This is a genomic window from Streptomyces sp. NPDC059897 (assembly GCF_042730865.1).
Classification (GTDB): domain Bacteria; phylum Actinomycetota; class Actinomycetes; order Streptomycetales; family Streptomycetaceae; genus Streptomyces.
In genome coordinates this window covers 1-56,216 of record NZ_JBHWKQ010000003.1, presented here as the reverse complement: position 1 = coordinate 56,216, position 56,216 = coordinate 1, and the positions used below count along the sequence as shown (strand labels likewise).

Annotated in this window: 52 protein-coding genes (1 of these 52 running past the window's edge); 21 read left to right on the top strand and 31 right to left on the bottom strand. The window is 72.1% G+C overall.

The features are described from left to right. From ACFV9W_RS04690 to ACFV9W_RS04680, 3 genes are all read right to left on the bottom strand, one after another. Positions 1–611: the 5' portion of a GNAT family N-acetyltransferase gene (locus ACFV9W_RS04690; RefSeq protein WP_385755613.1), read on the bottom strand. 283 nt of this gene lie to the left of the window's left edge; only the first 611 of its 894 coding nucleotides appear in the window; it begins with the start codon at positions 609–611; its stop codon lies beyond the left edge, outside the window. Between the two features lie 76 nt (positions 612–687). After that, on the bottom strand, positions 688–1,110 hold the full coding sequence (locus ACFV9W_RS04685; RefSeq protein ID WP_385755611.1) for a Zn-ribbon domain-containing OB-fold protein: 423 nt from the start codon (positions 1,108–1,110) through the stop codon (positions 688–690). After that, positions 1,107–1,559, bottom strand: coding sequence for a DoxX family membrane protein (locus ACFV9W_RS04680; protein ID WP_266718772.1), 453 nt, complete (start codon positions 1,557–1,559; stop codon positions 1,107–1,109). Before ACFV9W_RS04680 ends, ACFV9W_RS04685 begins: the two co-directional genes overlap by 4 nt. Positions 1,560–1,756: 197 nt before the next feature. Between ACFV9W_RS04680 and ACFV9W_RS04675 the strand changes: the two genes are divergently transcribed. The 3 genes from ACFV9W_RS04675 to ACFV9W_RS04665 all read left to right on the top strand — a co-directional run bounded on the left by ACFV9W_RS04675 (position 1,757) and on the right by ACFV9W_RS04665 (position 6,214). Further along, positions 1,757–2,929, top strand: coding sequence for a flavin-containing monooxygenase (locus ACFV9W_RS04675; protein ID WP_385755610.1), 1,173 nt, complete (start codon positions 1,757–1,759; stop codon positions 2,927–2,929). Between the two features lie 194 nt (positions 2,930–3,123). Further along, positions 3,124–5,346 (top strand): acetate--CoA ligase family protein, encoded by a 2,223-nt coding sequence (locus tag ACFV9W_RS04670; protein WP_385755608.1) that lies wholly within the window; start codon positions 3,124–3,126, stop codon positions 5,344–5,346. 40 nt (positions 5,347–5,386) lie between these two features. After that, on the top strand, positions 5,387–6,214 hold the full coding sequence (locus ACFV9W_RS04665; RefSeq protein ID WP_385755606.1) for an enoyl-CoA hydratase/isomerase family protein: 828 nt from the start codon (positions 5,387–5,389) through the stop codon (positions 6,212–6,214). A 68-nt stretch (positions 6,215–6,282) separates the two neighbouring features. On the opposite strand, the gene ACFV9W_RS04660 is transcribed toward ACFV9W_RS04665, so the two are convergent. After that, positions 6,283–6,582 carry a winged helix-turn-helix domain-containing protein gene (locus tag ACFV9W_RS04660; RefSeq protein ID WP_385755604.1) on the bottom strand — a complete coding sequence of 100 codons (300 nt, stop codon included), beginning with the start codon at positions 6,580–6,582 and terminating at the stop codon, positions 6,283–6,285. 177 nt (positions 6,583–6,759) lie between these two features. On the opposite strand from ACFV9W_RS04660, the gene ACFV9W_RS04655 reads away from it, so the two are divergent. Further along, entirely contained in the window at positions 6,760–6,915 is a 156-nt protein-coding gene (locus ACFV9W_RS04655; protein WP_385755602.1) for a hypothetical protein, read from the top strand. After that, positions 6,912–7,181 (top strand): hypothetical protein, encoded by a 270-nt coding sequence (locus ACFV9W_RS04650; RefSeq protein WP_385755600.1) that lies wholly within the window; start codon positions 6,912–6,914, stop codon positions 7,179–7,181. Before ACFV9W_RS04655 ends, ACFV9W_RS04650 begins: the two co-directional genes overlap by 4 nt. A gap of 15 nt (positions 7,182–7,196) precedes the next feature. Here the strand turns inward: ACFV9W_RS04650 and ACFV9W_RS04645 are convergent, their stop codons facing one another. Then, positions 7,197–8,195, bottom strand: a complete 999-nt coding sequence (locus ACFV9W_RS04645; RefSeq protein ID WP_385755598.1) for a GlxA family transcriptional regulator — start codon at positions 8,193–8,195, stop codon at positions 7,197–7,199. Positions 8,196–8,214: 19 nt separating this feature from the next. On the opposite strand from ACFV9W_RS04645, the gene ACFV9W_RS04640 reads away from it, so the two are divergent. After that, the gene (locus tag ACFV9W_RS04640; protein WP_385755596.1) at positions 8,215–9,603 is read left to right on the top strand and encodes an MFS transporter; all 1,389 of its coding nucleotides are present in this window, start codon (positions 8,215–8,217) and stop codon (positions 9,601–9,603) included. Between the two features lie 7 nt (positions 9,604–9,610). Here the strand turns inward: ACFV9W_RS04640 and ACFV9W_RS04635 are convergent, their stop codons facing one another. From ACFV9W_RS04635 to ACFV9W_RS04620, 4 genes are all read right to left on the bottom strand, one after another. Next, positions 9,611–10,228 (bottom strand): flavin reductase family protein, encoded by a 618-nt coding sequence (locus ACFV9W_RS04635; RefSeq protein WP_385755594.1) that lies wholly within the window; start codon positions 10,226–10,228, stop codon positions 9,611–9,613. Positions 10,229–10,300: 72 nt separating this feature from the next. Next, positions 10,301–11,350 carry a Zn-dependent alcohol dehydrogenase gene (locus tag ACFV9W_RS04630; protein WP_385755593.1) on the bottom strand — a complete coding sequence of 350 codons (1,050 nt, stop codon included), beginning with the start codon at positions 11,348–11,350 and terminating at the stop codon, positions 10,301–10,303. Beyond that, positions 11,347–12,555, bottom strand: coding sequence for an acyl-CoA dehydrogenase family protein (locus tag ACFV9W_RS04625; protein WP_385755591.1), 1,209 nt, complete (start codon positions 12,553–12,555; stop codon positions 11,347–11,349). Before ACFV9W_RS04625 ends, ACFV9W_RS04630 begins: the two co-directional genes overlap by 4 nt. Before the next feature lie 15 nt (positions 12,556–12,570). Then, on the bottom strand, positions 12,571–13,485 hold the full coding sequence (locus ACFV9W_RS04620) for an SDR family oxidoreductase (RefSeq protein WP_385755589.1): 915 nt from the start codon (positions 13,483–13,485) through the stop codon (positions 12,571–12,573). Positions 13,486–13,585: 100 nt separating this feature from the next. On the opposite strand from ACFV9W_RS04620, the gene ACFV9W_RS04615 reads away from it, so the two are divergent. Beyond that, positions 13,586–14,512, top strand: coding sequence for a cyclase family protein (locus ACFV9W_RS04615; protein WP_385755587.1), 927 nt, complete (start codon positions 13,586–13,588; stop codon positions 14,510–14,512). 67 nt (positions 14,513–14,579) lie between these two features. Here ACFV9W_RS04615 and ACFV9W_RS04610 read toward each other — a convergent pair whose 3' ends face one another. From ACFV9W_RS04610 to ACFV9W_RS04595, 4 genes are all read right to left on the bottom strand, one after another. Continuing rightward, positions 14,580–15,035, bottom strand: a complete 456-nt coding sequence (locus ACFV9W_RS04610; RefSeq protein WP_385755586.1) for an ATP-binding protein — start codon at positions 15,033–15,035, stop codon at positions 14,580–14,582. A 486-nt stretch (positions 15,036–15,521) separates the two neighbouring features. Continuing rightward, on the bottom strand, positions 15,522–16,379 hold the full coding sequence (locus ACFV9W_RS04605) for an acyl-CoA dehydrogenase family protein (RefSeq protein WP_385755584.1): 858 nt from the start codon (positions 16,377–16,379) through the stop codon (positions 15,522–15,524). Between the two features lie 2 nt (positions 16,380–16,381). Then, complete coding sequence (locus ACFV9W_RS04600; RefSeq protein WP_385755582.1) at positions 16,382–17,530, bottom strand: acyl-CoA dehydrogenase family protein; 1,149 nt, start codon at positions 17,528–17,530, stop codon at positions 16,382–16,384. Between the two features lie 12 nt (positions 17,531–17,542). Then, positions 17,543–18,736 carry an amidohydrolase family protein gene (locus tag ACFV9W_RS04595; RefSeq protein ID WP_385755581.1) on the bottom strand — a complete coding sequence of 398 codons (1,194 nt, stop codon included), beginning with the start codon at positions 18,734–18,736 and terminating at the stop codon, positions 17,543–17,545. A 147-nt stretch (positions 18,737–18,883) separates the two neighbouring features. Between ACFV9W_RS04595 and ACFV9W_RS04590 the strand changes: the two genes are divergently transcribed. Then, complete coding sequence (locus tag ACFV9W_RS04590; protein ID WP_385755579.1) at positions 18,884–20,416, top strand: class I adenylate-forming enzyme family protein; 1,533 nt, start codon at positions 18,884–18,886, stop codon at positions 20,414–20,416. A gap of 89 nt (positions 20,417–20,505) precedes the next feature. Here ACFV9W_RS04590 and ACFV9W_RS04585 read toward each other — a convergent pair whose 3' ends face one another. Together ACFV9W_RS04585 and ACFV9W_RS04580 are read right to left on the bottom strand one after the other, a co-directional pair. Further along, the gene (locus tag ACFV9W_RS04585) at positions 20,506–21,003 is read right to left on the bottom strand and encodes an EF-hand domain-containing protein (RefSeq protein ID WP_385756031.1); all 498 of its coding nucleotides are present in this window, start codon (positions 21,001–21,003) and stop codon (positions 20,506–20,508) included. Between the two features lie 120 nt (positions 21,004–21,123). Beyond that, entirely contained in the window at positions 21,124–21,498 is a 375-nt protein-coding gene (locus tag ACFV9W_RS04580) for an STAS domain-containing protein (RefSeq protein WP_385755578.1), read from the bottom strand. A gap of 300 nt (positions 21,499–21,798) precedes the next feature. Here ACFV9W_RS04580 and ACFV9W_RS04575 point away from each other — a divergent pair, with 300 nt between their 5' ends. After that, complete coding sequence (locus ACFV9W_RS04575; protein ID WP_385755577.1) at positions 21,799–22,374, top strand: sigma-70 family RNA polymerase sigma factor; 576 nt, start codon at positions 21,799–21,801, stop codon at positions 22,372–22,374. After that, positions 22,371–23,636 (top strand): zf-HC2 domain-containing protein, encoded by a 1,266-nt coding sequence (locus ACFV9W_RS04570; protein WP_385755575.1) that lies wholly within the window; start codon positions 22,371–22,373, stop codon positions 23,634–23,636. Before ACFV9W_RS04575 ends, ACFV9W_RS04570 begins: the two co-directional genes overlap by 4 nt. A 128-nt stretch (positions 23,637–23,764) precedes the next feature. On the opposite strand, the gene purU is transcribed toward ACFV9W_RS04570, so the two are convergent. Both purU and ACFV9W_RS04560 read right to left on the bottom strand, forming a co-directional pair. Next, entirely contained in the window at positions 23,765–24,640 is an 876-nt protein-coding gene (purU, locus tag ACFV9W_RS04565) for a formyltetrahydrofolate deformylase (RefSeq protein ID WP_385755573.1), read from the bottom strand. 30 nt (positions 24,641–24,670) lie between these two features. Then, on the bottom strand, positions 24,671–25,171 hold the full coding sequence (locus tag ACFV9W_RS04560) for a hypothetical protein (RefSeq protein ID WP_385755572.1): 501 nt from the start codon (positions 25,169–25,171) through the stop codon (positions 24,671–24,673). Positions 25,172–25,288: 117 nt separating this feature from the next. Here ACFV9W_RS04560 and ACFV9W_RS04555 point away from each other — a divergent pair, with 117 nt between their 5' ends. Continuing rightward, a complete protein-coding gene (locus tag ACFV9W_RS04555; RefSeq protein ID WP_385755570.1) occupies positions 25,289–26,572 on the top strand; it encodes an ABC transporter substrate-binding protein in 1,284 nt (427 codons plus the stop codon). A gap of 84 nt (positions 26,573–26,656) precedes the next feature. Here the strand turns inward: ACFV9W_RS04555 and ACFV9W_RS04550 are convergent, their stop codons facing one another. Next, positions 26,657–28,216: a hypothetical protein gene (locus ACFV9W_RS04550; RefSeq protein ID WP_385755568.1), complete on the bottom strand. Its 1,560-nt coding sequence runs from the start codon at positions 28,214–28,216 to the stop codon at positions 26,657–26,659. Between the two features lie 145 nt (positions 28,217–28,361). After that, a complete protein-coding gene (locus ACFV9W_RS04545) occupies positions 28,362–29,750 on the bottom strand; it encodes a transcriptional regulator (protein WP_385755566.1) in 1,389 nt (462 codons plus the stop codon). 333 nt (positions 29,751–30,083) lie between these two features. Here ACFV9W_RS04545 and ACFV9W_RS04540 point away from each other — a divergent pair, with 333 nt between their 5' ends. The 3 genes from ACFV9W_RS04540 (at position 30,084) to ACFV9W_RS04530 (ending at position 33,277) form a co-directional block, all read left to right on the top strand. Next, a complete protein-coding gene (locus ACFV9W_RS04540; protein WP_385755564.1) occupies positions 30,084–30,770 on the top strand; it encodes a bifunctional DNA primase/polymerase in 687 nt (228 codons plus the stop codon). Between the two features lie 72 nt (positions 30,771–30,842). Continuing rightward, a complete protein-coding gene (locus ACFV9W_RS04535) occupies positions 30,843–31,709 on the top strand; it encodes an ABC transporter ATP-binding protein (RefSeq protein WP_385755562.1) in 867 nt (288 codons plus the stop codon). Continuing rightward, positions 31,706–33,277, top strand: a complete 1,572-nt coding sequence (locus ACFV9W_RS04530; RefSeq protein WP_385755560.1) for a transporter — start codon at positions 31,706–31,708, stop codon at positions 33,275–33,277. The genes ACFV9W_RS04535 and ACFV9W_RS04530 overlap by 4 nt, the downstream gene beginning before the upstream one ends. Before the next feature lie 352 nt (positions 33,278–33,629). Here the strand turns inward: ACFV9W_RS04530 and ACFV9W_RS04525 are convergent, their stop codons facing one another. After that, entirely contained in the window at positions 33,630–34,160 is a 531-nt protein-coding gene (locus ACFV9W_RS04525) for a DinB family protein (RefSeq protein ID WP_385755558.1), read from the bottom strand. A gap of 140 nt (positions 34,161–34,300) precedes the next feature. Between ACFV9W_RS04525 and ACFV9W_RS04520 the strand changes: the two genes are divergently transcribed. Beyond that, on the top strand, positions 34,301–35,674 hold the full coding sequence (locus tag ACFV9W_RS04520) for a PAS domain-containing protein (RefSeq protein ID WP_385755556.1): 1,374 nt from the start codon (positions 34,301–34,303) through the stop codon (positions 35,672–35,674). A gap of 21 nt (positions 35,675–35,695) precedes the next feature. On the opposite strand, the gene ACFV9W_RS04515 is transcribed toward ACFV9W_RS04520, so the two are convergent. Further along, positions 35,696–36,460, bottom strand: a complete 765-nt coding sequence (locus ACFV9W_RS04515; RefSeq protein ID WP_385755554.1) for an SIS domain-containing protein — start codon at positions 36,458–36,460, stop codon at positions 35,696–35,698. Between the two features lie 454 nt (positions 36,461–36,914). Here ACFV9W_RS04515 and ACFV9W_RS04510 point away from each other — a divergent pair, with 454 nt between their 5' ends. Together ACFV9W_RS04510 and ACFV9W_RS04505 are read left to right on the top strand one after the other, a co-directional pair. After that, complete coding sequence (locus ACFV9W_RS04510) at positions 36,915–37,607, top strand: metal-dependent transcriptional regulator (protein ID WP_327662146.1); 693 nt, start codon at positions 36,915–36,917, stop codon at positions 37,605–37,607. 523 nt (positions 37,608–38,130) lie between these two features. Next, positions 38,131–38,994, top strand: coding sequence for an alpha/beta fold hydrolase (locus ACFV9W_RS04505; RefSeq protein ID WP_385755552.1), 864 nt, complete (start codon positions 38,131–38,133; stop codon positions 38,992–38,994). 241 nt (positions 38,995–39,235) lie between these two features. Here the strand turns inward: ACFV9W_RS04505 and pdxH are convergent, their stop codons facing one another. Continuing rightward, positions 39,236–39,886, bottom strand: a complete 651-nt coding sequence (pdxH, locus tag ACFV9W_RS04500) for a pyridoxamine 5'-phosphate oxidase (protein WP_385756029.1) — start codon at positions 39,884–39,886, stop codon at positions 39,236–39,238. A gap of 258 nt (positions 39,887–40,144) precedes the next feature. On the opposite strand from pdxH, the gene ACFV9W_RS04495 reads away from it, so the two are divergent. Then, on the top strand, positions 40,145–41,257 hold the full coding sequence (locus tag ACFV9W_RS04495) for a citrate synthase 2 (RefSeq protein WP_385755550.1): 1,113 nt from the start codon (positions 40,145–40,147) through the stop codon (positions 41,255–41,257). A gap of 485 nt (positions 41,258–41,742) precedes the next feature. Here the strand turns inward: ACFV9W_RS04495 and ACFV9W_RS04490 are convergent, their stop codons facing one another. Genes ACFV9W_RS04490 through ACFV9W_RS04455 form a run of 8 tightly spaced genes read right to left on the bottom strand, consistent with a single transcriptional unit; the run spans position 41,743 to position 51,819 of the window. Next, positions 41,743–42,321: a TetR/AcrR family transcriptional regulator gene (locus ACFV9W_RS04490; RefSeq protein WP_385755548.1), complete on the bottom strand. Its 579-nt coding sequence runs from the start codon at positions 42,319–42,321 to the stop codon at positions 41,743–41,745. Next, positions 42,309–43,064: an enoyl-CoA hydratase family protein gene (locus ACFV9W_RS04485; RefSeq protein ID WP_385755547.1), complete on the bottom strand. Its 756-nt coding sequence runs from the start codon at positions 43,062–43,064 to the stop codon at positions 42,309–42,311. Before ACFV9W_RS04485 ends, ACFV9W_RS04490 begins: the two co-directional genes overlap by 13 nt. Next, a complete protein-coding gene (locus ACFV9W_RS04480) occupies positions 43,064–44,629 on the bottom strand; it encodes a 4-coumarate--CoA ligase family protein (RefSeq protein WP_385755545.1) in 1,566 nt (521 codons plus the stop codon). Before ACFV9W_RS04480 ends, ACFV9W_RS04485 begins: the two co-directional genes overlap by 1 nt. 33 nt (positions 44,630–44,662) lie before the next feature. Continuing rightward, entirely contained in the window at positions 44,663–45,847 is a 1,185-nt protein-coding gene (locus ACFV9W_RS04475) for an acyl-CoA dehydrogenase family protein (protein WP_385755543.1), read from the bottom strand. Further along, entirely contained in the window at positions 45,844–47,721 is a 1,878-nt protein-coding gene (locus tag ACFV9W_RS04470; RefSeq protein WP_385755541.1) for a biotin carboxylase N-terminal domain-containing protein, read from the bottom strand. Before ACFV9W_RS04470 ends, ACFV9W_RS04475 begins: the two co-directional genes overlap by 4 nt. An 8-nt stretch (positions 47,722–47,729) precedes the next feature. Next, complete coding sequence (locus ACFV9W_RS04465) at positions 47,730–49,328, bottom strand: acyl-CoA carboxylase subunit beta (protein ID WP_385755539.1); 1,599 nt, start codon at positions 49,326–49,328, stop codon at positions 47,730–47,732. Continuing rightward, complete coding sequence (locus ACFV9W_RS04460) at positions 49,325–51,028, bottom strand: acyclic terpene utilization AtuA family protein (RefSeq protein ID WP_385755537.1); 1,704 nt, start codon at positions 51,026–51,028, stop codon at positions 49,325–49,327. The genes ACFV9W_RS04465 and ACFV9W_RS04460 overlap by 4 nt, the downstream gene beginning before the upstream one ends. Beyond that, positions 51,025–51,819 (bottom strand): TIGR03084 family metal-binding protein, encoded by a 795-nt coding sequence (locus ACFV9W_RS04455; protein WP_385755535.1) that lies wholly within the window; start codon positions 51,817–51,819, stop codon positions 51,025–51,027. The genes ACFV9W_RS04460 and ACFV9W_RS04455 overlap by 4 nt, the downstream gene beginning before the upstream one ends. Before the next feature lie 287 nt (positions 51,820–52,106). Here ACFV9W_RS04455 and ACFV9W_RS04450 point away from each other — a divergent pair, with 287 nt between their 5' ends. Further along, positions 52,107–52,715 (top strand): DUF4232 domain-containing protein, encoded by a 609-nt coding sequence (locus ACFV9W_RS04450; RefSeq protein ID WP_385755534.1) that lies wholly within the window; start codon positions 52,107–52,109, stop codon positions 52,713–52,715. 35 nt (positions 52,716–52,750) lie between these two features. Here ACFV9W_RS04450 and ACFV9W_RS04445 read toward each other — a convergent pair whose 3' ends face one another. Beyond that, on the bottom strand, positions 52,751–53,713 hold the full coding sequence (locus ACFV9W_RS04445; RefSeq protein WP_385755532.1) for a DMT family transporter: 963 nt from the start codon (positions 53,711–53,713) through the stop codon (positions 52,751–52,753). A 197-nt stretch (positions 53,714–53,910) separates the two neighbouring features. On the opposite strand from ACFV9W_RS04445, the gene ACFV9W_RS04440 reads away from it, so the two are divergent. Continuing rightward, positions 53,911–54,771 (top strand): LysR substrate-binding domain-containing protein, encoded by an 861-nt coding sequence (locus ACFV9W_RS04440; RefSeq protein ID WP_385755530.1) that lies wholly within the window; start codon positions 53,911–53,913, stop codon positions 54,769–54,771. A gap of 91 nt (positions 54,772–54,862) precedes the next feature. Continuing rightward, positions 54,863–55,981, top strand: coding sequence for a phosphoserine transaminase (serC, locus tag ACFV9W_RS04435; RefSeq protein WP_385755528.1), 1,119 nt, complete (start codon positions 54,863–54,865; stop codon positions 55,979–55,981). Positions 55,982–56,216 lie beyond the last annotated feature (235 nt).

Sequence of the window (56,216 nt, the reverse complement as noted above, 5' to 3'; positions counted from 1 at the left end):
GTGACGCCCCCGTATCCGACGCGCTCGTCGGCCCACGCCTCGGCCTGCTTCCGGGTCGCGACGTCGCGCGGGTGCGACTCCGTCTCGAAGGCCATGTGCCAGTCCGCGAGGAGGTCCCGGTCGCCCTCGCCCGCGATCCGCGCCCCGCCATCGGGCAACTTCTTCGGCGGCGTGAGCTCGCCGAGCCGGAACAGCCGCTGCCGCGTCACGCGCTCGGCCCGCGCGCCGGGATGCCGCGCGAGCCAGGCCCCGGCGAGCGCGGCCGTCGACTCCACGGCACCGCTCGCACCGTCGACCGGCTGCCCTGCGAGGGCGTCGACCAGGGCGCCCGCCGCCTCCTCGCGGCCCGCCGCCTCGCCGGGCAGCGCCACGTACAGGGGGTGCGGCGGCGTCCAGAAGAAGTAGCCGGCCGCCCGGCCGTCTGGCCCCGGCCACACGCCGAAGCTCGCTCGGTCCCTGGCCCAGCCGGACGCCCGCATGCGCGCGGTGACGCTGAGCGCCACGGTGTGCAGGGCCGGATCGCAGCGCAGCAGCTCCGCCGCCCGCTCCTCGAACTCCTCGAGCGCCGACGTCAGCAGCCACTCCCCCGTACGTGCCCGTGAGGTCACCATCGCCTCATGATGGCCGCGCCCGCGACCACGCGGCCACCGGATTGCACCGGATTGCGGCGCGGGCGGCCGCAGCGGCTCAGGAGGCGGGCCGGAACACCGGTACCGCGAACCCGTCCCCGCCCTCCCGGAAGTCCACCGTCAGCTCCATCCCGACCCGCAGGTCGGCCTCCGCGCACGCCACGATCTCCGTCATCATCCGCGGCCCCTCGGCGAGGTCGACGACGGCGGCGGTGTACGGGGTGCGGCCCCCGAACGGCGGCAGGTCGTTGCGGTGCACGACGGACCAGGTGTAGAGCGTGGCCCGGCCGCTCGCGTCCCGCCACCGGCCGTTCTCGCTCCAGCAGAACGGGCAGAACTCCCGCGGATAGTGGTGGTCGCGCCCGCAGTCCGCGCAGTGCCTGAGCAGCAGCCGCCCCCCGGCGGCCGCGTCCCAGTAGGGCCGCGTGAAGGCATCGGGCTCGGGAACGTCGAAACGTACGTCGGTGGAAGCAGCGCTCACGAGAACAGTCCGATCGCGTGGTCGAGGGACCAGGCCTGCCAGGACATGGCGAACAGCGCGACGAGCGAGATCAGGCCCATCATCGCGTTCTGCCCCTGCTCGGCCCAGTCGTGGATCATCAACGTGAAGTAGAGGAGGTTGAGCAGCAGCCCGCCGACCAGCGCGATCGGCGTCAGGAACCCGAGGATCAGGCCGACCCCCAGCGCGAGTTCGGCGTACACCACGACGTACGCCATCGTTTTCGGCCGCGGTTTCACGACGACCTCGAAGCCGCTGCGCACCGCGTTCCACTTGTGTTTGCCCGCCACGTCCGCGGCCCACGCGATGCCGGTGCCGCGCTCGAACCAGCCCTTCTTGTCCTTGTGCCGCCAGCTCTCCAGCCACCACAGGCCGAGCCCGATGCGCAGCACGGCGAGCCATTCGGCGCCGCTGAGCCCTATCGCGTCCATGAAGTCCGGCCCCTCCTCCACTTTCTGACGGTACGTCAGTTACCCGGGGAGGCCAGTTCAACGCATCCGGCACCGCCTCCGCAAGGGCCCCGCACACACCAACGGCCGGGCGCCCGGGACCCGGCCCGTGATCAATTCGCAACCGGTTTCCGTCTTGACCGGTCCCGCTCAATCCGGCGCCGCAATACGCTCCGTGCATGGCCGACTCCCCACAAGCACCGGCACGCAGTCACGAACGTCCGCCCGTGTACGTCATCGGGGGCGGCCCCGGCGGGCTCGCCGCGGCCGTCGGGCTGAAGGCGCACGGCGTCCGGCCCGTCGTCCTGGAGAAGTCCGACCGCGTCGCCGCCTCCTGGCGCGGCCATTACGACCGCCTCCACCTGCACACCACGCGCCGCCTCTCCGGCCTGCCGGGCCTGCCGATGCCGCGCCGCTTCGGCCGCTGGGTCGCCCGCGACGATGTCGTGCGCTACCTGGAGAAGTACGCCGAGCACCACGACCTGGAAGTCGTCACCGGCGTCGAGGTCACCCGGATCGAGCGGACCGCCGACGACTCGGGGTGGCTGCTGCGGGCCACCGGCGGCCGCGAGCTGACCTCGGCCGCCGTCGTCGTCGCCACCGGCTACAACCACACCCCGCACCTGCCCGACTGGCCCGGCACCTCCACGTACACCGGGAAGCTGCTGCACGCGGTCGAGTACCGCGACCCGGCGCCCTTCACCGGCCAGGACGTCCTCGTCGTCGGCGCGGGCAACACCGGCACCGAGATCGCCGTCGACCTGATCGAGGGCGGCGCCGCGCGCGTGCGCATCGCCGTGCGCACCACGCCGCACATCGTGCGCCGCTCCACGCTCGGCTGGCCCGCCCAGCGCACCGGCATCCTCTGCCGGCGCCTGCCGGTCGGCCTGGTCGACCGGCTCGCCGCGCCGCTCGGCAGGGTGAGCGTCCCCGACCTGTCGGCGCAGGGCCTGCCCCGCCCCGACACCGGCCTCTACTCGCGGGCGCGCCAGGGCGCCATCCCGGTGCAGGACGCCGGCTTCGTCGACGCCGTACGGGCCGGGAAGGTCGAGCCCGTCGCCGCCGTCACCTCCTTCGACTCGGACGCGGTGATCCTCTCCGACGACACCCGCGTCACCCCGGACGCGGTGATCGCGGCAACCGGCTACCGGCAGGGCCTGGAGGACCTGGTGGGCCACCTGAACGTCCTGGACCCCGCCACGGGCCGCCCCCTCACCCCCTCTCCGCACACCCCCTCGCTCCCCGGCCTCCACTTCACCGGCTACACCAACCCCATCTCCGGCATGCTCCGCGAACTCGCCCTGGACGCGGGCCGCATCGGCAAGACGGTGGCCGCACACCTCCCCGCATAGAGCCCCAACTCCCACCCGCTCGTCCGCCCGAGCACGCCGCCCCTCGGAACATTCGCCCCATCTCTTTGCCTGCAGCCCTGTTCCTGACACAGTGTCAGTTCAGTAATCTGACTATGCGTCAGTTATCCCTCGGGGGGACTTCGAGGCACTGCACAGGCAAGAGATGTCGCTGACACACAGGAGCGGGCGGACCGATGCTTGGATCGACGTATGGCACCCTGACCACCGACTCCCGCCGGGCCCGCGTGATCGCCTGCGGTGAGCAGCCCGGACCCGCCGTGCACGGGCGGGCCGGTACCGAAGAGCTGGACGTCAGCGGGCGTCCGCTGCACGCCGACGTACCCGATCTCGACCGGTTCTTCCGGCCCGAGTCCGTCGCCGTCGTCGGCGCGTCCGACGCGGAGGGCCGGCCCAACACGGGCATCACGCGGCAGCTCATGAACTGGGCGGAGCGGGTCGGCGCGCGCCTGTATCCGGTGCATCCCACCCGCGAGTCCGTCTTCGGTCTCCCCTGCTCCCCCTCCGTCTCCGAGCTGCCCGAGCAGGTCGACCTCGCCGTGCTGCTCGTCGCCGACCCGCTGCCCGTCATCGAGCAACTCGCGGACACCAAGGTGAAGTTCGCCGTCGCGTTCGCCTCCGGGTTCGCCGAGACGGGCGACGAGGGCGCCGCCGCGCAGACCCGACTGTCTTCGGCCGTGGAACGCTCCGGCATGCGCCTGCTCGGCCCCAACACCAACCTCAACGCCTTCGAGCGGTTCCGCGACGACCTCGAAGGCCCCGCCATCGCGCTGATCACCCAGTCCGGCCACCAGGGCCGCCCCGTCTTCAGCCTCCAGGAGCTGGGCATCCGCCTCTCCCACTGGGCGCCGACCGGCAACGAGGCCGACCTGGAGACCGCCGACTTCATCTCCTACTTCTCCCAGCGCCCCGAGGTCGGCGCCATCGCCTGCTACGTCGAGGGCCTCAAGGACGGCCGCTCCTTCCTCCTGGCCGCCGACCGGGCCGCACGCGAGGGCGTGCCGGTCGTCGCGGTGAAGGTCGGCCGGACGGAGACCGGCGCCCGCACCGCGGCCTCGCACACCGGCAAGCTCACCGGCGCCGACACCGTCGTGGACGCGGCCATGCGGCAGTTCGGCGTCATCCGCGTCGACGGGCTCGACGAGCTCCAGGACACCTCCGCCCTGCTCGCCCGCGCCCGGCCGCCGCAGGCGGACGGCGTCGTCGTCTACTCGATCTCCGGCGGCACGGGCGCCCACTTCTCGGACCTGGCGACGGAAGCGGGCCTGCAACTCCCCACCCTCCCGGAGGAGAAACAGGCCGAACTCCACCAGTGGATACCCGACTATCTGAGCGTGGCGAACCCGGTCGACAACGGCGGCCACCCGGTCGGCGACTGGCGCGGCCGCAAGATCATCGACGCGATCCTCTCCGACCCCTCCGTCGGCGTCCTGATCTGCCCGATCACCGGCCCCTTTCCGCCCATGAGCGACAAGCTGGCCCAGGACTTGGTGGACGCGGCGGAACAGTCGGACAAGCTGGTGTGCGTGGTGTGGGGCTCGCCGGTGGGCACGGAGGACGCCTACCGGAAAACCCTGCTCGGCTCCTCCCGGGTGGCCACCTTCCGTACGTTCGCCAACTGCATCACCGCGGTCCGCGCCTACCTGGACCACCACCGCTTCACGGCCTCGTACGTCTCGCCCTTCGACGAGGCGCCACGCACACCTTCCCCGTCCTTCCGCAAAGCGCAGGCCCTGATGCGCCCGGGCCACCAGCTGAGCGAGCACGCGGCGAAGCAGCTGCTGCGGGCGTACGGGATCCGGGTGCCGCGCGAGCAGCTGGTGACGAGCGCGGCGGCGGCGGTGCGGGCGGCGTCCCTCGTCGGCTACCCCGTCGTCATGAAGGCATCGGCCCCGCAACTGGCCCACAAGTCCGAACTCGGCCTCGTCAAGGTCGAGTTGACCTCCGCCAGCCAGGTCCGGGACGCGTACCGCGAACTCACCGACATCGCCCGCTACGAAGGCATCGAGCTCGACGGCGTACTGGTCTGCCAGATGGTCGAGCGGGGCGTCGAGATGGTCGTCGGCGTCACGCGCGACGACCTGTTCGGCCCCACCGTCACGGTCGGCCTCGGAGGCGTCCTGGTGGAGGTCCTGCGGGACACGGCCGTCGCCGTCCCGCCCTTCGGCGAGAACCAGGCGCGCGCAGCCCTCGACCAACTCCGCGGGCGGCCCCTGCTCGACGGGGTCAGGGGGGCGCCGCCCGTCGACATCGACGCACTGGTCGAGGTGATCCTGCGTGTGCAGCGGATGGCGCTCGAACTCGGCGACGACCTCGCCGAACTGGACATCAACCCGCTGATGGTGCTGCCACGCGGCCAGGGCGCGGTCGCCCTCGACGCGCTCGCGGTGTGCCGCTGAACCGGCTGCCACCGACCCACCTCCGAGACGGAGCTCCCCCATGCCCCAGCCCTCCCCCGACGAGTCCCTGAGTTCCCTGGATTCATTGGTACTGCACGCCACTGACAACGGCGTCTCGTGGATCACCCTCAACCGGCCGGAAGCCATGAACGCCGTCACCTGGGACCAGCGCGAACGCGTCATCGCGCTGCTCGCCGAGGCCTCCGCGGACCCGGACGTACGGGCCGTGGTGATCACCGCGACGGGCAAGGGCTTCTGCGCGGGCGCGGATCTGCGGGGCGGGAGCCCGGACTCCGGGGAACGGGTCGTGGGCGACGTCGCCCGCATGATCCGCCTCGGCGCGCAGCGGCTGATCGCCGCGGTCCAGGACTGCGAGAAGCCGGTGCTCGCGGCGGTCAACGGCACGGCGGCCGGCATCGGCGCGCACCTCGCGCTCGCCTGCGACCTGGTCCTGGCGGCCGAGTCGGCGCGCTTCATCGAGGTGTTCGCCCGCCGCGGCCTCGTCCCGGACGGCGGCGGCGCCTACCTCCTCCCCCGCCTGATCGGCCCGCAGCGCGCCAAGGAGCTGATGTTCTTCGGCGACGCCCTGCCCGCCACCGACGCGGAACGCCTCGGCCTGGTCAACAGGGTCGTCCCGGACGACCAGTTGGCCAAAACGGCCCGCGACTGGTCCGAACGCCTCGCGTCGGGCCCCACGCGTGCGCTGGCCCTGACCAAGTCCCTGATCAACGCTTCTCTCGACTCCGACCGCACCACGGCCTTCGCGGCCGAGGCCACGGCCCAGGAGCTGAACATGACCACCTACGACGCAAACGAGGGCGTCGCGAGCTTCGTGGAGCGACGGAAGCCGGAGTTCCGGGGCCGCTGAGGCGGTTGAGCGCGTGACTGTGACGGGAAATGACGGCTGGGCCGTCATTTCCCGTCACAGTCCGTTGGCTACTTGGTGCGGCCGCCACTCGGCTTCGGGAGCGGGCCGAAGGGTTCGGCCTTGGCCAGTTCCGGGCCACCGTCGTCAACGAAGGTTCCCAGCCCATGCTCCATCCTCAGGAGCCCGGCGTCGCGGAGCTGGTAGAGGGCCTTCTGCCCGGTACTCGTGGACACGTCAAACTCGGCGGCGACGTCCGCGACCGAGGGGAATCGCTTCCCCAGCGGGTACTCCTCGGTCGCGATGCGGTGCGCCAGTACGGCGGCGATCTGACGCCAGACGATGCGGGTGCGGTCAATCTCGTAGTCCACACAGTGACCGTATTGCTTCACCTCTGCGCATGCACCTGCACGTATCTGATCATCTCCAGGATTTGACCACACCTGTGCGCAGGTCTGCATAGAGTTGGCGCGTCAGCCAAAGGCTGACCCCCGCGACCGCTGCAACCGGCCCGGGGGCATGGCCAACGCCACACAGGAGGCGCCGACATGCTGGACCTTATCGTTCGAATCCTGGCCTGGGTGCTGGAACACCGCCGCCAACGCGAACGCCGCCGGGCCCTCTACCTCGCCACATTGGGCATCGACACCGGCCCCCGCTACATCCACGGCGTCCGCATCCCGGCGGCGGGAGGCGCACGATGAGCGCGCGACTTCTGCCCTGGCCGGGCGAGAACGGGTGCTCCGCGTACCTGGTGACGGACAACCCGGACGGTCATCTTTCGCGGTTGGCGGACCGGATCGAGTACGAGCAACTGGTGGACGCGCGTGAGGTGTTGGCGTTGTCCAGCGGATTGCTGGTCGACGTGGACGTGGCGGCGATCGAACTCCGTTTCATCGCGCGACGGTTGACCGAATCCCTGACGCAGACCTTGCGCATCGCCGACTCCCGAGGCGCCCGCCTCCCGTAACCGGGCCCCCACCCCTCACCCCGCCGCCCCCGCCCGGAACGTCCTCCGGTAGGCCGTCGGTGTCACCCCCACCGACGCGTGGAAGTGCTGGCGCATGGACTGGGCCGTGCCGAAGCCGGACTGGTGGGCGATGTCGTCCATGGAGGCGGAGGAGGTCTCCAGCAGGTGCCGGGCCCGGTCCACCCGTTGGCCCGTCAGCCACTGGCCGGGGCTCGCGCCCACCTCCTCGCGGAAGCGGCGCGTGAACGTACGGACGGACAGGGATTCGCGGTCGGCCAGGTCACGGAGCTGGATGGGCTCGCCCAAGTGCTCGATGGCCCACGCGCGGGCGCGCGCGGTGGACGCCAACGTCGTTTCCGGGAGCGGGCGTTCGATGTACTGGGCCTGGCCGCCGTCCCGGTGCGGCGGTACGACGGTGCGGCGCGCCACGTCGTTGGCGACGGCCGCGCCGTGGTCGCGTCGTACCAGGTGCAGGCACAGGTCGATGCCCGCCGCGACGCCCGCCGATGACAGCACGTCGCCGTCGTCGATGAACAGGACGTTCGGGTCGACCTTGATGTGCGGGAAGAGCTCCTGGAAGTGGTCGGCGTCCGCCCAGTGCGTGGTCGCGGGCCGCCCGTCGAGCACCCCCGCCGCGGCGAGGACGTAGCTGCCGGTACAGATGGAGACCATGCGGGTTCCGGGGCGGATCCAGGCGAGGGCTGCCTCCAGCTCCGGCGTCAGGACGCCCTTCTCGTAGACCGGGCCCATCTCGTACGACGCCGGGACGATCACCGTGTCCGCCGACCCCAGCGTCTCCGGGCCGTGCTCGACGTGGATCGCGTAGTCGGCGTCCGTCCGGACGCGGCCCGGCTCGCGGACCGCGCAGGTCACCACCTCGTACAGCCGCCGCCCCGCCGCGTCGCGCGCGCGGCCGAAGATGCGCTGCGGGATGCCGAACTCGAAGGGGATGAGGCCGTCGAGGGCGAGTACCGCGACACGGTGCGGGGTGTGCCGTTCACTACGGGAGGCCATGGCCCGATCCTAGCGAAGGATGGCATTCGGGCCACTCGTTCCGCGGGACGAGATCCCCGAAGCTGCTCAGGTGACCGACACGCAGACGCAGACCCAGCCGGAGCCGCAGCCGGGCACCCGGCCCGGCACCCGCCCGAGACGCCGTCCCCACCGCGCCTGGGCCGTCGCCGCCGTCACCTTCGTGACGATCGTCGGCGCCGCCGCCTTCGCCTCGCTGCCGGGGCTGCTCATCGAGCCGCTGCACGACCCCGACACCGGGTTCGGCTGGTCGCGCGGCACCATCGGCTTCGCCGTGTCCGTGAATCTCGCGCTGTACGGGATCACCGCCCCGTTCGCCGCCGCGCTCATGGACCGGTTCGGGATACGGAAGGTCGTCGCCGTCGCGCTGACCGTCATAGCCGGCGGCTCGCTGCTCACCGTGTGGATGACGGCCGCCTGGCAACTGGTCATGTACTGGGGCGTGTTGGTCGGGCTCGGGAGCGGGTCGATGGCGCTCGCCTTCGCCGCCACCGTCACCAACCGCTGGTTCGTCGCCCGGCGGGGCCTGGTCACCGGCGTGCTGACCGCCGCCGGGGCCTCCGGGCAGCTGGTGTTCCTGCCGCTGCTGTCCTGGATCGTCGACCGGCACGGCTGGCGGCCCGCCGCCGTCACCGTGGCCCTGTCCGCGCTCGCCGTCGTCCCGCTGGTGTGGCTGCTGCTGCGCGACCACCCCGCCGACGTGGGCGTCGAACCGTACGGGGCAAAGGAGTTCGTGCCGAAGCCCGCGCCCGTACGGGGAGCGGGGAAGCGGGCCGTGACCGTGCTGGTGAAGGCCGCCCGCACCGGGCCGTTCTGGCTGCTCGCCGGGACGTTCGCGATCTGCGGCGCCTCCACGAACGGCCTGGTCAAGACGCACTTCGTGCCCGCAGCGCACGACCACCACATGCCCATCACCACGGCCGCTTCACTGCTCGCCGTCATCGGCGTCTTCGACGTCGTGGGGACGGTCGCGTCGGGCTGGTTCACCGACCGGATCGAGGCGCGCCGGCTGCTCGCCGTGTACTACGCGCTGCGCGGCGTCTCGCTGCTGTTCCTGCCGATGCTGCTCGCGCCGGAGGTCCGGCCGCCGATGCTGTTCTTCATCGTCTTCTACGGCCTGGACTGGGTGGCGACCGTGCCGCCGACCATCGCCCTGTGCCGCGAGCACTACGGTGAGGACAGCGCGATCGTGTTCGGCTGGGTACTCGCATCGCACCAGGTGGGGGCCGCGGTCGTCGCCTTCCTGGGTGGTGTGGCGCGGGACGTCTTCGGGTCGTACGACGTCGTCTGGTACGCCTCGGGTGCGCTGTGCGCGGCGGCGGCGCTGATGTCGCTGATCATCCGGCGCGGCCGGGCGGCCGACCCCGCCGCCGCACCCTCAGTCGCGTAGGCCACGCTCAGTCCCGTAGACCCGAGAACCCGCCCCGGTGGAACACCAACGGCCCCGCCCCGTTCCCCTCCGCGCCCAGCGCCGTCACCCGGCCGACCACGATGAGGTGGTCCCCGCCCGTGTGCACCGCGTGGATCACGCAGTCGATCCACGCGGCCACCCCGTCGATGCGCGGCGCCCCCGACACGGGCGCCGCGTCGTACCGCACGCCCGCGAACTTGTCCGCCCCGCTCACCGCGAAACCCCGGCACAGCTCGCCCTGGCCGTCCGCCAGCACGTTCACGCAGAACGACCCGGCGCGCGCGATCCGCGGCCAGGTCGTCGACGTACGCGCCACCATGAACGCCACCAGCGGCGGGTCGAGGGACAGCGACGCGAAGGACTGGCAGGCGAATCCGGCCGCGCCCGTCTCCGGGTCGTCCGCCGTCACCACGGTCACACCGCTCGCGAACTCACCGAGTACGCGGCGGAATTCGGCCGGGTCGACGGGCGCCCGCTCGTCGTCGCCGACCGCCCGGAGATCGGGGCGCGGCAGCACGTCCAGGGGAGGCGGCTCCGCCGTGGGAGCACCGACGGACCTGAGGTAGCGGACGACGGTGGCCGCCATCCCTGCGTGTCCCATCATGCGCACCATTGAAGCTGACGGTTCGTCAGATTGGAAGGGGTGCGGCCCGACGGGGGCGCCGCACCCCCGGCCTCAGAAGGTGAGCACTCCCCTCGCCACCTTCCCCGCCTCCGCGTCCGCGACCGCCGAGCCGAACGCCTCCACCGGGTACGTCCGCGTGACCAGCTCGTCGAGCAGCAGCCGGCCCTGCGCGTACAGGTCCGCGTACAGCTTGATGTCGCGCTGCGGGCGCGAGGAGCCGTAGCGGCAGCCGAGGACGGACTTGTCGAGGAAGAGTTCGGCGGGCACGAAGCTCGCCTCCGCCTTCGCCGCCGGCATCCCGAGGATCACCGCCTGGCCGTGCCGGTCGAGGAGGTCGATCGCGGCCCGGATCAGCTCGACCCGGCCCACGCACTCGAAGACGTGGTCCGCGCCGTCCGGCAGCACCTCCCGTACGGCGCCGACGTCGGTGAGGAAGTCGGTCGCGCCGAACTGCCGGGCCACCTCCTCCTTCGCGGGGTTCGTGTCGACCGCGACGATCCGCAGCGCGCCCGCCACCCGCGCGCCCTGCAGCACGTTCAGGCCGACTCCTCCGGTGCCGATCACGACGACCGTGTCGCCGCGGTCGACCCGCGCCCGGTTCAGGACCGCACCCACGCCGGTGAGGACCCCGCAGCCGATCAGGGCCGCCGAGGTCAGCGGGATCTCCTTGGGGATCTTCACCGCCTGCACGGCCTTCACGACGGTCCGCTCGGCGAACGCCGAGTTCGACGCGAACTGGTAGAGGTCCTTGCCGCCCCGCGAGAACGGCTTCTGCGGCATCCCGATCGCCTTGCGGCACATCGTCGGCCGCCCCCGGTCGCACTCCGCGCAGGCCCCGCAGTTCGCGAGCGTGGACAGCGACACGTGGTCGCCGGGCACCACGTGCGTGACGCCCGCGCCCACCGCCTCCACCACGCCCGCGCCCTCGTGCCCGAGGACCACCGGGCGCGGGAACGGGATCGTCCCGTCGATCACCGACAGGTCGCTGTGGCACAGGCCCGCCGCCGCGACGCCGACGAGCACCTCCCCCGGGCCCGGGTCCCGTATCTCCAAGTCGTCCACGACAACGGCCTGTTGGCCGTCGAACACAACACCCCTCACGACTCACCCTCCCTGGGCAGGCCGAGCACCCGCTCGGCGATGATGGTGCGCTGGATCTCGTCCGAGCCGCCGTAGATCGTGTCGGCCCGGCTGAAGAGGAACAGCCGCTGCTGCTCGTCGAGTTCGTAGGGCGCGTCGGGCGTCCAGTCCGCGGGACCGACGGCCGCCGCCGGGCCGCGCACCCGCAGGGCCAGCTCGCCGAGCCGCTGGTGCCAGCCGCCCCACAGCAGCTTCGCGACGCTCGGCGCGCCCGCGTCGGGCGCGCCGCCGAGGGTGCGCAGCGCGTTCCACCGCATCGTGCGCAGCTCGGCCCACAGGCGCACGAGCCCGGCCCGTACGAGGGGGTCGTCGAGCGCGCCGTTGGCGCCGGCCGTGCGGACGACCGCCCGCAGCTCCTCGCCGAACCCGATCTGCTGGGCGAGGGTGGACACCCCGCGTTCGAACGCGAGCAGGCCCATGGCGACCTTCCAGCCCTCGCCCTCGCCGCCGACGACCTCCTCGGCGACGGCGCCGTCGAAGAACACCTCGTTGAACTCGCTCGTCCCGGTGAGTTGCCGGATCGGCCGTACGTCGATGTGGTCCGGCTGGTCCATGGGGACGAGGAGGAAGGAGATGCCCTTGTGACGGCGTTCGCGGCCCGCGTCCGGGTCGGTGCGGGCCAGGACGAAGCACCAGTCGGCCTCGTGCGCGAGCGACGTCCACACCTTCTGCCCGGTCACCCGCCAGCGGCCGTCCTTGTCGCGGGTCGCGGACGTGCGCAGGGACGCGAGGTCGGAGCCCGCGCCCGGTTCGCTGTAGCCCTGGCACCACAGTTCCTCGCCGCGCGCGATCGGCGGCAGGAAGCGGCGCTGCTGTTCCTCGGTGCCGTACGCGAGGAGGGTGGGGGCGAGGAGGTTCTCGCCGATGTGTCCGTAGCGGCCGGGCGCCCGCACGCGCGCGTACTCCTCCGCCCAGACGACCTGCTGGGTGAGCGTGGCGACCCGGTTGCCGAAGCCTTCGCGGCCCCAGCCGATGCCGATCCAGCCGCCCGTGCCCAGCTCCTGCTCCCAGGCGCGCCGTTCGGCGCCGCCCTCGTGCTCACTGCCGGGGCCGCCGCGCCCCACGGCGGCCGTGAACCGGTCGTCCAGATGTTTCTCGAGCCACTCCCGGACCTCGCCCCGGAAGGCTGTGTCGTCGGTGTCTGCCTTGTCGAAGCCGAACTCCACGCCCCTCCACCCCCGTTACTGGTTGGGCCGTTCCTTGGCGGCCGCCGCCCGCGCCATCTCCTGGAGCTGTTCGAGCATCGGCATGGGGTCGGTGCCGACCGTCCCCGGCAGGAAGTCCGCGATCTTCTCCGGCGTCCAGGGCCCGCCGTCCGCGTACCCGGCGCGCAGCTCGCGCGGTTGCGCCCATACGGCGATCTTCGGCCCGGCGACCGTGTAGACCTGCCCGGTGATCTTCTCCTCGCGGGCCCGCTCGCTGAGCAGGTAGACGACGAAGGCGGCGACGTCCTCCGGCTCCCCGATCTCCTTCAGCTCCATCGGCACGTTCGCCGACATCCGGGTGCGGGCGACGGGTGCGACGGCGTTCGCGGTCACGCCGTACTTGTTGAGGCCGAGGGCCGCGCTGCGCACGAGCGAGATGATGCCGCCCTTGGCGGAGCTGTAGTTGGCCTGCGCGACGGAGCCCTGGTGGTTGCCGCTGGTGAAGCCGATGAGCGTGCCCGTCTTCTGCTTGCGCATGACGGCGGACGCGGCGCGGAAGACGGTGAAGGTGCCCTTGAGGTGGGTCTGGACGACCGGGTCCCACTCGTCCTCGGACATGTTGAACAGCATCCGTTCGCGGAGGATCCCGGCGACGCACACCACCCCGTCGATCCGCCCGTACTCGTTCACGGCCGTGTCCACGATCCGCTGGCCACCGGCCATCGTGGACACGTCGTCGGCCACGGCGACCGCCGTGCCGCCGGCCGCCTCGATCTCCTTGACGACGCCGAGCGCCACGTCGGACGTGGGTTCGCCGCCCTCTATGGACACCCCGTAGTCGTTGACGACGACCTTCGCCCCCTCGGCGGCGCACGCGAGCGCCACCGCCCGTCCGATGCCTCGCCCCGCTCCCGTGACGGCGACGACCTTGCCTGCCAAGAAGTTCCCCATGCCCGGCCCCTTCCCGCGGTTTCTGACGACCCGTTAGATTTCGACTCGGTCGGAGTGTACGACCTGTCATCCGCCGGAACACAAGACCCGGGAGGACCCGATGCCCCTGCCCGCCGAGTTCCACGACATCGCCAAACGCGTGAACAACTGGGGGCGTTGGGGGGAGGCCGACGAGATCGGCACCCTGAATCTCGTCACCGACGACTGTGTGCGCGAGGCCGCCACGGAGGTCCGCACGGGCCGCCGCGTACCGCTCGCGCTGCCCCTCAAGGAGGACGGCTTGCAGTCGGGCCTCATCCCCGGCCGCATCAACCCGTTCCACACGATGGTGCAGATCAACCAGGAGATCTTCGGCCCGGAAACCGTCGCCACCAGCGACGACGCGGTGACGATGGGCCTCCAGGCGGCCACCCACTGGGACGCCCTGACCCACGTCTCGCACTCCGGCAAGCTCTACAACGGCCGCCCCGCCGACACCATCACGGCGCACCACGGCGCCCGGTTCAGCGGCATCGACAAGGCGCCGTACATCGTCTCGCGCGGTGTGCTGCTTGACGTGGCGGCGGCGAAGGGCCTCGACCGGCTGCCCGGGGACCATGCCGTCACGCCCGAAGACCTCGACGAGGCCGCGGAGTTCGGGCGGGTGACGGTGCGGGCCGGCGACATCGTGCTCGTACGCACCGGGCAGATCCAGGTGTACCTGGCCGGGGACAAGCACGGCTACGGCTACCCGTCACCGGGCCTTTCCGTGCGCACGCCCGAGTGGTTCCACGCGCGGGACGTGGCGGCGGTCGCCAACGACACCCTGACCTTCGAGATCTTCCCGCCGGAGATCGAGAACCTCTGGCTGCCCGTGCACGCGCTCGACCTCGTCGAGATGGGGATGCTCCAGGGCCAGAACTGGAATCTGGAATCTCTGTCCACAGCCTGTGGAGAAGTCGGGCGGTATTCGTTCCTGCTGTCGGCGATGCCGGAGCCCTTCATCGGCGGTACGGGGACGCCGGTGGCCCCGGTCGCCATCTTCTGAAAGCGCACGGGGAAGGACACAGGAAGCGGCGCGGGCCCCGGCGGGACCCGCGCCGCTCCACACCCGGTCACACCGCTTCGTAGGTCACACCCTGGAACGCGCCGCTCGTCGCGACCGCGCACTGGTCGATCTCGCACCAGATGGCCTTGCCGGTCCCCTCGGGGCGCCAGCCCCAGCGGTCCGCGAGCCCGTCGACGAGTTCGAGCCCCCGCCCGTTCGTCTCCTCGCCGTCCGCGTGCCGCGGCGCCGGCGGCCGCTCGCAGGTGTCGGCGACCTCCACGCGGACGGTGCCGAGGCACGCCGCGGGGACACCGCTGGGCAGCGCCATGCGCAGCACCGCGGGATGCCCCGTGTGCACCACGGCGTTGGTGACCAGCTCCGAGACGATCAGAATCAGCGTCTCCGCCAAGGACTCGTCGGCCTCTATGCCCGCACCGGCGAGACGCGAACGCGCCCACCTGCGGGCCCGCCCCACCTCAGCGGGGTCGGCCCCGACCTCCAGTTGAACCTGAAGCACCTGCACCGCTCACACCATCCGAATCCGGCGGGACCGCTGGAGTACTGCCTCGCGCCACCTACCGTGCCGACCAGCGAGTGGGATCACGGAACGTGAACCCCTTGAGGCACAGCATGGTTGACGTTCAGTCACCCCAACAAGCGCTTCGGGCATATTCCAGCGCGAAGGAGTACGCGTGCGGCATACTGTGCGACGCGTCCCGCCGGGGGTCGAACAGACGGGGGCAGAACCCCGCCCTGCGCTGCGATCGGCGCACATCCGGAGCTCCGGAGCCGCCTCGGAGGCAACACCGGAGCCGTCGCTCGGGTTCAGCACCACTCGCATCTGCCACAAGGTACCGGAGCGGAACGCCGACTCCGTGCCGTGACGAGCCCCGCGCAGGACACAACCCGATAACCACGCACGGTCACTGTGCGTGCACCCTTGCTCAGGCCCTCCGCTCAGACAGCCGCGCGTTCGCTTTCCGGACGCGCGGCCGTCTTCGTACGGGGGTCAGAGCGCGGCGGCGAGCACCTCCTCGGCGCCCCTCGCGCTGCCGCCCAACTCGGCCCGCACCCAGGCCCGCTTCAGATGCAGATGTACGTCGGCCTCCCAGGTGAAGCCCATGCCGCCGTGCACCTGGAGGCAGTCGCGGGCGCCCTGCACGGCGGCCTCGTCGGCGAGCAGTTCCGCCGCCGCGACCTCGACCGGGTCGGCGGTGACGGCGGCCGCGTACACGGCGGCGCGGGCCACCTCCACCCGTACGAGCATCTCGGCGCACAGGTGCTTCACCGCCTGGAACGAGCCGATCGGCGATCCGAACTGCTCGCGTTCCCGGGCGTGTTGGACCGCCATGTCGAGCGTGCGGCCGGCCGAGCCCAGCTGTTCGGCGGCGTACAGGAGGGTCGCCTCCAGCGGGACGGGGGCGGGCTCCGGGAGGGCGTGCAGGGGGGTGAGCGGGTCCGCCGAGGCGATCGGGCGGGCCGTGGACGCGTCGCCGCGCACCACGTCCGCGTCGTCCCGCCACGGCAGGAGGGTGCCGTACGGCGCCGTCACCACCGCCTCACCGGCCGCGGCGCCCGGCACCTCGCCCGCAGCCAGGAAGGTGGCCACCAGCGGGCCCGGCACGAGGGCCCGCCCCACCTCCTCGAACACGACCACCGCGTCCGGGAGGCCGAGCCCGACGCCACCGTCGGCCTCCGGCAGGCACAGCGAGAACAGGCCCGCCTCGCCCAGCTCGCGCCACAGCTCCCTGTCGATCCCCGGCGCGTCCACCGCGGCCCGCAGCGCGTCGCGCCCGAACCGTCCGGCCAGGAGCTCGCGCGTGCCGTCGCGCAACGCCCGCTGTTCCTCCGTCAGTTGGAAATGCACGTCTACCGTCCCCCCTTCGCGGACTTGGGCAGCCCGAGGATGCGCTCAGCGACGATGTTGCGCTGGATCTGCGAGGTGCCCGCGGCGATCGTGTACGACAGCGAGGAGAGCCGGTCGAGCGTCCACTCCTGGCCGGTGTCGAGGGCGCCCGCGCCGCCGAGGACCTTGGCGGCGGCGTCGTAGAGCCGCTGCCGGGCGTGCGAGTACCGCAGTTTGAAGACCGAGCCGCCCACACCGGGCACGCCGCCGGTCGCCTGCGCCTCGCTCACGTTCCACTGGGTGAGTCGCCACAGGGCGCTGAACTCGGCGGACAGCAGGGCGAGTTCGCGGCGGAGCACGGCGTCGTCCCAGCGGCCGGTCTTCTTCGCGTGGGCGGCGAGTTCGCCGAGGGTGCGGCGGCAGGCGACGACCTCGCCGACGAACGCGGTGCCGCGCTCGAAGGACAGGGTCACCATGGTGACGCGCCAGCCGTCGTTCTCCTCGCCCACCCGGTTGCCGACCGGCACCCGCACGTCGTCCAGGAACATCTCGGCGAACTCGGTCGACCCGGCGAGCGTGCGCAGCGGCCGGACCGTGATGCCGGGGGCGTCCATGGGCATGGCGAGCCAGGAGATGCCGCGGTGCTTGGGCGCCGAAGGGTCGGTGCGGACGAGGAGTTCGCACCAGTCGGCGACCTCGGCGTGCGAGGTCCAGATCTTCGAGCCGCTGATCACGTACTCGTCGCCCTCGCGCCGGGCCTTCGTCCGCAGCGCCGCCAGGTCGGACCCGGCGTCCGGTTCGCTGAACCCCTGGCACCACACCTCGTCGCCGCGCAGGATCGGCGCGAGCCAGCGGTCCCGCTGCTCGGCGCTCCCCTCGGCGGCGATGGTCGGCCCGGCGTGCAGCAGCCCGACGAAGTTCGCGCCCACGTAGGGCGCGCCCGCCCGTTCGGTCTCCTCCAGGAAGATGAGCCGCTTGGTGGGCGAGGCGTCCCAGTGCACGTCCCCGTACCCGGCGTCGTACAGGCGCCGCTGCCAGCCCATGTCGTACGTGCGTCTGCCCGGCCAGTCGCCGGGCGACGGCTTAGGCGGCAGCGTGGGCAGCACGCCGCCCAGCCACTCCCGGAGCCGCGCCCGGAATCCCTCTTCCTCGTCCGTGTAGGTGAGGTCCATGAGGCGGTCGCCCTACTTGTCCAGGTCCAGGTCGAGCATGCGGATGGCGTTGCCGCGCATCAGCTTGTAGATCGTCTCGTCGTCGAGGCCCTTCACGTGGTCGAGGGCGACCTCCTTGGTGTTCGGGAAGGTCGAGTCGACGTGCGGATAGTCCGTCTCGAACGTCGCGTTGTCCCGGCCGACGGTGTCGAGCGAGGCCACCCCGTGCTTGTCGCGGAAGAAGCAGCAGAAGATCTGCCGGTAGTAGTACGAGGACGGGGGCTCGGGGATCAGGTCCCGGACACCGCCCCACGCGCGGTGCTCCTCCCACACGTCGTCCGCGCGCTCAAGGGCGTACGGGATCCAGCCCATCTGCCCCTCGCTGTACGCGAGCTTGAGCCGCGGATACTTGACCAGCACCCCGCTGAACAGGAAGTCCATCATCGAGGCCATCGCGTTGTTGAAGCTGAGCGAGGCCTGGACGGCGGGCGGCGCGTCCGGGGACGCGGCCGGCATCTGGGACGAGGACCCGATGTGCATGTTGACGACCGTCCCGGTCTCCTGGCAGACGGCGAAGAACGGGTCCCAGTACCCGGAGTGGATCGAGGGGAGCCCCAGGTGGGTGGGGATCTCGGAGAACGTCACGGCCTTCACGCCCCGGGCGGCGTTGCGCCGGATCTCCGCGACGGCCAGGTCGATGTCCCACAGCGGGATGATGCACAGCGGGATCAGCCGGCCGCCACTGTCCCCGCACCACTCCTCGACCATCCAGTCGTTGTAGGCGCGCACGCAGGCGAGCGCGACCTCCTTGTCGTGCGCCTCCGCGAAGGTCTGGCCGCAGAAGCGCGGGAAGGTCGGGAAGCAGAGGGACGCCTCGACGTGGTTGAGGTCCATGTCGGCGAGCCGCGCCTTCGGATCCCAGCACCCGCGCCGCATCTCGGCCCGCGTGATCCCTTCCAGGGTCATGTCGTCGCGGTCGAAGCCGACGGCCGCGATGTTGCGCTTGTACGGGAACTTGAGGTCCTCGTAGATCCACCAGTCCGTGGGCGGCCCCGCCGGATCCATCGTGATCTGGTACTTGCCCGCCACGTAGGCGAGTTCACCGATTCCCTCGGTCAGCGGCTTCGGCCCCTTGTCCCGGTACTTGGCAGGCAGCCAGGTCTCGAAGAGGTGGGCCGGTTCGATCACATGGTCGTCGACGCTGACGATGCGCGGCAGTTCCGTCATGAGTGTTCAGCCCCTCGCCGTATCTGATGACCCGTCAGAAAGCAGGCTAGCCCCGCACCCCTGGACCGACAAGGAGCGCGGACTTACGCTCTCGGCCAGATCTGACAACCCGTCAGGTGACGGCACCGGCCGTGAAGGGGTATGGAGATGACCGACACCGCACACGCCCTGGGCGCCTCCCGCACGCTCTGGGAGCTGGTCGAACGCCGCGCCGCACTCACCCCCGACCGACCGGTCTTCCTCCAGGGCGACCGCGCCCTGACCTTCGGCGAGCTGCGCGAGCGCGGCGAGCGCGTGGCGGCCGGCCTGTACGACCTGGGCATCCGCCCCGGCACCGTGGTCGCCTGGCAGCTCCCGACCCGTATCGAGACGGCCCTGCTCTCCTTCGCGCTCGCCCGCATCGGGGCGGTGCAGTCGCCGATCATCCCCTTCTACCGGGACCGCGAAGTCGGCTTCGCGCTACGGGAGTCGAAGGCCGACTTCTTCGCGACGCCGGGCGTGTGGCGCGGCTTCGACCACACCGGCATGGCACGCCGCCTCGGCGCACGCGGCGTCTTCGAGGCGTACGAGAACCTGCCGGAGGGCGACCCGGCCGTCCTGCCCCCGCCACCCGCCTCCGGGACGGACGTCCGCTGGATCTACTGGACCTCGGGCACCACGTCCGACCCCAAGGGCGTGCTGCACACGGACCGTTCGCTCATCGCGGGCGGCTCCTGCCTCGCGCACGCGCTGCACCTGTCCGCGTCCGACGTCGGCTCGATGGCCTTCCCGTTCGCGCACATAGCGGGCCCCGACTACACCGTGATGCTGCTCCTGTACGGCTTCCCGGCGGCGATGTTCGAGCACTTCGCGATGCCGGACTCGCTGGACGAGTACCGGCGGCACGGCGTCACCGTGGCAGGCGGCTCCACGGCCTTCTACTCGATGTTCCTGACCGAACAGCGCAAGCAGCCGGACGAGAAACTGATCCCGACGCTGCGCCTGCTCGCGGGCGGCGGGGCCCCGAAACCGCCGGAGGTCTACCACTCGGTGGTCCGCGAGATGGACGTCCAGCTCACCCACGGATACGGCATGACGGAAGTCCCGATGATCACGATGGGCGCCCCGGACGACACGGCGGAGAACCTGGCGACGACAGAGGGCCGCCCGCCGGAGGGCATGGAGATCCGCGTCGTCGACGCCGAGGGCAAGCAGGTGCCGCCCGGCGTCGACGGCGACGTACGGCTGCGCGGCGAGGCCGTCTGCCAGGGCTACCTGGACCCGCGCCAGACCGCGGACGCCTTCGACGCGGACGGCTTCCTGATCACCGGCGACCTGGGCCATCTGCTGCCCGAGGGCCACCTGGTCCTCACCGGCCGCGCCAAGGACGTCATCATCCGCAAGGGCGAGAACATCTCGGCGAAGGAGATCGAGGACCTGCTCCACGAACACCCCGCGATCCAGGACGCGGCGGTGATCGGCCTCCCCGACGCGGAACGCGGGGAACGGGTGTGCGCGGCCCTCGAACTGCGCCCGGGACAGGCCCCGTTGACCCTGCCGGAACTCACCGCATACCTGCGCGACCAGGGCCTGTCCACGTTCAAGCTGCCGGAACAGGTGGAAATCCTGGAGGCACTCCCGCGCAACGAGACCCTGCGCAAGGTCCTCAAGTACAAACTCCGCGAGCGCTTCAGTCAATGAGGCCCCGGCGGCGGGTGAGCCATTCAAGCCCCTGCGGCGATTGAGCAGCGGGGTCTGGGGCAGAGCCCCAGGCCGCAACGTCGATCCGGCTATTCCGGGACGGTGAAGTACCGCGCGAAGGCCCGGACGGCCGCATCCTCCGAGATCCGGCCGGCGCCGTCCGCGACGAGCGCATCCGTCGCCGCCCGCGCCACATCCGCCTCCACCCCGAACACACCGAGCACCCGCCGCGCGGTGTCCGGCTCGACCCCGTCCGCATCCGCACCGGCCACCGCGAGGGCGCCCCGCAGGAACGGGCGGGCGATCTCGGCGAACCGGTCGGGATTGTCCCGCAACCGCTTCACGGCCCCGGTCACGAACTCCTCGCGGGTCACCCGCTGGTCCCCGTCGACGTCCGCGATCCCCGCCATGCCCTGCCAGAACGCCTCGGCCCCCGCGAACAGCGACTGCCCCTCGCCGGAGCGTGCCGTGACACCGAACTCGGCGAGCAGCGCCTTCGCGGCGACGTAGAAGTCCTCGCGGTCGATGTATCCGTTGCCGTCCTGGTCGAAGCCGGCGAACCGGGCCGCGATCCTCCGCTCGTCCATGCTCATGTGCCGCCTCTCGGGTCGTTGGGTGTTACGCAACGGAGCGTACGACGGTCCCGTGCGCGCACGCCCCGAACTGCGGCGATTGTGTCAAGGCCGGTGAAAATCCGGTACAAGCCGTTACGCCGACATGGGAGCGGCGTCCTCGTCCACCGCCGAGGCGACGTCCGGGTAGACGTCGAAGAGGCGGCGGACGCCGAGGGCGCCGAGCACGCGGTTCACGTGCGAGCCGTCGACCGCGCCCTGGGCCGGCAGGATCAGGCGCAGCCGGCCCTGGCAGGAGCGCATGAGCCGCCGCGCCGCGATCAGCACACCGACGCCGCTGGAATCACAGAACAGCACGTCGGAAAGGTCGAGGACCACACTGCGGCGGCCGTCCGCCACCGCTTCGTGCACCTGCTGGCGCAGCGCCGGGGACGTCACCAGGTCCATCTCGCCCGACACGCACACGACGGCCCAGTCGCCCTGCCCTGACTCGGTCACCTTGAGCGCCACGCGCCACGCCTCTCGTTCGGGAATATCGACGATCCGGAATCTGTCCCTACGTTTCTTCTGCGCGGCTGCCCTGCCGCACCGGGATGAAACACTCCCGCAGACCTATCACATATGGCCTGGTTAAGCCCTGGCCGGGCACATGTGAACCAAATCGCTCGGCCCGTTTCTGGGCGGCGGATGGTCTTTACCACCTACTGCTCCCCAGGGGCGCACAATGCGGCAAAGGGGCGTGCGCTGTCGGCGTCGACAGTTACATTCGAGTAGAAGGCAAGTAGTTCGGGCAGTCGGTGAGGGGGCCCCATGCCCAAGGACACCCCGTCCCGCTGGGACCGCAGGATGCAGCAGCGCCTGGCCCACGGGGAGGCGGCGGCGCTCGGCGAGCTCTACGACCGGTTCGCCTCGCTGGTGCACGGACTGGCGCACCGCGTGCTCGATGACGAGACGGCGGCCGACCAGATCACCCGTGACGTGTTCACGCAGATCTGGGAGAATCCGGAGTCCTACGACCCGAAGCAGGGCCCGCTGCGCTCCTTCATCGCCACCCTCACCCACCGGCACGCGGTGCAGCGCCTGCGCCAGACCGAGTCCGCCGCCCTCGTGCGCACCGGGCTCGGCACGACCGAGGACCTGGAGCGCAAGGTGCGTCACGCCTCCGCAGCGGCCCGCGCCGACTACATCGTGACGTCCATGCCCGCCCCGCTGCGCGAGGCGCTCGACCTCGCGTACTTCCAGCGCCGTGACTACCGCCAGACCGCCGCCGACCTCGGCGTCACCGAGGACGAGGCCCGCCGCAGGCTCCGCCTCGGCCTGCAACTCCTTTCGACGGCCCACAACACGGGCACACCTCCCGGCCGCGGTTACGGGAGGCCGGCGTGAGCGCGGCGAACGGACCGGACCGGTTCGACCCCTACGAGGAGGAGCCCGAGGGGACCGGCGGCCCGGCGGACCGGCCGTGGATACCGACGCCCCGCGCCTCCGTCGAGGACACCGGCCGACCGCTGCCCGACGTGCCGGCGGCCGAGCCGCCCGTCCTGGAGCACCGCGTCCTCAAGTCGCTGCTCGGCGCCTGGGCGCTGGCCGCCTGCTCCCCCGAGGAGGCGGCCGCCGTCGACGTCCACCTGGGCGGCTGCGGCACCTGCGCCGAGGAGGCGCTGCGGCTGCGCGACGCGGTGGGCCTGCTGCACGCCGAGGAGAGCCTGGACCTCGATCCGATGCTGCGCTCCCGCGTCCTGGAGGGCTGCCTCACCCGGCGCCCCGCCCGCATCCCCGTCCCCGGCTGGGCCACCCCGTACGACGCGGAGACCGCCCGGCTCGACGCGCTGCTCCAGGACATCGGCGACGGCGAATGGCACGCGCCGGTGCGGCTGCGCTGGTACGAGGGCGCGGAGCAGGTCGCCAAGAAGACCACGGTGGCCGGGGTGATCTCCCACCTGACCAGCGTCGACGGCCTGGTCGCCCGGGCCATCGGCCTGGAGGACCCGGCGCCGCAGGACCTCGACCCGACCGCGCGCACCAAGGCGTACTGGCAGGCGTCCTACTTCCCGCCCACGCGCGCGGTGCGGGCACCCTGGCGCGAGCAGTCGCACTCCGTGATCCGCACGGTGTCGTTCGCGGGCTCGGACACGGGCGGCTCCGGAGGCTCCGGCCAACTCCCGGTCTCGTACGGCAACTTCGAGCTCGCGCTGCGCGACGCCATGATCGACCGAGCCTTCGAGTGCTGGATCCACGCCGGTGACATCGCGGACGCGGTCGACTACCCGTACGAGGCCCCGGCCCCGCGCCACCTCAACCGGATGATCGACCTCGCCGCCCGGCTGCTCCCCGGCTCCCTGGCCGCGCGCCGCCGCACCGGCCTCGCGGCCCCCGCCAAGGAGCTCATCAGTGCGGGGCGGCCCGGCCGCAGCCTGCGCCTGGAGGTCGAGGGGGCGGGCGGCGGCGAGTGGCTGATCGCCCTCGACTCCCCCGCGGCGACGGGTTCCGACGAGCGGGAGGTGGCGCATGTCGCCCTCGACGGCGTCGAATTCTGCCGCCTCGCCGCGGGCCACGTCCTCCCGGAGGAAGCGGCGGCCGGCCAGGTCGGCGACCGGGAGGCCATCAGAGAGGTCCTGTCGGCGACGGCCGGCTTGAGCCGGCTGTAGGCAGATCAAGCCCCGCCGGCGATTGAGGCGCGGGGCCCGGGGCAGAGCCCCGAGACGTCAACGCCGACGGGGCGAAAGATTCGGGGCTCTGCCCCGGACCCCGCTGCTCAATCGCCGCAGGGGCTTGATTAAGCGAAGACGACCGTCCGCCGCCCGTTCAGAAGAATCCGCCGCTCCGCATGCCACTTGACGGCCCGCGCCAGCGCCTGGCACTCGACGTCCCGCCCGATCGCCACCAACTGGTCGGGCGTGACATCGTGCCCGACCCGCTCGACCTCCTGCTCGATGATCGGCCCCTCGTCGAGGTCGGCGGTCACATAGTGCGCGGTCGCACCGATCAGCTTCACACCCCGCGCATGCGCCTGGTGGTACGGCTTCGCGCCCTTGAAGCTCGGCAGGAACGAGTGGTGGATGTTGATGATCCGCCCGCTGAGCTGCTTGCACAGGTCGTCCGACAGCACCTGCATGTACCGCGCGAGCACGACCAGCTCGACGCCCTCGGCCCGCACCAGGTCGATCACCTGCTGCTCGGCCTGCGCCTTCGTCTCCTTCGTCACCGGAATGTGGTGGAAGGGAATGTCGTACGAGGCGACCAGCTCGGCGAAGTCCGTGTGGTTCGAGACGACGGCCGCGATGTCCACGGGCAGCGCACCGATCCGCGCGCGGAACAGCAGGTCGTTCAGGCAGTGGCCGAACTTGCTGACCATGAGCACGACCTTCATGCGGTCGGACGCCCGGTGGATCTGCCAGTCCATGTGGAACGAGTCGCCGATCGCGGCGAAGCTGGCGCGCAGCTTCTCCACGCTCACGGGGGCGTCCGCGCTGAAGTGGACGCGCATGAAGAACAGACCTGTGTCGTGGTCGCCGAACTGCTGGCTGTCCTCGATGTTGCAGCCGGTCATGAAGAGGTAGCTCGACACGGCGTGCACGATGCCCTGCTTGTCGGGGCAGGAGAGGGTGAGGACGTACTGCTCGGGACCGGTGGCGGCGGACTGCGCGTTCATGCGCCAAGCCTAAACGCCCGGCACGACGCGCTAGGCCGCCCGCGTCATGATCCGCAGCACCTCGAGGGTCTGCGGGGCCGTGTCCGGGTCCTCGGCGTCGCTCGTGGCGAGCCTCACATGGGCGTCGCGGGCCGCACGGACCGCCTCGGGCCAGCCCTCGTGGTTGAGGTACGCGGCGACCGGGGCGTCGGGGCCCACCTGGTGCATGATCCGCAGCACCCGGAGCACGGCGGCGTCGACGAGCGCCGCCTCCTGCGAGTCCCGGAAGATCGTCCCGACGTATTTCTCGGCCGACCAGTTGTCCAGCCAGGTGTCCTCGACCAGGCGGTACACGGCGTCGGTCACATCTCCGTATCCGTCCACGCCCGCCTGCCAGACGTCCCGCTGGAACGCCGGGTCGGAGAGCATGTGCAGCGCGGAACGCACGTTGCTGCGCCAGCGCCACCACGGCATGTCGTTGAGTGGCATGCCGCCCATCTTCGTGGAGCGACGGCCGCGACGGGAAGACTTGTCCGAGGTTTGCACGGTCATCGATCGTACGTCCCGACACCCGGGACCCCGCACGACCCCCGCAATTCACCTCATCGTCACCATGCGTTGCCCGCGGGTCACTCGACCGTTGGCGGCACGGAGGAATCGTGCGGGCACATGACCGGCAGGCGCCTCAGTACCCGTAACCGCATCCCCCGAAGCCACCTGAGCACCGCGGCCGTGCTCCTGAGCTCCGCACTGGTCGCCGGCTGCGGGCTCGTCCCGGGCGGCGACGCCAAGGGCGCGGGTGAACAGCCGGTGACCGTCATGACCTGGGCGCCGGAGAAGACCAAGGCGACGAACATGCCCGGGATGCCCGCCATGGCGCGGGCCTACGCCCGCTGGATCAACGCCCACGGCGGCATCGGCGGCCGCCCCCTGAAGGTCCTCACCTGCAACGACCACAACGACAGCGTGGACGCCGCCCGCTGCGCCCGCTCCGCCGTCCAGCACGACGCCGTCGCGGTCGTCGGCTCGTACAGCCAGCACTCGAACGCCTTCCTGCCCCCGCTGGAGTCCGCGGGCATCCCCTACATAGGCGGCTACGGCGCCACCGAGGCGGAGTTCACCAGCCCGCTGTCGTACCCGGTCAACGGCGGCCAGGCCGCCCTCCTCGCAGGCAACGGGCGCCAGCTGGCCGAGGACTGCGCCCGCACCGTCCTGATCCGCCCCGACTCCATCGCGGGCGACCAGCTCGCGCCGCTCCTCGACTCCGGCCTCGCGCTCCACCAGCGCCCCGGCGCCGTCGACATGCTCGCCGACGACGACGCCACCGACTACGCCGACCAGGCCCGCCGCGCCCTCGACACCGCGAGCCGGGCGCCCCAGGGCGAGGGCTGTGTCGCGGCGGTGCTCGGGGAGCGCACGAACACGTTCTTCGACTCGTTCCGGCGGCTGCGCGAGGACTACCCCTCGGTGCACACCGCCACCGTCCTCGGCAGCGTCGACCAGACCGCCATCGACCGCACCGGTGGCGCCGAGAGCCCGTACGAAGGGGCCTACGTCACCGGCTGGTACCCGGCGTCGAACGACAAGCGCTGGGCCCCCATGAAGCGGGCCATCAACGAGCAGGCCTTCGGCGACAACCGGATCGACCCGGCGGACGCGGGCGTGCAGACCACCTGGATCGCGTACGAGGTGCTGCGGCAGGTCGTCGAGTCGCTCGGCGACGGCGCGGTCACCTCGCGCACCGTGCGCACCGCCCTCGACGACGACCTGAAGGTGACGACGGGCGGGCTCACCCCGCCGCTGCGCTGGGGCTACGGCCACATGTCGACCGTCGGCGACTTCCCGCGCCTGGTCAACGCGCGGGTGACCTTCCAGAAGGTGGTCTCAGGGCGGCTCAAGGCGACCAGGAAGACCTCGGTGGACGTCACGGACACGCTCGCCAGGCTGCCCTGACCGCCACGGCCCCGAAGGGGGCGGTCAGAGCTTCGGAGGCCGAGCGCCGGACCGGCAGGACTCCGGCGGCCGGGCGCCGGGCCGTCAGAGCTGGACGGCCGAGCGCTGGGTCAGCCCGTACTTGCTCGCGATCTGGTTCCACAACTTCGCGGCCTGCTGCTTCTCCTTGGACGCCGTGCCGCTCGCCGCGTCGCCCGCCCTGCGCTCCGACGTCGGCTTCGCGTGGCCCTTCTTGCACAGCACGCGCTTCTTGGCGGCGACCTGGTCGCCCCACTTCGCGTAGTGGCTGTCCGCGGACGCGGAGGCCTTCCAGGCGCTGGTGAGCGCGGCGGTGAGGCGCGCGTGCTCGGGCAGCTCGTCCACCTGGAGCGAGCCCAGGCGCGTCACCAGGTCGTTGCGCTGGTTCGCCGCGCCACGCAGGTCCTTCGAGGACTGCGGCAGCGCCTTGCAGCCGCCGATGTTCGCGACCGAACGCACCACGGCGGAGCGGCTGTTGTTGGAGTCGCCGAGCAGCTTGTCGAGCTCGACGGCCTGCGCCTTGGCCGGGTCCACGGACGGCGAGGGCGACTCGGAGGCGGGCGCCGAGTCCGACACGTTCTTCGTCGCCTCCGTCTTCTTGTCGTCGTCCCCACCGCTGAGCATGGCGCCCGCGCCGACACCCACGACGAGGATGGCCACGCCGACCGCGGCGATCAGCGGCGCCTTGGACCCGGTGCGGGTCTTGCCGCCGCGCGGGGGCGGCTCGGGCTGGTATCCGTACTGCTGCGGGGGCGGCGTCATGCTGCCCGGCATGCCCGGTCCGCCGGGTCCGGCCTGCGCCGTCTGCGGGTCGAAGCGCGGCATCTGCTGCGTCGCCGCGGCGCCGCCCTCCGGCTCCGTGCGGAACAGGGCGTCGAACTCGGCCGGCGGCGGCCGCTCACCGGGCGTCCCGGGACGCACGCCGTAACCCTGGTCCTGCGGGGGCATCGCCTGGCCGGGCATCGGCCCGCCGCCCGGCATGGGCTGGCCCGGCATCGGCTGGCCCGGCACCGGCGGGATGTACTGCGTGGCCTCACTGTCGGAGCCTGCGTGGCCGGGCGGCGCCGCGTCGGGCATCGGCTGCGCGCGGCCCAGGAACTGCGTGGCGTCCGGAGCGGGTGCCTCCGGCGGCAGCCCGGGGCCCGCCGCGTGCTGGGCGGCCTGCTGCTGGGCGGCCGGGGATATGTACTGCGTGGCGTCCCCGTCGTAGGCGCCGGGAGCGGGAGCCGCGGGCGGCAGCGGCCCCGCCTCCGGGTACTGCTGCGGCAGCGCCTGCGCGGGCGGCTGCTGGGGCAGAGCACCCCCGTACGACTGGGGCGGCAGCGCCCCGGCGTCCTGCGGCGGCGCGGGCGGCATCGGCGCGGAACCCTGCGGCTGGCCCCACTCGTACGTGGGCATGGACCCGTCGTAGGTCGGCATCGGCCCGGCGTTGTGCGCCTGCTGGGACTCCGGCCCCCACGGCTGCCCCCACGGGCTCGCGCCCGCCGGGCCCGCCTGGTCGCCGTACGTGCCCGGCAACAGGGGCTCACCGCCGTCGGCAGGCAGCACGACACCTTCGTGCGCCTGCCGCGCCTGCGGAAGGTGCGGGCTGTCGCCCTGCCCACTCTGCCCGCTCTGCTCCGTCACCGTAAGACTCCTACGTAGGGGGTCGGAATCGTCGGCTCACGCTACCGGGTCTTCGCACGCCCTTGCTACGCACCTCAAACCCCGAAAGCCTCCCCAGTGACGCGACTAACAAAACCGGCTGTCGGCTTGCCCGTTATGACACAGCTCACGCCGCCTGGAGCTCCACGCGCTCCCCGAACTCCCGCACCACGGGCTCCTCACGGAACGGGTCCAGACGCTCCCTGAGGTCATCCAGATATTCCGCTCCCCGGTTCGAACGCACCGTGCCGAGCAGCTCAACGGCCCGAAGTCCCGTATGACAGGCCTGTTCCACATCGCGCTGCTGCACCTGCGCGGTCGCGAGCAGCACGAGGCCGATCGCGCGCCGGCGCGCACGCGACTCCGGATGCCCGTCCAACGACTCCTGCGCGCACCGCGCCGCGTCCCGCGACTGCCCCAAGTCGCGGTGACAGTGCGCCAGTTCGTCCGCCAGATAGGCGTGGTCGAAGTGGGCGATCCACACCGGGTCGTCCCCGGAGCCCGCCCGCCCGTCGGCCTGTTCCATGGCGGCGACCGCGCGCGACGACGAGGACTGCGCCGAGCGCGCGTCCCCGAGAAGTGCGTGGCCGCGCGCTTCGGCGGCGTGGAACATCGCCTCAGCGCGCGGCGTCACACGCCCGCGCGCCCCCTCCTGAGCCGCGCGGGCGAGCTGGGAGATCTCGCGCGGATTGCCGAGCTGGGCCGCCAGGTGACTCATGGACGCGGCCAGTACGTACCCGCCGTAGCCACGGTCACCGGCCGCCTGCGCGAGGCGCAGCGCCTGGATGTAGTACCGCTGGGCGAGCCCCGGCTGCCCGGTGTCGATCGCCATGTACCCGGCGAGCTCCGTCAACCGCGCGACGGCGGAGAACAGTTCACGCCCCACCGCCTCCCGGTACGAGCCCGCGAGCAGCCCGCTCACCACGCTGTTCAGGTAGTGCACGACCACAGGGCGGACGTGCCCGCTCCCGTACTGATGGTCGAGGTCGGTCAGCGCCTGCGTCATCGCCCGCACCGCCGCCACGTCCGAGGGCCCGACCCGCGGCCCGGCCGTCCGAGCCACCTGCGAGTCCGGCACGGAGATCAGCCAGTCGCGGCTCGGCTCGACGAGCGCCGACGACGCGACGGACGAGCCGGACAGGAAGTCCCTGCGCCCCACGTCGCTCCGCCACAGCTCGCAGACCTGCTCGATCGCGCCGAGCACGGTGGGCGAGAACTGCAGCCCGACACCGGAGGCCAGGTTCTTCCCGTTGGCCATCCCGATCTCGTCGATCGTCACCGTGCGGCCGAGCTTGCGGCCCAGCGCCTCCGCGATGATCCCCGGTGCCCTGCCGCGCGGCTGCTGCCCGCGCAGCCAGCGCGCCACGGACGTCTTGTCGTAGCGCAGGTCGAGCGCGTGCTCCGCCCCGCACATGTTGACCCGGCGTGCGAGCCCCGCGTTCGAACAGCCCGCTTCCTGAATGAGCGCCTGCAGCCGTTCATTGGGCTGTCGCGCGACGAGCGGCCGTGCGGCCATGACGTACCCCCTGCTGTGCCCGTCCGGGTGTCCGACTGCCGGTCAACAGCCGGTCGTTGGATCATCACTGCCCTGGGTGGAAACGGAAGATGCACCACAAACGGGTGGCAACCACCCGCCCTTGTGGCGTTCGTGACGCTTGTGACGCCACCCCGGCAGCGTTTTCGTTCGCGTCGCCGTTCTCGCTGTCTCCCGGCACTACCCAGGACCCGGGGCCTCCTCGCCCGCGCGCCCCCACCCATGCACCCATGCGCCCCACATGCGGGAACGATGCTCCCGCCCCGCCCGCACGTGCGCCCGTAACCCTCCGTGGCGGCTGGAGTTGAGAACGACGTGGAAGAGACCATCGCAGGCACCTCGGACGTCAGCCCACCCGCCACCGCCGCCGGACAGATCCCCCAGCAGCGCGGCGACTCGCTCCTGGACACCGCCGTCCGCTACGCGGAGGAGCGGCACTGGGACGTGTTCCCCGGCACCTGGCTGGAGATCGGCGACGGCGTCCAGCGCTGCTCGTGCGGCTCCCCCCAGTGCCCCGCCCCCGGCGCACACCCCGCCCGCCCCGACTGGGCGAACCAGGCGACCGGCAGCGCGACCGTGGCCCGCCGCCTGTGGTCGAAGCAGCCCAACGCGTCGATCCTCCTCCCCACCGGACGCACCTTCGACGCGATCGACGTCCCCGAGACCGCAGGCTTCCTCGCCCTCGCCCGCATGGAGCGCATGGAACTCACCCTCGGCCCCGTCACCTGCACCCCGGACCGCCGCATGCAGTTCTTCGTGCTGCCCGGCGCGACCGTCAAGGTCCCCGACCTCGTCCGCAAGCTCGGCTGGCCCCCTGCCTCCCTCGACCTGCTCGCACTCGGCGAGGGACAGTACGTCGCCGCTCCCCCGACCCGCTTCGGCAGCCGCGGCGCCGCCCAGTGGGCCTGCCGCCCGACCGCCGCGAACCGCTGGCTGCCCGACGCGGAGGAACTCATCTCCCCTCTGGCGTACGCGTGCGGGCGCGAGGGCCGACGCGGGTAGCACCTCCGGGTGGCCCGCCCTCGACCGACGTATCGTGCCCGGACGGACGAAGACGACGAAGGGCGGGCACAGTTGACCTCGGCCGAGGAAACCGCAGCCGTACGCGTACACGACCTATGGAAGTCGTTCGGTCAGCAGACCGCCGTGGCCGGCATCGAACTCGCCCTCCCCGCCGGACGGTTCATCGGCCTCGTCGGGCCGAACGGAGCGGGCAAGACCACGACGCTCTCCATGGTCACCGGCCTGCTCCGCCCCGACCAGGGCACCGTGCACGTCGCGGGCCACGACGTCTGGGCCGACCCCGCCGAGGTCAAGGCACGCATCGGCGTCCTCCCGGAGGGCCTGCGCCTCTTCGAACGCCTTTCCGGCCACGAACTCCTCGCGTACACCGGCAGATTGCGCGGCCTGCCCGGCGCGGAGGTCGACAAACGCGCCGCCCAGCTCCTCGACGTACTCGACCTCGCCGGGGCCGCCAACAAGCTCGTCGTCGACTACTCGACCGGCATGCGCAAGAAGATCGGCCTCGCCGCGGCCCTCCTCCACAACCCCGAAGTCCTCTTCCTCGACGAACCGTTCGAGGGCGTCGACCCCGTCTCCGCCCAGACCATCCGCGGCGTCCTGGAGCGCTACACGCACTCCGGCGCGACGGTCGTCTTCTCGTCGCACGTCATGGAACTCGTCGAGTCCCTCTGCGACTGGGTCGCCGTGATGGCGGCGGGCCGCATCCGGGCGCAGGGACCACTGGCGGAGGTCCGCGGCGAGGCGAACTCCTTGCAGGAGGCGTTCCTGAACCTGGTGGGAGCGAGCGGGAAGGACAGCGGCGGAACGCTGGACTGGCTGGGAAATATTCAAGCCCCGCCGGCGATTGAGGCGCGGGGTCCGGGGCAGAGCCCCGAGGCCGCAACCCCGCCGCAGCGCAACAAACGGACCCGCCCATGACCACCACCCTCGTCCAACTAAAACTCGCACTCCTGCGCAACGGCCTCCGCCAGTCCGCCGGCCGCCGCGCCGCCTACATCGCCTCGCTCCTCGCGGCGACCCTCCTCGCCGCACTCCAACTCCTCGGCCTGATCCTCCTGCACGGCAACGCGCACGCCGCGACGATCGGCATCCCCCTCACCACCCTCCTCGCCCTCGGCTGGGCCGTCCTCCCGCTCTTCTTCCCCAGCGGCGACGAGACCCTCGACCCCACCCGCCTCGCGATGCTCCCGCTGCGCCCCGACCCGCTGGTCCGCGGACTGCTCGTGGCATCACTGGTCGGCATCGGCCCGCTCTTCACCCTCTGCCTCGCGTTCGGCGCGGCGTACGCGGTGGCGCACGGAGCGGCGGCAGCGGTCGTCGCGGTACTGGCGATCCCCCTCACCGTCCTCACCTGCGTCGCCCTCGCCCGCACCGTGGCAGCCGCCAACATCCGCCTGCTCACCAGCCGCAAGGGCCGTGACCTCGCCGTCCTGAGCGGTCTCGTCATCGCCGTCGGCGCGCAGCTCGTGAACCTCGGGGTGCAGCGGCTCGGCGCGGCCGGCGGGGTGGACGCGCTCGCCCCGGTGGCGAAGGTCCTGGGCTGGATCCCGCCAGCCTCGGCGATCGCGGCGGTCGACGCGACGAGCAAGGGCTCGTACGCGACGGCGCTCGCCCAGCTCGCGCTCTGCGCGGCCGCGCTCCTGACACTCCTGACCCTCTGGCGGCGCGCCCTGACCCGCCTGATGACCGCGCCGGACGGCTCCACCATCGAGGCCGCGGCACCGGGCCGCCGCCGCACCACCACGCGGCGACGCCTCCTCCCGGAGGGCCGCACCGGCACCGTCATGGAGCGCAGCCTGCGCTACGTATGGCGCGACCCGAAGACCAAGGCCGCCTGGGTCACATCCCTCGCGATCGGCCTGATCGTCCCCGTCTTCAACGCCCTCCAGGGCACCGGCACCGTCTACTTCGCGTGCTTCGCCTCCGGAATGCTCGGCATCCAGATGTACAACCAGTTCGGCCAGGACACCTCGGCGTTCTGGATGGTGGCCATGACGATCGCGTCACCGAAGGACGCCTACGCCGAACTACGCGCGCGTGCCTACGCCCTGCTCCTGATCACCCTCCCGTACGCCACGCTCGTGACGGTCGTCACCACGGCGATGCTGGACGCCTGGCCCGACCTCCCCGAGGTCCTCGGCCTGTCCTACGCCCTGCTCGGCGCGATGCTCGCGACCGGCGCGTGGACCTCTGCCCGCTTCCCGTACTCGATCCCGCAGGAGGGCTACAAGAACGTGGCGCCCGGCCAGGCGGGGCTGGCGTGGATCTCCATCTTCGGCGGCATGGTCGCGGCGGCCCTCCTGTGCGCCCCGCTCCTGGCCCTGGCGATCACCCTGCACGCGACGGGCTCGGCGTCCTGGAGCTGGATCCTGCTGCCCGTCGGCGCGGCGTACGGGGCGGCGGCGACCCTCCTCGGCCTGCGCCTGGCGGCCCCGCGCACGGCGGACCGCCTGCCGGAGATCCTGCTGGCGGTCAGCAAGGGCTGAGGGCGCTGAGGTCCTGGGGGGGATGAGAACGCAGACGACCCGCGAGCCTGGGTTCCTCCCGCCCCTGAGGACGGTCGGAAGCCGGCCGGACGTACCGGCGGCCCGCGGGTCGGGTGACTGCTTGGGATTGGGCCGGCTGCACGCACATATCGCGCGCTGGTCCGGCGCCGAATTCGAAATGCGACGTCGGGCCGCTAGCCCGCAGTCACCTCACGCGTCCGGGATTCATACATCTGCCGAACCACCTCCCTTCGATGTGTCTCCCACCTTAGGAAGGACCCCCGCACCCTTCAACCGGTTTTACGCGACCTTGAGGGAGCCCGGTGTTCGTCCCGGTGTCAGGCCCCCGGTGTCACGCCCCCGCCGTCCCGTCGATCGCCTCGCGGAGGAGGTCCGCGTGGCCGTTGTGGCGGGCGTATTCCTCGATCAGGTGGGTCAGGATCCAGCGGAGGGAGACCTTGGGGTCGCCGGTGAAGGCGGCTTCCGCCGGGGAGAGGGTGCCGGTCGCGTCCCAGGGGGCGGTCGCGGTGAGTTCGCGGGAGCGAGTCACCTCGGTGCGCCATTGGGCGAGGGCGTCGGGCAGGGTGCGGTCCTCGGTGAGGGTGAAGGCGTTCGGGCCCGACGGTTCGTGGACCGGTGGGGTGTCGGGGGCGCCCGCGAGGATTCGCTGGAACCAGTTGCGTTCGACCTCTGCCAGGTGCTGGACGAGGCCGAGGAGGGTGAGCGACGACGAGGGGATCGCACGCGCGCGTGCCTGGGCGTCCGTCAGGTTCGCGCACTTGATGGCCAGTGTTTCGCGGTGGAAGTCCAACCAGCCTTCGAGGGTGGTGCGTTCGTCGGAGGTCGTGGGCGGGACGGGGCGGCCGTCGGGCAATGTCGTCATGCGTTGCATGCTGGTTGTATGTGCTCTTCCGTTTCTCCGAACTTGCGTGAAGTCCGTGTGGGATGCGTCACGTTCGAGTTGAATGATCTGGAGCGGTACGAGGAATTCGTCGCGCCGACACAGCCTGCAGGGGGTTCCAGGTGAGTGCTTCCCGGCGTAGTGGGACCACTGATGAGCTCGGGCCCGAGGAGCCGGAGCCGGACGGGGCCGATCTGCTGGCCGCGTTGTTGGACGGCATGGACGCCGCGTTGTGCGCCTTCGACGCCGATGGGGTCGTGACCCATTGGAACCGGGAGGCCGAGCGGGTGCTCGGCTGGTCGGCCGAGGAGGCCGTGGGGCGGCACGGGTTCGCGGGATGGGCCGTGCGGCCCGCCGACGCGGAGGAGGTGCAGGGGCGGCTGCTGGCCTCCATGCACGCTCCGGGGCGGCAGGTGAACGAGTTCGCGCTGCTCACCAAGGAGGGCGGGCGGGTGCTCGTGCGCACGCAGTCCGCCGCCGTGCGCGGGCCCGACGGGAAGCCCGCCGGGGTGTACTGCGCGTTCAGTGAGGTGCACGCGCAGATCGACCTGGAGCGGTCCATCGCGCTGAGCGAGGCGCTGTTCGAGGACGCCGCGTGGGGTGTCGTGCTGGTCGACGCGGACCTGCGTCCCGCCGTGATGAACGGGCATGCGGCGCGGGCCATGGGCACCGGGCGCACCGCCGCGCTCGGGCGGCCGCTCGGGGATCTGGTCGGGCAGGGCGTGGAGGAGTTGGAGAGCGCGCTCGCCCATGTGCTCGCCGAGGGCGCGCCGCCGTCGCCGACGGAGGTGTGGGTGACGTTGCGGCGGCCCGGCGAGGGCGGTGGGCGCACGGAGCGCCGGTGCTGGCGCAGCGGTTTCGTACGGCTGGCGTCGCCGCTCGCGGAGGAGCCGGTGCCGCTGGGTGTCGGGTGGCTGTTCCAGGACGTGACCGAGGCGAAGCAGAACGAGCAGGAGGCGGCGCAGCTCCGCTTCCGGTCGCAGCAGTTGCAGCGCGCGGCGCGGGCCGCGGCCGAGTGCGAGAACCCGGCCGAGGCGGCGACGGTGCATCTGGACTTCGCGCTGGCCGGTTTCGCGGATCACGCGGTGATCGATCTGGTGGCGAGCGAGGAGCCGCTGCGTCTCGTGCGGGCTGCGGCGACGCCTTCGGGGGCGCCGGGGCCGAGTCTGCTGGTGTCGCGGGGTGCGCTGCCGGTGCGGTACGCGGCGGGGCATCCGGCGTTGCAGTGCGTGGAGCGGGCGGGGTCCGTGCGGGCCGCCGCGGAGGGTGGCGTGGTCCGCGGGGACTGGGCTCTGGACCGGCAGTGGCCGGAGGGCACGGTGTTCGCGTTGTGCGCGGTGCTGCGCAGCCGGGGCAGGACGGTCGGCGTGGTGACGTTTCTGCGGGGTGCGAGCAGGGTCGGGTTCGAGCGCGGGGACGCCGTGTACGCGGAGAGTGTGGCGGTGCGGATCGCCGGTGCGGTGGATCTGGCGTGGGCGCTGGCGGCGGAGCGGTAGGGCCCTTCCAGCGCCGGGTTCTCACCGTCGGTAGTAGATCCGGTCCCCGTACTCCTCGAAGACCCGCGCGTTCCACTCCAGGCCGCCGTCGACGTTGCCCGAGCGCAGCAGCGGGGGCTGGATGCCCCGGTCGGCGAGGGTCGCGGCGCAGGTCGCGAGGGTCGCCTGCATGAGGGCGCTGGCGGTGACGGTGGAGGCGGGCGCGAAGGGAGTGTCGACGCCTTCGTGGGTGAGCTCGGCGTCGCCGATCGCGATCTTGGAGTCGAGGACGACGTCGCAGTGGTCGCGCAGGTAGCTGCCGGAGGCGTGGCGGGAGGTGGGGGCGTCGGGCCCGGTCGCGTACGACAGGGAGGTGACGCCGATGACCTTGATGCCGGCGGCGCGGGCGCTGAGGGCCATTTCCACGGGGAGCGCGTTGCGCCCGGACAGGGAGATGATGATCAGCGCGTCGCCGGACCGTGCGGGGCTGGCCTCCAGGACCGCCGCCGCGAGGCCGTCGACGCGTTCGAGGGCGGAGCCGAGCGTCGCGGGCATGACGTCGATGCCGACGGTGCCGGGGACCGACAGCAGGTTCATCAGGGCGAGGCCGCCGGCCCGGTAGACGACGTCCTGGGCGGCGAGCCCGGAGTGGCCCGCTCCGAAGGCGAAGAGGCGGCCTCCGGCGGCGACGGTGTCGGCGAGGAGGGTGCCGGCGGCGGCGATGTTGCCGGTCTCCTCGTCGCGGATCCTCGTGAGGAGCCCGATGGAGGCGTCGAGGAACTGCTCGGCCGGCCTGCTCTCGCTCATCGGCGTGCCCCTTGCGTCCTGGTGAGTCGGGTCGGATCTCGGTGGTGCGTGGCGCGTGGTGCGTGGCGCGTTCGCGGATCACGGTGCGGTCTGGACCAGTGCTCTGTCAATACGGTTCACGGCCCCTCGTGGCCCGTTGTTTCCCTGGCGCGTCACGGTTGTCAGCGGTATGCGTCAGAATTGAGTTCTGGGTTCCAGGGCCCTTCTGACGGATCAGGCTGGATTGGGGGGCGCGATCGGGCGGTGCGGGCGAGCGGGGTCTGGTGCGTGCGGCTGCAAGGCGGAGGAGGGCGTCAACGCGGAGCGTTGACAACCGACGACAACGCCGCAGACGCGCGTACCAGGGCCCGCGACTCCAGCAGGATCCGTCAGAAGGGCCCTGGGGCCAGCGCACATGCGGCGCGGTCAGCCAGCGGAGCTGTCGCGAAGCGAGAGAGCTACACGAGGGGCACGTATGTCCGGACTGATCGACACCACGGAGATGTACCTCCGCACCATCCTCGAGCTGGAAGAGGAAGGTGTGGTCCCCATGCGCGCCCGGATCGCCGAGCGGCTCGACCAGAGCGGGCCGACGGTGAGCCAGACCGTGGCCCGCATGGAGCGGGACGGCCTGGTCGCCGTGGCCGCCGACCGGCACCTGGAGCTGACCGACGAGGGCCGGCGCCTCGCGACGCGTGTGATGCGCAAGCACCGGCTCGCGGAGTGTCTGCTCGTGGACGTGATCGGCCTGGAGTGGGAGCAGGTGCACGCGGAGGCCTGCCGCTGGGAGCACGTGATGAGCGAGGCGGTGGAGCGCCGCGTGCTGGAGCTGCTCCGCCACCCGACGGAGTCGCCGTACGGGAACCCGATCCCGGGCCTGGAGGAGCTGGGCGAGAAGGACGGGGCGAACCCGTTCCTGGACGAGGGCATGGTCTCGCTGTCCGACCTCGACCCGGGGGCCGACGGCAAGACGGTCGTGGTGCGCCGCATCGGGGAGCCGATCCAGACGGACGCGCAGCTCATGTACACGCTGCGCCGGGCGGGCGTGCAGCCCGGTTCGGTGGTCAGCGTGACGCAGTCGCCGGGCGGGGTACTCGTCGGCAGCAGCGGTGAGGCGGCGGAGCTGGAGGCGGAGATCGCCTCGCACGTCTTCGTGGCGAAGCGCTGAGCCGAGCGACCCCTTTCGGGCCGGGCGTCAACTTCCGTGTCGTGCGGGAAAGTTGACTTGTATCCGTACATGCAGCACTTCCGCGCAGAAAACAAGATTCACTGTGCGGAACCGCAGCGATCGGACGCTCGGCGTGCAAGGCTGTCGCGTGAGGCATATGACCAGAGGGGGCCGCATGGACCGGCCGATCGGGGCGCGACGGGCCTGGGGGGCACGGGGTGCACCGGAGGCGGCGTCGAACGCCGCGCCACAGACAGAGGGCCCCGGCGCCTTGCGGCGCCGGGGCCTGTCCTCCCCTGTTTCGACCCGGAGCCCCGAGCTCCCAGGGTCGATCCCCTCGGACCGATTTCCCCGAGCGGTCCGCCTCCCGCTGAAGAGATCCCCTCGACAGCGCCGGTCATTCCTTGAGTTCTGTCACTCAAATGAGGGGTGTTGTCCGAGAGCGACGCGCTTTCGAAAACAGGTTCGATAGCGTGCGCGGGTACGCGACTGCAGGCGCGACCACGAGGGGGTGCCAGGGCCTATGGCGCGGCGCATCGACGTGACCGGAGCAGGCGGGATCCACCTGGCCGCCTGGGAATTCGCCGACCCGCCCAAGTCGGGCGAGGCCGGCCACAACCCCGGAGTCCTGCTGCTGCACGGACTCATGGGGCGGGCGTCCCACTGGGCGGGGACGACGCGCTGGCTCGCCGAGCGGCATCGCGCGGTCGCCCTCGACCAGCGCGGGCACGGGCAGAGCGACAAGCCGCCGCAGGGCCCGTTCGACCGGGAGGCGTACGTCCTGGACGCGGAGGCGGCGCTCGTCCAGCTGGGGCTCGAACCGGCCGTTCTCATCGGGCACTCCATGGGAGCGCTCACGGCGTGGCAGCTCGCCGCCCGCCGGCCCGATCTCGTCAGCGGCCTGATCATCTGCGACATGCGGGCGTCCGCGCTCGGGGCCGCCTCCCAGCGGGAGTGGGAGGACTGGTTCAAGGCGTGGCCGCTGCCGTTCGCGACGCTCGCGGACGTGCGGAAGTGGTTCGGGGAGGACGATCCCTGGGTCGAGCGGCCGAACCCCGCGCGCGGGGAGTTCTACGCCGAGGTGATGACGGAGACGGCGGACGGCTGGCGGCCGGTGTTCTCGCGCCGCCAGATGCTGGAGGCCCGCTCCACGTGGGTCTACGACGCGCACTGGGAGGAGCTGGCGGCGGTCCAGTGCCCGGCGCTCGTGCTGCGCGGGCTCGACGGGGAGCTGGGGCGGGCGGAGGCGCAGGAGATGGTGCGGGTCCTTCCCAGGGGGGTGTACGGGGAGGTGGCCGACGCGGGGCATCTCGTGCACTACGACCAGCCGGAGGCGTGGCGCGCGGCAGTTGAGCCGTTCCTTGACGGGGTGCTGGCGGAGTTGTGACGGGGCGGCGGGGTTGACGTCTCGGGGCGCTGCCCCGGGCCCCGCCGCTCAATCGCCGCGGGGGCTGAATATGGTCACCCGCCGCCGAGGCCTGATGTGAGGATCCGCTGCCGAGGGCTTGACGTGAGGGCCCGCCGTCGAAGGCTTGATGTGGGGCCCGTCGCCGGAGGCTTGATGTAAGTACGCGTCGCCGAGAGCCTGATGTGAGGGCCCGTCGTCGAAGGTCTGATGCAGGGAATGGTCAAGGGCTCAGGCGTTCCACCAGCCAGGTTGTCGTCGTCGCGGACGCGGGCTCGCGGACGTAGCGCAGGCGGTCGTGGAGGCGGTTTTCGCGGCCCTGCCAGAATTCGATGGTTCGCGGGGTGACGCGGTAGCCGCCCCAGTGCGGGGGGACCGGGACCTCGGTGCCCTGGGGGTAGCGGGCGGACAGGTCCGCGTAGTGGGCGTCGAGTTCCTCGCGGGAGGCGACCACGGAGGACTGCGCGCTGGCCCACGCGCCCAGCTGGGAGCCGTGCGGGCGGGTGTGGAAGTACGCCTCCGTCTCGGCGCGCGACGTGCGCTCCGCCGTCCCCGTCACCAGGACCTGGCGGCCCATCGGGTGCCACGGAAAGAGCAGCGCCACGTGCGGGTTCGCGGAGAGGTCTTGCGCCTTGCGGGAGCCGTAGTTGGTGTAGAAGACGAAGCCCGCCTCGTCGTACGACTTGAGCAGCACCGTGCGGGAGCTGGGCCGGCCCTCGGCGTCGGCGGTGGAGACGACCATGGCGTTCGGCTCGGGCAGCGGGGAGCCCGGGGCCGCCGCCTGTTTGAACCAGCGCGTGAACTGCTCCATCGGGTGCAGGGCGAGGTCCCCCTCCAGCAGGCCGCCGTCCTGGGCGCGGTACTGCTCGCGCATGTCGGCGAGGTCGAGTTCGGGATCGTCATGGGCGCTCACGGCGTCATCCTGCCGGACGGGCGGGTACGGACGCACTCAGGGTGAAACATGGCACTGAGTGCCGCGAGCTATCGCCAACTGTGGCACCGAGGGTTATCTTCCAGGGACCGAAACGGTTCAGCCGCCTGCCGTACGGGGCATCACGGGTGTACCCCCGTCCAGACCACGGGTGATCCAGCACCCGGACCCGACTGCCCACGCATCCAGAGGAGCCGCCCGATGTCCGACCTGACCCCCGGCTTTGTTCCAGGCCTCGAAGGTGTCGTCGCGTTCGAGACCGAGATCGCCGAACCGGACAAGGAAGGCGGCGCCCTGCGCTATCGCGGCGTCGACATCGAGGATCTGGTCGGCCACGTGTCGTTCGGGAACGTCTGGGGGCTGCTGGTCGACGGCGCCTTCAACCCGGGCCTGCCGCCGGCCGAGCCGTTCCCGATCCCCGTCCACTCCGGCGACATCCGCGTCGACGTGCAGTCGGCGCTCGCCATGCTGGCCCCCGTATGGGGCCTGAAGCCGCTGCTGGACATCGACGAGCAGCGGGCGCGTGACGACCTCGCGCGCGCCGCCGTCATGGCCCTGTCGTACGTCGCGCAGTCCGCGCGCGGGCAGGGCCTGCCGATGGTGCCGCAGCGGGAGATCGACAAGGCGGACACCGTCGTCGAGCGGTTCATGAAGCGCTGGCGCGGGGAGCCCGACCCGAAGCACGTCGCGGCCGTCGACGCGTACTGGACGTCGGCCGCCGAGCACGGCATGAACGCCTCTACGTTCACGGCCCGCGTCATCGCGTCCACCGGGGCGGATGTGGCGGCGGCGCTGTCCGGGGCGGTCGGGGCGATGTCCGGGCCGCTGCACGGCGGTGCGCCGTCCCGGGTCCTCGGCATGATCGAGGAGATCGAGCGGACCGGGGACGCGGACGCGTACGTACGGCGGGCGCTGGACAAGGGCGAGCGGCTGATGGGGTTCGGGCACCGGGTGTACCGGGCCGAGGATCCGCGGGCGCGGGTGCTGCGGCGCACGGCACGGGAGTTGGGGGCGCCGCGGTTCGAGGTGGCGGAGGCGTTGGAGAAGGCGGCGCTGGCGGAGTTGCACGCGCGGCGGCCGGATCGGGTGCTGGCCACGAACGTGGAGTTCTGGGCGGCGATCGTGCTGGACTTCGCGGAGGTGCCGGCGCACATGTTCACGTCGATGTTCACGTGTGCGAGGACCGCCGGTTGGAGCGCGCACATCCTTGAGCAGAAGCGGACGGGTCGGCTGGTCCGGCCCTCGGCCCGCTACACGGGGCCGGCGTCGCGTCCTCCGCAGGAGATCGGCGGGTACGGGGACATCGCCCGGTAACGGACCCGTGGCCGGGGCCCGGTCTTTGGTTGCGCGGCACCGGGCTGTCCGCGGCGTCGTGGCTCGGCCCGTCGACCCTGGTGGGCGGCACCCGGGCTGCTCGGCACCGTGGCTCGGCCCGTCGTACTTGTTGCGCGGCACCGGGGTGCCGCCTTGCCCGCCCTGCCGCCCTAGGCGGCAGATTGCCCAAGGCGGTGGCGGCCGACCGCAAGGGGTGGGGAGCCATTCCGGCGGCAGATTGCCCCAAGGCGGTTACGGCCGACCGCGGCGGGTGGGGAGCCAGGGTTGCGGCAGATTGCCCAAGGCGGTGGCGGCTACCCGTAACCGTTGCGGCACCCCATGGGGCCGAAGCCCCCGGAGGGGGCGGGTGGGTGGGAAATTGGGCGGCGGCACGGGCTTTTCAAGCCCCGCCGGCGATTGAGGCGCGGGGGCCGGGGCGGAGCCCCGAGGCCGTAACGGCGGTGCCGGTGGACAGGGGCGACGGGTCAGCCCAAGGTGCGGTCGACCAGGGAACCCCACTCCGCCACCACCCGTTCGCGGCGCGGCCTGTCGTCCGTGAGGAGGTTCGCGAGGCCGAGGCCGCGGGCCATGTCGAGGAGGCCCTGGACGACCTCCCGCACCCCGGGGACCGACTCGTCCGCGTCGAGCAGCTCCACCGCGATCCGGTGGGTCTCCCGGCCGACGCGGGCCTCCAGCTCGGTCACCCGTCCCCCCAGTTGCGGCTCGTTCGACGCGGCCACCCACAGATGCAGCGCCGCCCGGAACAACGGCCCCGTGTAGAGGTCGACGAGCGCCGCCACGGCCTCCGCCCGGCCCTGCGGACGCAGCGCCCGCAGGGCGGTCGAGCGTTCCTCGGCGACGTACTCGACGGCCGCCGTGAACAGGTCCTCGCGGGTCGGAAAGTGATGCTGGGCGGCGCCCCGCGAGACGCCCGCGTGCTCGGCGACGACGGAGACCGTGGACCCGGCCCAGCCGTGCGCGGCGAGGCAGGCGACCGCGGACTCCAGGAGCCGCTGCCGCGTCACCCGAGAGCGGTCCTGCTTCGGCAGCGTCACAACACCCATGCGGCATCCCGTCGTTCGAGAAAGGCGGTCATGCCCTCGCGGGCCTGCGCGGAGCCGAACAGCCGCGCGGACAGCGCCGTCAGAGACTCCGCGTCCCGGTCGAAGGCCTCCAGGACCTTAACCGTGAGCAGCCGCTTCGTCTCGGCCAGGGCCTCGGGGGCCGCCTTCCGCACCCCTGCGAGGACCGGTTCGAGCGCCGCGTCCACGTCGTCGCCCGCCATCGTGACGAGCCCGATCCGCGCCGCCTCCGCCGCGTCGAAGCGCTCCCCCGTGAGGTAGTAGCGGGACACCGCGCGCGGGTCGAGGCGCGGCAGCAGCGGCATCGAGATCACGGCGGGCGCGACCCCGATGCGTACCTCGGTGAAGGCGAAGGACGACGCCGAGGAGGCCGCCGCCATGTCGCACGCGCCCAGCAGGCCGAGGCCGCCCGCCCGTACGTGCCCGTCGACCCGCGCCACCACCGGCTTGCCGAGCTCCACGAGCTGCCGCAGCAGCCCCACCAGCGCGTCCGGGTCCGGCGGATCGCGCAGGTCGGCGCCCGCGCTGAAGGTGCCGCCGGTGTGGGTGAGGACGACGGCGCGCACGTCGCGGTCCTTGTCCGCCTCGCGCAGCCGGTCCCCCAGCTCGCCGACGAGGGCCGCGGACAGGGCGTTGCGGTTGGCGGGCGAGTCCAGGGCGAGGGTGGTCACGCCGCGCTCGTGGGCGTGCGCCACGAGGTTCCCGGCCACGTTCCCAACAGCCATCAAATCTCCCTCAGTTCGCGCCGCAGGATCTTCCCGGAGGCCGCGCGCGGCACCCCTTCGATGAACGCGACGCGGCGGATCTTCTTGTACGGGGCGACGCGCTCGGCGACGTACGCCAGCACGTCGTCGGCAGTGAGCCCGGGGTCGGCGCGGACGACGAAGGCCTTCGGGATCTCGTTGCCGTCGGCGTCGACGACGCCGATGACGGCCGCGTCGGCGATGCCCTCGTGGGTGAGGAGCAGCGCCTCCAGGTCGGCGGGGGCGACCTGGAAGCCCTTGTACTTGATGAGTTCCTTGACCCGGTCGACGACGAACAGCCAGCCGTCCTCGTCGACCCGCCCGACGTCCCCGGTGCGCAGCCACCCGTCGCAGTCGATCATGTCGGCGGTGGCGTCGGGGCGGCCGAGGTAGCCCTTCATGACCTGCGGCCCGCGGATCAGGACCTCGCCGCTCTCGCCGGGTGCGACGTCCTTCGCCGGGTCGTCGAGGGACACGATCCGCATCTCGGTGGACGGGACGAGCCGGCCGACGGCGCCCGGCGGAGGGTTCTTCGCGTCGTACGGGACGGCGTGCGTGCCGGGCGAGAGTTCCGTCATGCCGTAGGCCTGGCCGACGGGCGGCAGGCCGAGGCGGCGCGCGCAGGCGAGCGCGAGTTCGCCGTCGAGGGGCGCGGCAGCGCTGACGACGTGCCGCAGCGACGACAGGTCGTAGCCCTCCACGGCCAGGTGCTTGGCGAGGGCGAGGACGATCGGCGGGGCGACGTACAGGTGGGTGATGCGGTGCTTCTCGATCGCGGCGAGGAACGTGTCGAGGTCGAAGCGGGGCAGCACGACGACGGTGGAGCCCTGCCGCAGCGGGCCGTTCATGAGCGCCGTGAGGCCGTAGATGTGGAAGAACGGCAGGACGGCGAGGATGCGGTCGCCGGGGCCCGTCGGGAGGACGGGCTGGAGCTGTTCGAGGTTCGTGGCGATGTTGCGGTGGGTGAGCATGACGCCCTTGGGCGTGCCGGTGGTGCCCGAGGAGTACGGGAGTGCGGCCACGTCCTCGGCCGGGTCGATGGCGACCTGCGGCTCGGGAGCCTCGGTGCCGAGCATGTCGAGGAGCGAGCGGTGGCCCGACTCCCCCGCCGGGTCGCAGACGAAGATCTCCCGTATGCCGCCCGCCAGTTCGGCCGCCGCGCGGGCCGCCTCGATGAACGGCGTGATGGTGACGATCCAGCCCGCGCCCGCGTCCCGCAACTGCTTGGCGAACTCCTCGGGCGTCGACAGCGGGTGCACGGTGGTCACGGAGGCGCCCGCGCGCGTAGCGCCGTAGAACGCCACCGGGTACGCGATCGTGTTCGGGCTGTGCAGCGCCACCACGTCGCCCTTGCGCACGCCCGCGTCGGCCAGCCCTGCGGCCACCTTCCGGTGGAACACGTCGAGTTGGGCGTACGAGAGGGTGGTGCCGGCCACCCCGTCGACGAGGGCGGGGGCGTCGCCGCGGGCGGCCGCGCCCCCGAGCACGGCGTCGTGGATGGGCTCGTCGACGAACGGGACGTCCGCGTACTCACTCACGTACACCATGCCGAACTCCTCACTGAAACACGCCAGTTGGGGTCAGTACGACTTGGGCAGGCCCAAGCTCTGGTGGGACACGTAGTTGAGGATCATTTCGCGGCTGACCGGGGCGATCCGCGCCACTCGTGAGCCGGTGATGAGGGAGGCGAGGCCGAACTCGCGGGTCAGGCCGTTGCCGCCGAGCGTGTGCACGGCCTGGTCGACGGCGCGCACACAGGCCTCGGCGGCGGCGTACTTGGCCATGTTGGCGGCCTCACCTGCGCCCATGTCGTCGCCCGCGTCGTAGAGCCGGGCCGCCTTCTGCATCATGAGGCGGGCCAGCTCCAGCTCGATGTGGATCTGCGCGAGGGGGTGGGCGACGGCCTGGTGGGAGCCGATGGGGGCCTGCCACACGGTGCGCTCCTTGGCGTACTCGACTGCGCGCCTCAGCGCGTACCGGCCCATGCCGATGGCGAAGGCGGCGGTCATGACGCGTTCCGGGTTGAGCCCGGCGAAGAGCTGGAGCAGTCCTGCGTCCTCGTCACCCACGAGAGCGTCCGCGGGAAGTCGTACGTCGTCAAGGGTCAGTTCGAACTGCTTCTCCGGAGCCTGGAGTTCCATGTCGATCCTGCGCCGCTCGAAACCGGGGGCGTCGCGCGGGACGATGAACAGGCAGGGCTTGAGCTTTCCGGTGCGGGCGTCGGAGGTGCGGCCGACGATCAGTGTCGCGTCCGCGATGTCGACGCCGGAGACGAACACCTTGCGCCCGTTCAGCACCCAGGAGCCGTCGTCGTCCTTGCGGGCGGTGGTGGTGATGCGGTGCGAGTTGGATCCGGCGTCGGGTTCGGTGATGCCGAAGGCCATGGTGCGGCCGCCGTCGGCGAGGCCGGGCAGCCAGGCGCGCTTCTGCTCCTCGGTGCCGAAGCGGGAGATGACCGTGCCGCAGATCGCGGGTGAGACGACCATCATCAGCAGCGGCGAACCGGCGGCCCCCAACTCCTCCAGCACGATGGAGAGTTCGGCTATGCCGCCGCCCCCTCCCCCGTACTCCTCGGGCAGGTTCACCCCGAGGTAGCCGAGCTTGGCGGCCTCCGCCCACAGCTCCTCGGGGTGGCCCTCGGCGGCGGTGACGCGGGTCATGTAGTCGCGGCCGAACCGCTTGCCGAGGGCGGCGACGGCGGCGCGCAGGGCCTGGTGCTCCTCGGTTTCGAGGACGGGGGCGGCGGGAGCGGCGGGAGCGTTCACGACTGTTCCTCCTGGACTACGGCGAGCAGCGCGCCGACCTCGACCTGGTGGCCGACGGCGGCGTGCAGGGCGGTGAGCGTTCCGGAGGCGGGGGCGAGGATGCGGTGCTCCATCTTCATCGCCTCCAGCCAGATCAGGGGCTGTCCTGCGGTGACGGCGGCGCCTTCGGTCAGTCCTTCGGCGACGCGGACGACGGTGCCGGGCATGGGCGCGAGCAGGGAGCCGGGGGCGCGCTGCGCGCTGGGGTCGGTGAAGCGGGGCAGGGCGGTGAGCGCGGCGCCGTTCACGTACACGCGGTCCCCGTAGACGGCGACCGCGTACTTCCGCTGTACGCCGCCCACTTCGAGGACGACCAGGTCGGGTGCGGCGTGCACCACCCGCACCCCGTCGGCTTCGAGGCCTTCGCGGGTGTGCCGGTAGCGGACCTCGTGCTCGGTGCCGTCCGGTTCGGTGCGGTAGCGCTTGAGCTGGGGCTGCGAGGGCACGTTGCGGAAGCCGCCGAAACGGTGGCGGCGGGCGGCGGCCAGGGCGGCGACGAGCGGCGCGTACGGGTCCGGGTCGGGGGCCGTCAGGTCGGCGAGGTGCCGCTCGTAGAACCCGGTGTCCATGCGGGCGCCGGTGAACTCGGGGTGCCGCAGGGACCGGACGAGCAGGTCCCGGTTGGTGACCGGGCCGTGCACCTCGGCGCGTTCCAGGGCCCCTGCGAGGGCGCGGACGGCGGCAGCGCGGGTGGACGCGTGGGCGACGACCTTGGCGAGCATGGCGTCGTAGTGGACACCGATGGTGTCGCCGTCGGTGTACCCGGTGTCGAGCCGACAGTGCCCATCAGCCGCTCCGCGGCGGGTGCCGGGGACGGCGAGGCGGTGCAGGGTGCCGGTCTGCGGGGCGAAGGAGGCGGCCGGGTCCTCGGCGTAGAGGCGGGCCTCGACGGCGTGGCCGCGCGGGGCCGGGGGTTCCGGGTCGAGGGCCTCGCCCTCCGCGATCCGGAGCTGGAGGGCGACGAGGTCGATCCCGAACACGGCCTCGGTGACGGGGTGTTCCACCTGGAGGCGGGTGTTCATCTCCAGGAAGTGCGCCCGCCCGTCGGCGGCGACGAGGAACTCGACGGTGCCGGCGCCGACGTACCCGGTGGACCGGCACGCCCGCTCCGCCATCTCGTATATGAGATCTGATACGCCGTGCATCAGATCCGGCGCGGGCGCCTCCTCGATGACCTTCTGGTGGCGCCGCTGGAGCGAGCAGTCGCGCGTGCCGAGCGTCCACACGGTGCCGTGCGCGTCGGCGAGCACCTGCACCTCGACGTGCCGGCCGCCCTCCACGTACGGCTCGACGAAGACCTCACCGTCGCCGAAGGCGGAGAGCGCCTCGGCGCCGGCGGCCACGATCTCCTGTGCCAGGTCACCGAGTTCGCGTACGACGCGCATGCCGCGCCCGCCGCCGCCCGCGGCGGCCTTCACGAGCACGGGCAGGTCGGTCGCGCTGATCTCCGTGAGCGGCGCGATCCCCATCAGCTCCTTGGCGCGCGTCTTGGACGCCATCTCCTCGATCGCCCCGGGCGGCGGCCCGATCCAGACGAGCCCGGCGTCCGTGACGGCGCGCGCGAACGCCGCGTTCTCGGAGAGGAAGCCGTAGCCGGGGTGCACGGCGTCGGCGCCCGCGTCGAGGGCGGCCTTCACGACGAGGTCGCCGCGCAGATACGTCTCGGCGGGCGTGGCGCCCGGGAGGCGTACGGCGAGGTCGGCCTCGCGGACGTGCAGCGCGTCGGCGTCCGGGTCCGAGTGCACGGCGACCGTACGGATGCCGAGGTCGCGGCAGGTGCGGAAGACGCGGCAGGCGATCTCGCCGCGGTTGGCGACAAGCACAGAGGTGATCACGGTCGGCCTCACATCCTGAAGACGCCGAAGCCGCCGCGGGCGCCCTCGTACGGTGCGGTGTGGATCGCGGACAGGCAGATCCCGAGGACGGTCCGGGTGTCGCGGGGGTCGATGACCCCGTCGTCGTAGAGCCGCCCGGACAGGAACATCGGCAGGGACTCGGCCTCGATCTGCTGCTCGACCATGGCACGAAGGCCCGCGTCGGCCTCCTCGTCGTACGGCTGTCCCTTCGCGGCGGCGGACTGCCGGGCGACGATCGACAGCACCCCGGCGAGCTGCTGCGGCCCCATGACGGCGGACTTGGCGCTCGGCCAGGCGAACAAGAAACGGGGATCGTAGGCGCGCCCGCACATGCCGTAGTGCCCGGCGCCGTAGGAGGCGCCCATCAGGACGGAGAGGTGCGGGACACGGGAGTTGGAGACCGCGTTGATCATCATCGCGCCGTGCTTGATGATGCCGCCCTGCTCGTACTCCTTGCCGACCATGTAGCCTGTGGTGTTGTGCAGGAAGAGCAGCGGGATGTCGCGCTGGTTGGCGAGCTGGATGAACTGAGCGGCCTTCTGTGACTCCTCGCTGAAGAGCACGCCCTGGGCGTTGGCGAGGATGCCCACGGGATAGCCGTGGAGTTCGGCCCACCCGGTGACGAGCGAGGCCCCGTACAGCGGCTTGAACTCGTCGAAATCCGAGGCGTCGACGAGCCGGGCGATGACCTCGCGCGGGTCGAAGGGCTCCTTCAGGTCGTCGGGGACGATACCGAGGAGCTCCTCCGGGTCGTACTTGGGCGGCTCCACAGGCTGTGGATCGGCGTACGCCTTGCGGTGGTTGAGGCGCGCTACGACGCGGCGGGCCTGACGGATCGCGTCCTGCTCGTCGAGCGCGAAGTAGTCGGCGAGCCCGGAGGCCCGGGCGTGCATCTCGGCGCCGCCCAGCGACTCGTCGTCGCTCTCCTCGCCGGTCGCCATCTTGACCAGCGGCGGACCGCCGAGGAAGACCTTCGCCTTCTCCTTCACCATGATCACGTGGTCGGACATGCCGGGGATGTACGCGCCTCCGGCGGTGGAGTTGCCGAAGACGACGGCGACGGTGGGAATCCCGGCGGCCGAGAGCCGCGTGATGTCGCGGAAGATCCCGCCGCCGGGGATGAAGATCTCCTTCTGGGACGGCAGATCGGCGCCGCCGGACTCGACGAGCGAGATCGCCGGGAGCCGGTTGGCGTGGGCTATCTCGTTCGCCCGCAGCGCCTTCTTCAGGGACCACGGGTTGCTGGCGCCGCCGCGCACGGTCGGATCGTTGGCGGTGATCAGGCACTCGACGCCCTCGACGACGCCGATGCCGGTGACCAGCGAGCCGCCGACGGCGTACTCGCTCCCCCAGGCGGCGAGCGGGGACAGTTCGAGGAACGGGCTGTCGGGGTCGAGCAGCAGCTCGATGCGTTCGCGGGCGAGGAGCTTGCCGCGCTTGCGGTGCCGTTCGACGTACTTCTCGCCGCCGCCCGCGACCGCCTTCGCGTGCTCGGCGTCGAGGGCGGCGAGCTTGGCGAGGTGGGCGGCGCGCCGGCCGGCGTAGTCGTCGGACCGGGTGTCCAGGGCGCTGGCCAGGACGGTCACAGCAGTGCCTCCGGTATGTCGAGGTGGCGTGAGCGGAGCCATTCGGCGAGGCCCTTGGCCTGTGGGTCGAACCGGTGCCGGGAGGCGACGCCTTCGCCCAGGAGTCCCTCGACCGTGAAGTTGAGTGCGCGGAGGGCGGGGAGCGGGTGGCGGGTTACGGGCAGCGTTGTCGCCTCCGGGAGCAGCTCCCTGAACCGCTCCACCGTCAACGTGTGGACCAGCCACCGCCACGCCGCATCGCTCTCCACCCACACGCCCACATTCGCGTCGCCGCCCTTGTCGCCGCTGCGGGCGCCCGCGATGAGGCCGAGGGGCGCGCGGCGCGTCGGGCCCGGTGGCAGGGGTGGCGGGAGAGGCGGTTCGGCCACCGGCGCCAGGGCGCGCGCGGGGCCCGACGGCGCGGGGATCGCCCGCCGCTCCCCGTCCGGCAGCACCGCCACGTGCGGCACCTCCGACCGCTCCACGTACGCCGCCTCGAACACCCCGTACGGGGAGCCCTTGCCGGGCGGGGCCGTGACGTGGAAGCCGGGGTAGGAGGCGAGGGCCAGCTCGACCGCGGCGCCGCTCAGCGCCCGTCCGACGGCGTCCTCGTTCTGGTCGCGCACGACGAGGCGCAGGAGCGCGCTCGCAGTCTCCTCGGTGTCGGCGTCGGGCCGGTCGGTGCGGGACAGTTCCCAACGGACGTGCGCCGGCGCCGGCTTGGCGGTCCGCAGCGCGTCGTCCATCTGGCGCCGCACCAGGTCCGCCTTGGCCTCGATGTCCAGGCCGGTGAGGACGAAGACGACCTCGTTGCGGAAGCCGCCGAGCCGGTTGAGCCCGACCTTGAGGGTGGGCGGCGGCGCCTCGCCGCGTACGCCGTGGATGCGCACGCGGTCGGGACCTTCCGGTTCCAGGCGGACGGTGTCGAGGCGGGCCGTGACGTCGGGGCCCGCGTACCGGGCGCCCCCGGTCTCGTACAGGAGCTGTTCGGTGACGGTGCCGGGTTCGACGAAGCCGCCGGTGCCGGGGTGCTTGGTGATGACGGCGGAGCCGTCCTCGTGGAGCTCGGCGAGGGGGAAGCCGGGGCGGACCAGCTGTGCCGCCCGGCCGGCGAACCGGGAGTAGTTCCCGCCGGTCGCCTGCGTCCCGCATTCGAGGACGTGTCCGGCGACGACGGCCCCCGCGAGCCGGTCGTGATCGTCCTCGGCCCACCCGAAGTGCCAGGCCGCGGGCCCGGTCACCAGTGCGGCGTCGGTGACGCGGCCCGTGACCACGATGTCGGCGCCCGCGTCGAGACAGGCGGCGATGCCCGCGCCGCCGAGGTAGGCGTTGGCGGTGAGGGCCCCGGGAAAGCGTCCGGTGCCGAGCAGGTCGTCGCCCTCGACGTGTGCGACCCGCGCGCCGACACCGAGGCGGGCAGCCAACTCCCGGATTTCCGACGCCAGTCCCGCCGGATTGAGTCCTCCGGCATTGGACACGATGCGTACGCCTCGTTCGACCGCGAGGCCGAGGCAGTCCTCCAACTGGCGCAGGAACGTGCGGGCGTAGCCGCGGTCCGCGTGCTTCATGCGGTCGCGGCCGAGGATCAGCATGGTCAGTTCGGCGAGGTAGTCGCCGGTGAGGACGTCGAGTTCGCCGCCGGTCAGCATCTCCTTCATGGCGTCGAACCGGTCGCCGTAGAACCCGGAGGCGTTGCCGATCCGCAGCGGCGGCCTGCTCATCGGGCCTCCTTCGGCGTGCGCCCCTTCCCCGGCGGCCCGGCGAAGGCCTGCGCGATGTCGAGCCAGCGGTCCGCGTCGGGGCCCTCGGCGCGTACGTCGAGGTCGGCGCGGTGCGCGCGCTGTGTGACGAGGAGGCAGAAGTCGAGCGCGGTGCCGGTGACCCGCTGGGCGGCGTCCTCGGGCCCGTACGTCCACAACTCACCGCTGGGAGCCGTGAGTTCGACGCGGAAATCGCCGTCGGGGGCCGTGACCCCGTGCACGTCGAAGGCGAACTTCCGGGCACGTACGCCGATCCGGGCGACGTGCCGGAGCCGGTCGCTGGGCGTCCGTACGACACCGAGGGCGTCCGCCACGTCCTGGCCGTGCGCCCACGTCTCCATCAGCCGGCCCGTCGCCATGGAGGCGGCGGACATCGGCGGCCCGTACCAGGGGAACCGGGTCTTGTCGGCCGCGGCGGCACGCAGCACCTTCTGGAGCCGCTCGCGCCCCTCCCGCCAGCCGGCGAGCAGCACGGCCGGGTCCAGGCGGGCACCCTCGTCGGCCCCGTCATCGACGAAGGACTCGGGTGCGGCGACCGCCTTCTCCACCTCGCCCGCGAAGGCGTCGGCGTCACTCATGGCGAGCAGGGCGGCGCGGTCGGTCCAGGCGAGATGGGCGATCTGGTGGGCGACGGTCCAGCGGGGCGCGGGAGTCGGCGCGGCCCACTGCTCGGGGCTCAACTCCCGTACGATCCGGTCGAGTTCCTCGCTCTCGTCCCGCAAGTCCTCGAACACGGCGGACGGTTCGGACACGGTGCGCTCCCCTCCGGGCACGGCGGTGTGCGGCGTGTCTGGAGCATGGCAGGGGGCCAAGAAACAAGCAAGCGTGCTTGCATGGAAATCGGCCGCCAAGTCACGGCTGTCATGTCGCGGCCGTCATGTCACGGGACTGTCCCGGCGGTGACGGGCGAGCGGTCGTGTGTAACAGGCATGTACAAGGCGGGAGTCGGCCGGAACGATCTTCGGTCGGGCCGTGTCCTCGTGATCAGTGACTCGAACGGACCGACGGGTCACCGACCTACGAGTTAAGGACGAACACCATGCGCGCTCGCAAGCTCACCCTCGCCGCCGTCGCCCTCGCCGCGGGCCTCTCGCTCACGGCCTGCCAGGGCAACGGGGACTCCGCGGCCGGCACCGGCGACGACTCGTCCGACACCGCCGCGTCCTCCGGCGAAGTCTCCGGCAAGAACGCCTCGGACACCGGCGAGAAGGCGGATGCCGCCGAAGGCAGCGGCCACGGCCAGATCAACACCGGCCCGTGCAAGACGGCGAACCTGGCATTCGACTCCTCGCACGGCATGGGCGAGGGCACGCTCATAGTCAGCATGCGCAACACCGGCGACGCCTGCTCGCTCAAGGGCTTCCCGGGCGTCGACCTCCGCACCGACGAGGCCTCCGGGCCGCTGAGCGCCAAGCGCAGCGAACTCGCTTCCCCGAGCGTCGTCCTGGGTGGCGGCGAGACGACCCGCTTCACCCTCCACTTCCCGCCGAACACCACCGGCGGCTCCGGCGTGGACGTCACCTCGCTCGACGTCACGCCGCCGAACGAGACCCACTCCGCGACGCTGAAGGTCGGCATCAACCTCCCGGTCTCCGACGGCGCGGACCAGAAGGTCTACGTGGACCCGGTCGGCACCGGCAAGCAGTGACCGCGGCCCCGCCGGCCGGGGGACGCGACCGCCCGCTACTCGTGCAGGGCGAGCGCGGGGTCCTTCTTCCGCCCCACCTGCGTGCGCACCGCGCCCATGCTCGCCGCGATCACCAGCGTGATGGCCAGAACCTCCGACCAGGCCAGGTCCTGGCTGAGGACGAGGAAGCCGGAGAGCGCGGCGACCGCCGGTTCGAGGCTCATCATCACCGCGAACGTGGAGGCGGGCAGGTCGCGCAGGGCGACGAGTTCGAGGGTGTACGGGAGGACCGAGGACATGATCGCGACGGCCGCGCCGAGGCCGACGGTCACCGGGTCGATCAGCTTCGTGCCCGCCGTCGCGATGCCGAGCGGCAGGCAGAGGACGGCCGCGACCGCCATCGCGAGCGCGAGCCCGTCGGCCTGCGGGAAGCGGCGGCCCGTGCGGGCGCTGAAGACGATGTACGTCGCCCAGCAGGCGCCGGCCGCGACCGCGAAGCCCACACCGGCCGGGTCGAGTCCGCCGAGCCCGTCCCCCGCCCCGCCGAGCAGGAACACCCCGCACAGCGCGAGCCCCGCCCACAGGACGTTGACGAGGCGGCGGGAGGCGAAGACGGAGAGGGCGAGCGGGCCGAGCACCTCGAAGGTGACCGCGATGCCGAGCGGGATGCGGGCCGCCGCCTGGTAGAAGAGCAGGTTCATGCCGCCCATGGCGATGCCGAAGGCGAGGACCGTGCCCCAGTCGGCGCGCGAGTGCCCGCGCAGCTTCGGACGGCAGACGACGAGCATGACCACGGCCGCCACGACGAGGCGGAGGGTGACGACGCCGATCGCCCCGGCGCGCGGCATCAGGCTCACCGCGAGCGCCGCGCCGAACTGCACCGAGACGCAGCCCGCGAGGACGAGGCCGACCGGGCCCAGCGAGCCGCGGCGGCGCTTCGCCCCCGCGCCGGCGCTCGCGGTCACGGCCGGGGCGGCGTCCTGCGCCGCGGCCACGGGTTCGGTCTGCGGGCCGCTCACGGTCCACCCCTTTCGTGAAGTCTTCCCGGGTGCCGTCGGCACCGTACGGAGTAGTGCAATGTATTAGACGCTACAGGCCACCCTACTGAACAGGGTGTCCGAGGTGCCGAACAGGATGTCCGCGGTACCGCTTCACGCTAGTTCCGCCCGGCATGCCCCGTGAAATGCTCAATGCGCCGCCGTTATGCTCCACGGACATGACCAGGGAACCGGAGCTGCGCCACCTGCGCTGCTTCCTCGCCGTCGCCGAGGAGCGCAGCGTCACCCGCGCCGCCGCACGGCTGCGACTCACCCAGCCCGTCGTCTCGCGCACCCTCGCGGCCCTGGAGGACGCGCTCGGCGTGCGGCTCGTCGACCGCTCCACCCATCACCTCGACCTCACGCCCGAGGGGCACTCGTTCCGGGAGAAGGCGGCCGTCGCCGTCGCCGCGTTCGAGGACGCGCTCGCCGCGGCCCGGACCCCACACCGGCCGCTGCGTCTCGGCCACGCCTGGTCGGCCGCGGGCGCGTTCACCACCCCGCTGCTGCGCCGCTGGCGGCAGGCCCACCCGGACGTGCCGCTGGAACTGCTGCGCATCGACGACCGCACGGCGGGTCTCGCCCGCGGCGCCGTCGACCTCGCCGTGCTGCGCGGCACGGTGGAGACGCCCGGCCTGATCACCGAGCTGCTGCACGAGGAGGCCCGGGTCGCGGCGGTGCCCTCGGACAGTCCGCTCGCCCGCCGGCCGCGTCTGACGCTCGCCGATCTCAGCGACCAGGTGATCGCCCTGAACACCGTCTCCGGGACGACCACCCTCGACCTGTGGCCGCCCGACGTCCGGCCCACCGCGAGCCTGACCGTCGCCAACACCGACGACTGGCTCGCCGCGATCGCCGCGGACCGGGCGGTGGGCGTGACCTCGACGGCGACCGAGGACCTGCATCCGTACCCCGGCGTCGGCTATGTGCCGCTCACGGACGCCCCCGACCTCCCCGTCCTGCTGGCCCGCCGCCAGGGGCCCGGGCACCCCTCGGTCCCGGCCCTGATCGCGCTGGCCCACGAGATCGCGGGGCCTTAGCGTCCGCCTGCCGGCACGAGGGGCGAGACCGGGCATCTCACCCACCGAACACCTTGCGGTCGGCGAAACCCCACCGGCTACCCTCCATTTCGTGGCTGAGATCCAGATTCCCGCTGACATCAAGCCCGCCGACGGACGTTTCGGCGCTGGCCCCTCCAAGGTGCGTACGGAGGCGTTGGACGCCCTGGCCGCCACCGGTACCTCCCTCATGGGCACCTCGCACCGCCAGGCGCCCGTGAAGAACCTCGTCGGTCGCGTACGCGACGGCGTCAAGGACCTCTTCTCCCTCCCCGAGGGCTACGAGGTCGTCCTGGGCAACGGCGGCTCCACCGCGTTCTGGGACGTGGCGACGCACGGCCTGATCGAGAACAAGTCGCAGCACCTGAACTTCGGCGAGTTCTCCTCCAAGTTCGCCAAGGCCTCCAAGCTCGCCCCCTGGCTCGCCGAGCCGACCGTCATCTCCTCCGACCCGGGTACGCACCCGGAGCCGGTCGCCGAGGCCGGTGTCGACGTCTACGGCCTGACCCACAACGAGACCTCCACCGGTGTCGCCGCGCCGATCAAGCGCGTGGCCGGTGCGGACGAGGGCGCTCTCGTCCTCGTGGACGCCACCTCCGGCGCCGGCGGCCTTCCCGTCGACATCGCCGAGACGGACGTCTACTACTTCGCCCCGCAGAAGTCCTTCGCGTCCGACGGCGGCCTGTGGATCGGCGTCTTCTCCCCGGCCGCGATCGAGCGCGCCGAGCGGATCCACGCGTCCGGCCGTCACGTCCCGGAGTTCTTCTCCCTGCCGACGGCGATCGACAACTCCCGCAAGAACCAGACGTACAACACCCCGGCCCTCTCCACGCTCTTCCTGCTCGCCGAGCAGCTGGACTGGATCAACGGCCAGGGCGGTCTCGCCTGGTCCACGGCCCGCACGAAGGACTCGTCCTCGCGGCTGTACTCGTGGGCCGAGGAGTCGAAGCACGCGACGCCGTTCGTCACGGACGCGGCGAAGCGGTCGCAGGTCATCGGCACGATCGACTTCGACGACAGTGTGGACGCCGCCGCCGTCGCCAAGGCGCTGCGCGCGAACGGGATCGTCGACACGGAGCCGTACCGGAAGCTCGGCCGCAACCAGTTGCGCGTCGCGATGTTCCCGGCGATCGACCCGGCGGACGTCCAGGCCCTGACGGCCTGCATCGACTACGTCATCGGCCAGCTCTGACCGTCTGCTGTACCGGCGTCACGGCCTCGGGGCTCCGCCCCGGACCCCGCGCCTCAATCGCCGGCGGGGTTGTCATTGCCGAACCGGCGTCAACGTCTCGGGGCTCCGCCCCGGACCCCGCGCCTCAATCGCCGGCGGGGGGTGTAATAAAAACCCCCGCCCGCGATCGCGCCATTAACCCACCGGGGCCCCACAAACAAAACACCCCCCAGGCGATTATAAACAACAGAAGCTG

Coding starts and splice junctions, on each gene's coding strand:
- ACFV9W_RS04680 (WP_266718772.1), bottom strand. CDS start 1,559: ATGGACGCGATAGGGCTCAGCGGCGCCGAATGGCTCGCCGTGCTGCGC.
- ACFV9W_RS04675 (WP_385755610.1), top strand. CDS start 1,757: ATGGCCGACTCCCCACAAGCACCGGCACGCAGTCACGAACGTCCGCCC.
- ACFV9W_RS04670 (WP_385755608.1), top strand. CDS start 3,124: ATGCTTGGATCGACGTATGGCACCCTGACCACCGACTCCCGCCGGGCC.
- ACFV9W_RS04665 (WP_385755606.1), top strand. CDS start 5,387: ATGCCCCAGCCCTCCCCCGACGAGTCCCTGAGTTCCCTGGATTCATTG.
- ACFV9W_RS04655 (WP_385755602.1), top strand. CDS start 6,760: ATGCTGGACCTTATCGTTCGAATCCTGGCCTGGGTGCTGGAACACCGC.
- ACFV9W_RS04650 (WP_385755600.1), top strand. CDS start 6,912: ATGAGCGCGCGACTTCTGCCCTGGCCGGGCGAGAACGGGTGCTCCGCG.
- ACFV9W_RS04645 (WP_385755598.1), bottom strand. CDS start 8,195: ATGGCCTCCCGTAGTGAACGGCACACCCCGCACCGTGTCGCGGTACTC.
- ACFV9W_RS04640 (WP_385755596.1), top strand. CDS start 8,215: ATGGCATTCGGGCCACTCGTTCCGCGGGACGAGATCCCCGAAGCTGCT.
- ACFV9W_RS04635 (WP_385755594.1), bottom strand. CDS start 10,228: ATGATGGGACACGCAGGGATGGCGGCCACCGTCGTCCGCTACCTCAGG.
- ACFV9W_RS04620 (WP_385755589.1), bottom strand. CDS start 13,485: ATGGGGAACTTCTTGGCAGGCAAGGTCGTCGCCGTCACGGGAGCGGGG.
- ACFV9W_RS04615 (WP_385755587.1), top strand. CDS start 13,586: ATGCCCCTGCCCGCCGAGTTCCACGACATCGCCAAACGCGTGAACAAC.
- ACFV9W_RS04600 (WP_385755582.1), bottom strand. CDS start 17,530: ATGGACCTCACCTACACGGACGAGGAAGAGGGATTCCGGGCGCGGCTC.
- ACFV9W_RS04595 (WP_385755581.1), bottom strand. CDS start 18,736: ATGACGGAACTGCCGCGCATCGTCAGCGTCGACGACCATGTGATCGAA.
- ACFV9W_RS04590 (WP_385755579.1), top strand. CDS start 18,884: ATGACCGACACCGCACACGCCCTGGGCGCCTCCCGCACGCTCTGGGAG.
- ACFV9W_RS04585 (WP_385756031.1), bottom strand. CDS start 21,003: ATGGACGAGCGGAGGATCGCGGCCCGGTTCGCCGGCTTCGACCAGGAC.
- ACFV9W_RS04575 (WP_385755577.1), top strand. CDS start 21,799: ATGCCCAAGGACACCCCGTCCCGCTGGGACCGCAGGATGCAGCAGCGC.
- purU (WP_385755573.1), bottom strand. CDS start 24,640: ATGAACGCGCAGTCCGCCGCCACCGGTCCCGAGCAGTACGTCCTCACC.
- ACFV9W_RS04560 (WP_385755572.1), bottom strand. CDS start 25,171: ATGACCGTGCAAACCTCGGACAAGTCTTCCCGTCGCGGCCGTCGCTCC.
- ACFV9W_RS04555 (WP_385755570.1), top strand. CDS start 25,289: ATGACCGGCAGGCGCCTCAGTACCCGTAACCGCATCCCCCGAAGCCAC.
- ACFV9W_RS04545 (WP_385755566.1), bottom strand. CDS start 29,750: ATGGCCGCACGGCCGCTCGTCGCGCGACAGCCCAATGAACGGCTGCAG.
- ACFV9W_RS04530 (WP_385755560.1), top strand. CDS start 31,706: ATGACCACCACCCTCGTCCAACTAAAACTCGCACTCCTGCGCAACGGC.
- ACFV9W_RS04525 (WP_385755558.1), bottom strand. CDS start 34,160: ATGACGACATTGCCCGACGGCCGCCCCGTCCCGCCCACGACCTCCGAC.
- ACFV9W_RS04515 (WP_385755554.1), bottom strand. CDS start 36,460: ATGAGCGAGAGCAGGCCGGCCGAGCAGTTCCTCGACGCCTCCATCGGG.
- ACFV9W_RS04510 (WP_327662146.1), top strand. CDS start 36,915: ATGTCCGGACTGATCGACACCACGGAGATGTACCTCCGCACCATCCTC.
- ACFV9W_RS04505 (WP_385755552.1), top strand. CDS start 38,131: ATGGCGCGGCGCATCGACGTGACCGGAGCAGGCGGGATCCACCTGGCC.
- pdxH (WP_385756029.1), bottom strand. CDS start 39,886: ATGCGCGAGCAGTACCGCGCCCAGGACGGCGGCCTGCTGGAGGGGGAC.
- ACFV9W_RS04495 (WP_385755550.1), top strand. CDS start 40,145: ATGTCCGACCTGACCCCCGGCTTTGTTCCAGGCCTCGAAGGTGTCGTC.
- ACFV9W_RS04490 (WP_385755548.1), bottom strand. CDS start 42,321: ATGGGTGTTGTGACGCTGCCGAAGCAGGACCGCTCTCGGGTGACGCGG.
- ACFV9W_RS04485 (WP_385755547.1), bottom strand. CDS start 43,064: ATGGCTGTTGGGAACGTGGCCGGGAACCTCGTGGCGCACGCCCACGAG.
- ACFV9W_RS04480 (WP_385755545.1), bottom strand. CDS start 44,629: ATGGTGTACGTGAGTGAGTACGCGGACGTCCCGTTCGTCGACGAGCCC.
- ACFV9W_RS04460 (WP_385755537.1), bottom strand. CDS start 51,028: ATGAGCAGGCCGCCGCTGCGGATCGGCAACGCCTCCGGGTTCTACGGC.
- ACFV9W_RS04450 (WP_385755534.1), top strand. CDS start 52,107: ATGCGCGCTCGCAAGCTCACCCTCGCCGCCGTCGCCCTCGCCGCGGGC.
- ACFV9W_RS04440 (WP_385755530.1), top strand. CDS start 53,911: ATGACCAGGGAACCGGAGCTGCGCCACCTGCGCTGCTTCCTCGCCGTC.